The sequence below is a fragment of the Nonomuraea sp. NPDC048892 genome, assembly GCF_040649735.1.
In the GTDB taxonomy this organism is placed as follows: Bacteria; Actinomycetota; Actinomycetes; order Streptosporangiales; family Streptosporangiaceae; genus Nonomuraea; species Nonomuraea maheshkhaliensis.
In genome coordinates this window covers 53,303-110,586 of record NZ_JBEZFZ010000029.1, presented here as the reverse complement: position 1 = coordinate 110,586, position 57,284 = coordinate 53,303, and the positions used below count along the sequence as shown (strand labels likewise).

Annotated in this window: 50 protein-coding genes and 1 tRNA gene (2 of these 51 running past the window's edge); 22 read left to right on the top strand and 29 right to left on the bottom strand. The window is 70.4% G+C overall.

All coding sequences use genetic code 11. From position 1 onward, the window contains the following. Together cysC and AB0C28_RS47840 are read left to right on the top strand one after the other, a co-directional pair. Window positions 1-952, top strand: partial view of an adenylyl-sulfate kinase gene (gene cysC / locus AB0C28_RS47845; protein ID WP_358082886.1) — the 3' portion only. 263 nt of this gene lie to the left of the window's left edge; the window shows 952 of its 1,215 coding nt (coding positions 264-1,215); its start codon lies beyond the left edge, outside the window; it ends in the stop codon at window positions 950-952. Then, window positions 949-1,836 (top strand): sulfite exporter TauE/SafE family protein, encoded by an 888-nt coding sequence (locus AB0C28_RS47840; RefSeq protein WP_357855168.1) that lies wholly within the window; start codon window positions 949-951, stop codon window positions 1,834-1,836. The genes cysC and AB0C28_RS47840 overlap by 4 nt, the downstream gene beginning before the upstream one ends. Here AB0C28_RS47840 and AB0C28_RS47835 read toward each other — a convergent pair. Further along, on the bottom strand, window positions 1,781-2,860 hold the full coding sequence (locus AB0C28_RS47835) for a hypothetical protein (protein WP_357855171.1): 1,080 nt from the start codon (window positions 2,858-2,860) through the stop codon (window positions 1,781-1,783). The genes AB0C28_RS47840 and AB0C28_RS47835 overlap by 56 nt on opposite strands. A gap of 227 nt (window positions 2,861-3,087) precedes the next feature. Here AB0C28_RS47835 and AB0C28_RS47830 point away from each other — a divergent pair, with 227 nt between their 5' ends. From AB0C28_RS47830 to AB0C28_RS47805, 6 genes are read left to right on the top strand one after another with little or no spacing between them, the layout of a single operon-like run. Beyond that, entirely contained in the window at window positions 3,088-4,380 is a 1,293-nt protein-coding gene (locus AB0C28_RS47830) for a Wzz/FepE/Etk N-terminal domain-containing protein (RefSeq protein WP_357855174.1), read from the top strand. Then, window positions 4,377-5,642 (top strand): hypothetical protein, encoded by a 1,266-nt coding sequence (locus tag AB0C28_RS47825; protein WP_357855177.1) that lies wholly within the window; start codon window positions 4,377-4,379, stop codon window positions 5,640-5,642. Before AB0C28_RS47830 ends, AB0C28_RS47825 begins: the two co-directional genes overlap by 4 nt. Next, a complete protein-coding gene (locus tag AB0C28_RS47820; protein WP_357855180.1) occupies window positions 5,639-6,535 on the top strand; it encodes a hypothetical protein in 897 nt (298 codons plus the stop codon). Before AB0C28_RS47825 ends, AB0C28_RS47820 begins: the two co-directional genes overlap by 4 nt. A 5-nt stretch (window positions 6,536-6,540) precedes the next feature. After that, the gene (locus AB0C28_RS47815; RefSeq protein WP_358082903.1) at window positions 6,541-7,386 is read left to right on the top strand and encodes a sulfotransferase; all 846 of its coding nucleotides are present in this window, start codon (window positions 6,541-6,543) and stop codon (window positions 7,384-7,386) included. Then, on the top strand, window positions 7,383-8,627 hold the full coding sequence (locus AB0C28_RS47810) for a lipopolysaccharide biosynthesis protein (protein WP_358082883.1): 1,245 nt from the start codon (window positions 7,383-7,385) through the stop codon (window positions 8,625-8,627). The genes AB0C28_RS47815 and AB0C28_RS47810 overlap by 4 nt, the downstream gene beginning before the upstream one ends. Further along, window positions 8,624-9,517 carry a sulfotransferase gene (locus AB0C28_RS47805; RefSeq protein WP_358082880.1) on the top strand — a complete coding sequence of 298 codons (894 nt, stop codon included), beginning with the start codon at window positions 8,624-8,626 and terminating at the stop codon, window positions 9,515-9,517. Before AB0C28_RS47810 ends, AB0C28_RS47805 begins: the two co-directional genes overlap by 4 nt. 5 nt (window positions 9,518-9,522) lie before the next feature. Here the strand turns inward: AB0C28_RS47805 and AB0C28_RS47800 are convergent, their stop codons facing one another. The 12 genes from AB0C28_RS47800 to AB0C28_RS47745 all read right to left on the bottom strand — a co-directional run bounded on the left by AB0C28_RS47800 (window position 9,523) and on the right by AB0C28_RS47745 (window position 20,902). Further along, entirely contained in the window at window positions 9,523-10,326 is an 804-nt protein-coding gene (locus AB0C28_RS47800; protein ID WP_357855188.1) for a WecB/TagA/CpsF family glycosyltransferase, read from the bottom strand. An 89-nt stretch (window positions 10,327-10,415) separates the two neighbouring features. Next, window positions 10,416-11,348: a glycosyltransferase gene (locus AB0C28_RS47795; protein WP_357855191.1), complete on the bottom strand. Its 933-nt coding sequence runs from the start codon at window positions 11,346-11,348 to the stop codon at window positions 10,416-10,418. Further along, window positions 11,345-12,238, bottom strand: a complete 894-nt coding sequence (locus AB0C28_RS47790) for a sulfotransferase (protein ID WP_357855194.1) — start codon at window positions 12,236-12,238, stop codon at window positions 11,345-11,347. The genes AB0C28_RS47795 and AB0C28_RS47790 overlap by 4 nt, the downstream gene beginning before the upstream one ends. A gap of 90 nt (window positions 12,239-12,328) precedes the next feature. Then, window positions 12,329-13,696, bottom strand: coding sequence for a sulfate adenylyltransferase subunit CysN (gene cysN, locus AB0C28_RS47785; RefSeq protein ID WP_357855197.1), 1,368 nt, complete (start codon window positions 13,694-13,696; stop codon window positions 12,329-12,331). Continuing rightward, the gene (gene cysD / locus AB0C28_RS47780) at window positions 13,647-14,561 is read right to left on the bottom strand and encodes a sulfate adenylyltransferase subunit CysD (protein ID WP_346108859.1); all 915 of its coding nucleotides are present in this window, start codon (window positions 14,559-14,561) and stop codon (window positions 13,647-13,649) included. Before cysD ends, cysN begins: the two co-directional genes overlap by 50 nt. Before the next feature lie 20 nt (window positions 14,562-14,581). Continuing rightward, window positions 14,582-15,367, bottom strand: coding sequence for a 3'(2'),5'-bisphosphate nucleotidase CysQ (locus AB0C28_RS47775; protein WP_358082877.1), 786 nt, complete (start codon window positions 15,365-15,367; stop codon window positions 14,582-14,584). Further along, window positions 15,367-16,725: a sugar transferase gene (locus tag AB0C28_RS47770; RefSeq protein ID WP_357855548.1), complete on the bottom strand. Its 1,359-nt coding sequence runs from the start codon at window positions 16,723-16,725 to the stop codon at window positions 15,367-15,369. Before AB0C28_RS47770 ends, AB0C28_RS47775 begins: the two co-directional genes overlap by 1 nt. 193 nt (window positions 16,726-16,918) lie before the next feature. Then, window positions 16,919-17,503 (bottom strand): aminoacyl-tRNA hydrolase, encoded by a 585-nt coding sequence (pth, locus tag AB0C28_RS47765; RefSeq protein WP_358082874.1) that lies wholly within the window; start codon window positions 17,501-17,503, stop codon window positions 16,919-16,921. Window positions 17,504-17,570: 67 nt separating this feature from the next. Beyond that, window positions 17,571-18,185 carry a 50S ribosomal protein L25/general stress protein Ctc gene (locus AB0C28_RS47760; protein WP_357855206.1) on the bottom strand — a complete coding sequence of 205 codons (615 nt, stop codon included), beginning with the start codon at window positions 18,183-18,185 and terminating at the stop codon, window positions 17,571-17,573. Between the two features lie 97 nt (window positions 18,186-18,282). Next, window positions 18,283-19,260, bottom strand: a complete 978-nt coding sequence (locus AB0C28_RS47755) for a ribose-phosphate diphosphokinase (protein WP_357855209.1) — start codon at window positions 19,258-19,260, stop codon at window positions 18,283-18,285. Next, a complete protein-coding gene (gene glmU / locus AB0C28_RS47750) occupies window positions 19,257-20,705 on the bottom strand; it encodes a bifunctional UDP-N-acetylglucosamine diphosphorylase/glucosamine-1-phosphate N-acetyltransferase GlmU (RefSeq protein WP_357855212.1) in 1,449 nt (482 codons plus the stop codon). Before glmU ends, AB0C28_RS47755 begins: the two co-directional genes overlap by 4 nt. Window positions 20,706-20,830: 125 nt before the next feature. Further along, window positions 20,831-20,902, bottom strand: a tRNA-Gln gene (locus tag AB0C28_RS47745). Between the two features lie 299 nt (window positions 20,903-21,201). Here AB0C28_RS47745 and AB0C28_RS47740 point away from each other — a divergent pair. From AB0C28_RS47740 to AB0C28_RS47720, 5 genes are all read left to right on the top strand, one after another. Beyond that, window positions 21,202-22,140 (top strand): acyl-CoA desaturase, encoded by a 939-nt coding sequence (locus AB0C28_RS47740; protein ID WP_358082870.1) that lies wholly within the window; start codon window positions 21,202-21,204, stop codon window positions 22,138-22,140. A gap of 55 nt (window positions 22,141-22,195) precedes the next feature. Beyond that, window positions 22,196-23,128, top strand: coding sequence for a TetR family transcriptional regulator (locus AB0C28_RS47735; RefSeq protein WP_358082867.1), 933 nt, complete (start codon window positions 22,196-22,198; stop codon window positions 23,126-23,128). 118 nt (window positions 23,129-23,246) lie between these two features. After that, window positions 23,247-25,307 carry an RNA degradosome polyphosphate kinase gene (locus AB0C28_RS47730; protein WP_358082864.1) on the top strand — a complete coding sequence of 687 codons (2,061 nt, stop codon included), beginning with the start codon at window positions 23,247-23,249 and terminating at the stop codon, window positions 25,305-25,307. A gap of 27 nt (window positions 25,308-25,334) precedes the next feature. Next, a complete protein-coding gene (locus AB0C28_RS47725) occupies window positions 25,335-26,216 on the top strand; it encodes an NUDIX hydrolase (protein ID WP_358082861.1) in 882 nt (293 codons plus the stop codon). Window positions 26,217-26,507: 291 nt separating this feature from the next. After that, window positions 26,508-26,900 (top strand): ATP-binding protein, encoded by a 393-nt coding sequence (locus AB0C28_RS47720; RefSeq protein WP_358082857.1) that lies wholly within the window; start codon window positions 26,508-26,510, stop codon window positions 26,898-26,900. A gap of 319 nt (window positions 26,901-27,219) precedes the next feature. Here the strand turns inward: AB0C28_RS47720 and AB0C28_RS47715 are convergent, their stop codons facing one another. The 3 genes from AB0C28_RS47715 to AB0C28_RS47705 are packed head-to-tail and all read right to left on the bottom strand — an operon-like array spanning window position 27,220 to window position 29,895. After that, window positions 27,220-28,698, bottom strand: coding sequence for a CYTH and CHAD domain-containing protein (locus AB0C28_RS47715; RefSeq protein WP_358082855.1), 1,479 nt, complete (start codon window positions 28,696-28,698; stop codon window positions 27,220-27,222). A 53-nt stretch (window positions 28,699-28,751) separates the two neighbouring features. Beyond that, window positions 28,752-29,099, bottom strand: coding sequence for a glyoxalase (locus AB0C28_RS47710; protein ID WP_357855233.1), 348 nt, complete (start codon window positions 29,097-29,099; stop codon window positions 28,752-28,754). 25 nt (window positions 29,100-29,124) lie between these two features. Then, entirely contained in the window at window positions 29,125-29,895 is a 771-nt protein-coding gene (locus AB0C28_RS47705; protein WP_357855236.1) for a trans-aconitate 2-methyltransferase, read from the bottom strand. A 57-nt stretch (window positions 29,896-29,952) separates the two neighbouring features. Between AB0C28_RS47705 and AB0C28_RS47700 the strand changes: the two genes are divergently transcribed. Beyond that, complete coding sequence (locus AB0C28_RS47700; RefSeq protein ID WP_357855239.1) at window positions 29,953-30,474, top strand: MarR family transcriptional regulator; 522 nt, start codon at window positions 29,953-29,955, stop codon at window positions 30,472-30,474. A gap of 14 nt (window positions 30,475-30,488) precedes the next feature. Here AB0C28_RS47700 and AB0C28_RS47695 read toward each other — a convergent pair whose 3' ends face one another. From AB0C28_RS47695 to rsmA, 4 genes are all read right to left on the bottom strand, one after another. Beyond that, complete coding sequence (locus tag AB0C28_RS47695; RefSeq protein WP_357855242.1) at window positions 30,489-32,351, bottom strand: ATP-binding cassette domain-containing protein; 1,863 nt, start codon at window positions 32,349-32,351, stop codon at window positions 30,489-30,491. Between the two features lie 629 nt (window positions 32,352-32,980). Then, window positions 32,981-33,883: a 4-(cytidine 5'-diphospho)-2-C-methyl-D-erythritol kinase gene (locus AB0C28_RS47690; protein WP_357855245.1), complete on the bottom strand. Its 903-nt coding sequence runs from the start codon at window positions 33,881-33,883 to the stop codon at window positions 32,981-32,983. Between the two features lie 688 nt (window positions 33,884-34,571). Beyond that, entirely contained in the window at window positions 34,572-35,144 is a 573-nt protein-coding gene (locus AB0C28_RS47685) for an NlpC/P60 family protein (RefSeq protein WP_358082852.1), read from the bottom strand. A gap of 285 nt (window positions 35,145-35,429) precedes the next feature. Further along, on the bottom strand, window positions 35,430-36,290 hold the full coding sequence (rsmA, locus tag AB0C28_RS47680) for a 16S rRNA (adenine(1518)-N(6)/adenine(1519)-N(6))-dimethyltransferase RsmA (protein WP_358082849.1): 861 nt from the start codon (window positions 36,288-36,290) through the stop codon (window positions 35,430-35,432). Window positions 36,291-36,360: 70 nt separating this feature from the next. Here rsmA and AB0C28_RS47675 point away from each other — a divergent pair, with 70 nt between their 5' ends. Together AB0C28_RS47675 and AB0C28_RS47670 are read left to right on the top strand one after the other, a co-directional pair. Then, window positions 36,361-38,808 carry a protein kinase gene (locus AB0C28_RS47675; RefSeq protein WP_358082846.1) on the top strand — a complete coding sequence of 816 codons (2,448 nt, stop codon included), beginning with the start codon at window positions 36,361-36,363 and terminating at the stop codon, window positions 38,806-38,808. Further along, window positions 38,808-40,112 (top strand): hypothetical protein, encoded by a 1,305-nt coding sequence (locus AB0C28_RS47670; protein WP_358082900.1) that lies wholly within the window; start codon window positions 38,808-38,810, stop codon window positions 40,110-40,112. Before AB0C28_RS47675 ends, AB0C28_RS47670 begins: the two co-directional genes overlap by 1 nt. A 146-nt stretch (window positions 40,113-40,258) precedes the next feature. Here AB0C28_RS47670 and AB0C28_RS47665 read toward each other — a convergent pair whose 3' ends face one another. Continuing rightward, window positions 40,259-41,194 (bottom strand): ubiquitin-like domain-containing protein, encoded by a 936-nt coding sequence (locus tag AB0C28_RS47665; RefSeq protein ID WP_357855255.1) that lies wholly within the window; start codon window positions 41,192-41,194, stop codon window positions 40,259-40,261. A gap of 83 nt (window positions 41,195-41,277) precedes the next feature. Then, entirely contained in the window at window positions 41,278-42,165 is an 888-nt protein-coding gene (locus AB0C28_RS47660) for a TatD family hydrolase (RefSeq protein ID WP_358082843.1), read from the bottom strand. A 185-nt stretch (window positions 42,166-42,350) separates the two neighbouring features. Here AB0C28_RS47660 and AB0C28_RS47655 point away from each other — a divergent pair, with 185 nt between their 5' ends. Further along, window positions 42,351-42,704 (top strand): hypothetical protein, encoded by a 354-nt coding sequence (locus AB0C28_RS47655; protein ID WP_358082840.1) that lies wholly within the window; start codon window positions 42,351-42,353, stop codon window positions 42,702-42,704. Here the strand turns inward: AB0C28_RS47655 and metG are convergent. Both metG and AB0C28_RS47645 read right to left on the bottom strand, forming a co-directional pair. Continuing rightward, window positions 42,649-44,430 carry a methionine--tRNA ligase gene (gene metG / locus AB0C28_RS47650; protein WP_357855260.1) on the bottom strand — a complete coding sequence of 594 codons (1,782 nt, stop codon included), beginning with the start codon at window positions 44,428-44,430 and terminating at the stop codon, window positions 42,649-42,651. The genes AB0C28_RS47655 and metG overlap by 56 nt on opposite strands. A gap of 174 nt (window positions 44,431-44,604) precedes the next feature. Beyond that, window positions 44,605-45,831, bottom strand: a complete 1,227-nt coding sequence (locus tag AB0C28_RS47645) for a glycosyltransferase family 2 protein (protein ID WP_357855263.1) — start codon at window positions 45,829-45,831, stop codon at window positions 44,605-44,607. 126 nt (window positions 45,832-45,957) lie between these two features. Between AB0C28_RS47645 and AB0C28_RS47640 the strand changes: the two genes are divergently transcribed. After that, window positions 45,958-47,478, top strand: coding sequence for a hypothetical protein (locus AB0C28_RS47640; protein WP_358082836.1), 1,521 nt, complete (start codon window positions 45,958-45,960; stop codon window positions 47,476-47,478). Here AB0C28_RS47640 and AB0C28_RS47635 read toward each other — a convergent pair. Further along, window positions 47,414-49,000, bottom strand: coding sequence for a phospholipid carrier-dependent glycosyltransferase (locus tag AB0C28_RS47635; protein WP_358082833.1), 1,587 nt, complete (start codon window positions 48,998-49,000; stop codon window positions 47,414-47,416). The genes AB0C28_RS47640 and AB0C28_RS47635 overlap by 65 nt on opposite strands. Before the next feature lie 10 nt (window positions 49,001-49,010). Then, the gene (rsmI, locus tag AB0C28_RS47630; protein WP_357855272.1) at window positions 49,011-49,859 is read right to left on the bottom strand and encodes a 16S rRNA (cytidine(1402)-2'-O)-methyltransferase; all 849 of its coding nucleotides are present in this window, start codon (window positions 49,857-49,859) and stop codon (window positions 49,011-49,013) included. 78 nt (window positions 49,860-49,937) lie between these two features. Here rsmI and AB0C28_RS47625 point away from each other — a divergent pair, with 78 nt between their 5' ends. Both AB0C28_RS47625 and AB0C28_RS47620 read left to right on the top strand, forming a co-directional pair. Further along, window positions 49,938-51,599: a phospholipid carrier-dependent glycosyltransferase gene (locus tag AB0C28_RS47625; RefSeq protein ID WP_358082830.1), complete on the top strand. Its 1,662-nt coding sequence runs from the start codon at window positions 49,938-49,940 to the stop codon at window positions 51,597-51,599. Between the two features lie 112 nt (window positions 51,600-51,711). Further along, window positions 51,712-52,911 (top strand): hypothetical protein, encoded by a 1,200-nt coding sequence (locus tag AB0C28_RS47620; protein WP_357855278.1) that lies wholly within the window; start codon window positions 51,712-51,714, stop codon window positions 52,909-52,911. A 58-nt stretch (window positions 52,912-52,969) separates the two neighbouring features. Here the strand turns inward: AB0C28_RS47620 and AB0C28_RS47615 are convergent, their stop codons facing one another. Beyond that, window positions 52,970-53,368, bottom strand: a complete 399-nt coding sequence (locus AB0C28_RS47615; RefSeq protein WP_358082827.1) for a MerR family transcriptional regulator — start codon at window positions 53,366-53,368, stop codon at window positions 52,970-52,972. Between the two features lie 54 nt (window positions 53,369-53,422). Between AB0C28_RS47615 and AB0C28_RS47610 the strand changes: the two genes are divergently transcribed. Both AB0C28_RS47610 and AB0C28_RS47605 read left to right on the top strand, forming a co-directional pair. Next, a complete protein-coding gene (locus AB0C28_RS47610) occupies window positions 53,423-54,211 on the top strand; it encodes an MBL fold metallo-hydrolase (protein ID WP_357855284.1) in 789 nt (262 codons plus the stop codon). Window positions 54,212-54,258: 47 nt separating this feature from the next. Continuing rightward, complete coding sequence (locus AB0C28_RS47605; RefSeq protein WP_357855287.1) at window positions 54,259-55,191, top strand: DUF5996 family protein; 933 nt, start codon at window positions 54,259-54,261, stop codon at window positions 55,189-55,191. Window positions 55,192-55,396: 205 nt separating this feature from the next. Here the strand turns inward: AB0C28_RS47605 and AB0C28_RS47600 are convergent, their stop codons facing one another. After that, window positions 55,397-56,038: a helix-turn-helix domain-containing protein gene (locus AB0C28_RS47600; RefSeq protein WP_358082824.1), complete on the bottom strand. Its 642-nt coding sequence runs from the start codon at window positions 56,036-56,038 to the stop codon at window positions 55,397-55,399. 25 nt (window positions 56,039-56,063) lie between these two features. Then, a protein-coding gene (locus AB0C28_RS47595) for a DUF6596 domain-containing protein (RefSeq protein ID WP_358082821.1) crosses the window boundary here: on the bottom strand, window positions 56,064-57,284 show its 3' portion. Its footprint extends 9 nt past the window's final position; only the last 1,221 of its 1,230 coding nucleotides appear in the window; its start codon lies beyond the right edge, outside the window — the gene reads right to left on this strand; it ends in the stop codon at window positions 56,064-56,066.

Genomic DNA, 57,284 nt, shown 5'->3' with positions numbered 1-57,284 from the left:
GCTCACCTCCGGGCCGATCAAGGGGCTCGGCACTCCTGAGCACGGCCCGTTCGCCCGCCTGCGGCGTACCCCTGCCCAGGTCAGGGAGGAGCTCGGCGGGCGGCCCGCGCTCGCCGTCACCATGCGCGGCCCGCTCGACGACCTCTCCGAGATCGCCGACACCGCGAAAGAGCTCGACGCGGTGATCCTCCTGCTCCCCCTCGCGTACGGCGAGCCGGGCCCCGCCCTCGTCCGCGCCGCGCTACGCGCCCAGGAACGCCTGCCCGCCGGCACCCTCGTGGTCCCCGTCCCCCTCGCGCCACGCGACGAGCCCGAGATCGACCTGGAGCTGCGCGAACACGTCGCCACCGCCTACGGCGCCACCGAACACCTGGCAGGACCCGACCCCGTGCACATCCCCGGCCCGCCCCACCGCCGCGGCCTGGTGGTCTTCTTCACCGGCCTGTCCGGCTCGGGCAAGTCCACGATCGCCCGCGGCCTGCGCGACGCGCTGCTCGAACTGGGCACCCGCACGGTGACCTACCTCGACGGCGACGTGGTGCGCCACCTGCTGTCCAAGGGCCTGACTTTCTCCAAGGCCGACCGCGACCTCAACATCCGCCGCATCGGCTTCGTCGCCGCCGAGACCGCCCGCCACGGCGGCCTGGCCATCTGCGCCCCGATCGCCCCCTACGCGGCCACCCGCGAGGAGGTGCGCGAGATGGTCGAGTCGGTCGGGGCCGACTTCCTGCTCGTGCACGTCGCCACGCCGCTGGAGGAGTGCGAGCGGCGCGACCGCAAGGGCCTGTACGCCAAGGCCCGCGCCGGCCTCATCCCCGAGTTCACCGGCGTCTCCGACCCCTACGAGGAGCCCGACGACGCCGACCTGGTGATCGACACCACCCACATCTCGATCGATGCGGCCGTGTCCCGGGTGCTCGACATCCTGAAGGGCGGAGGGTGGGTCCGTTGATCGACTGGGCCCTGATCGCGGGCTCGTTCCTGGTCGCGATCGTGGTCGGGCTGACCGGGATGGGCGGCGGGGCCCTGATGACCCCGATGATGATGCTGTTCTTCAACGTCCCGCCGCTGGCCGCGGTCTCCAGCGACCTGGTGGCCTCGGCCGTGATGAAGCCGGTCGGCGGCGTCGTGCACCTGCGCCGGGGCACGGTCAACCTGCGGCTGGTCGGCTGGTTGTGCGCGGGCTCGGTGCCGGCGGCCTTCTGCGGGGTCTTCCTGGCCAGGGCGTTCGCGGTGACCGACGGGGTCAAGTACGCCCTCGGCGTCGCCCTGCTGCTGGCCGTGGCGGGGATGGCGGTCAAGTCCTGGCTCGCGTCCCGCCAGGAGGGCGGCGCGGCGAGCCCACGGGAGATCGTCGTGCGCCCAATTCCGACCCTACTGGTCGGTATGGTGGGCGGCGTGGTCGTGGGCGTCTCCTCCGTGGGCTCGGGATCCCTGATCATCGTGGCCCTGCTCGTCCTCTACCCGGCACTCAAGGCCAACCAGCTCGTCGGCACCGATCTGGTGCAGGCCGTGCCGCTGGTCGTCTCCGCCGCGCTCGGCCACCTGCTGTTCGGCGACTTCCGGATGGACCTCACGGTGTCGCTGCTCATCGGCTCGATCCCGGGCGTCTACCTGGGCGCCAGGATCTCCTCGCGGGCGCCGGGCGGCCTGATCAGAGCCCTGCTGGCGATCGTCCTGCTCGCCTCCGCGCTCAAGCTCCTCGGCGCGGGCGACGCGCTCACCGTCGGTGCGCTGGCGGCGGCGACGCTCGTGACCGTCACCGGCTGGAGGTTGCGGGTCAGGGCCGCGGCACGGGCGTCGAGCGGAAGTACGGATCTCGAGCCAGCTCGCTAAACGCCTTGTCGGCCCCCGAGTCGGAGTCGAAGCTGGTGTCGCCGCGCGGGGCCTGCGGGGAGTCGAAGTAGAGCAGCGCCTTGATCTGCGGATACCGCTGGATCTGGGTGCGTACGGACTCGAAGAATCTTCGCTTGAACGCCCGGTCGCGCGGCCGCTCGAACACCCCCCACTCCGCCACCATGACCGGTTTGCCGGGGAAGCGCGCCTGCATCCACCGGTAGAAGCCGGGCCACTGCGGATATTCCTTGCGCGTCTTGTTCACGAGCCCGTCGAAGTCCTGGACGCGGTCGTCGGCGTAGGGGTCCATCGCCACCCAGTCGACCACGTCGTCACCGGGGTAGAGGTCCTCGAACCAGGTCTCGGCCGCCCAGTTGGGCGCCCCCATGTACGTCATGACGACGACGGCGTTCCGCACGCCCCCGGCCCGCAGCCGCAGCACGACGTGGCGGAACATGGCGGCGTAGTCGGTGGCCTGCATGCCCGACCCCGACGACGGATCGACGTCGTTCTCGGGCTCGTGGTGCAGGGTGAGGAAGAACCGCTCGGGGAAGGTGCGCCGCAGGTGGGCGGCCAGCCGGTCGATCCTGGCGTCGAGCGCGCCGCCGGCGATCTCGGCCCAGGTCCGGTCGAGCGACGGCTTCCAGTTGATCATGAGCAGCCGCGGCCTGGCGGGATCGCGGGCCAGCCGCACCTCGGCCCCGGTGGGGAACAACTCGCCGCCCCGGTGATAGACGTGCACCACGTCGGCCGCCACGCCCATGCGCGACTCGGCCCCGTGCAGCGCCTGCTCCACCGGCGCACCGGTGAACACCTCGGGCGCCATCCCCCACCATGCGCCGCACGACGGGATGAGCCTGGAGGTGGCGGTGCAGGCGGGCGAGCCCGCCTCCTTCACCGCGGGCGCCCCGGCCGGCGGCACCGCGCGTGAGCCCTCGGCACTGGAGCAGGCGGTCAGTGCCGCGACCGCGGCCAGGATGACGCCGCGGAATGTTGCGTTTCGCGAAATTCCCCGTAGCTGCAAAGCCTTCCAACCCCTTCGTCGAACGACCCCCGCCTGTCACACCTGAACCTTGCCATGTCATTCCTGGAACTTCAGCCAGTGTGGAAGTCTCTCCAGTTCATAGCCGCGAGGTGACGTTCCAAATTTCCCGAAATTTCCATTTATCGGGAGGCTTCTATATGGCCTTTCCGGAGAAAATCTTGAGTATTCAGCCGGGCCAATTACCGGCCCGCCTATAGTGGGCGCTCATGAGCTCCGGCACCGACCTGGACGAGCATCTGTCGCTGCTGCGCAGGCGGTGGCTGCTCCTGGTGGGCTGCGTGGTCGTCGGCGGCACCGCAGGCCTCGCGCTCATGCGCTTCGTCCCGCCCGCCTACACCGCCACCACGCAGGTGCTGGTCATGCCCGTCGGCCCGCAGGAGCAGGCCAACCAGGTGACCAGCCGCCAGCGCGAGGCGCTCAACCTCGACACCGAGGCCCAGGTCGCGCAGTCGGCCGTGGTCGCGGCCAGGGCGGCCAGAGAGCTGGGCGCCGACGTGCTCGAACCGGCCGAGGTCTCCGTGCCGCCCAACTCGGCGGTGTTGTGGATCTCGGTGACCGCCGCCGACCCCACCGCCGCGGCCGCGCGGTCCAGGGCCTACGCGCGGGCCTACCTCGCCAACCGGCGCGAGAGCGCGCTCACCTCCATGGCCGAGCAGCAGGAAGCGGTGCTGAGCAAGCTCAAGCAGGTCAACGCCGGCATCGACACGGTGATCAAGCAGCTCGGCACGCTGCCCAAGGGCGGCGCGGAGCACGCCATCGCCGCGCAGCGCCAGGGCGTGCTCAACCGGCAGGCGGCCAACCTGGCGCTCAAGTACGACGCGCTCAGGACCGTCGCCGTGACCCCCGGCTCCGTCATCAGCCAGGCCGTCCCGCCCGCCGAGCCCAGCTCCCCCAGCCTGCCGCTGCACCTCGGCACCGGGCTGATGGCCGGGCTGCTGATCGGCTCGGCCGCCGCCTACGCCCGCGACCGCCTCGACACGCGGCTGCGGACCGCCGCCGACGTCGAACGCCTCACCGGCCTGCCCGTGCTCAGCGACCTGTCGGGCCCGCGCGAGCACGGCACGCTGCACGAGCTGGCCGGCGCCGTGGTCTCCGCCTGCCCGGGCAAGCGGCTGCTGGTCAAGGCACTGCCCGCCGACCTGTACGCCTCCGCCCTGGCCGAGCCGCTGTCGATCAGCGCACCGCTGGTCGTGCTCGACGGCACCGACGTACGCGACCTGTCCAGGGCCGACGCCGCCGTGCTGCTGGTGGGGCTCGGCCTGGTGCGGGCCGGGGAGGTCACCGCCACCGTGACCCGGCTCGCCCGGCACGACGTTCCCGTCATCGGCGTGGTGACGGCCACCGACGCGGTGCCGTCGTTCGTACCCCTGCTGGAGCCGCTCCCGCACACCCCGCTCGGCAAGCTCGTCGCGACCGGCGAGCTGGAGCCGGGCACCGCGGCCGAGACCACCCCCATGCAGGCCCTCCACCACCCGCGGCGGCCGGGTCATCCGACGTGACGACGGCCGCGTGGCCCATCGCGGCGCTGCTGGTGGGCTACCCGATCTGGTGGGCCCTCGGGTTCGGCGGGCTGTCGGTGATCGTGCTGGCCGGGCCCATGGCGGTGCTGCTGTGGCGGCGCCGCCCGATCAGGGTGCCCCGGGGGTTCGGGCTGTGGGCGCTGCTGCTGGCCGGCTACCTGATCAGCGCGCTGATGCTGGCCGAGACGCCGCCGGGCACGTACGGCGAGCTCGGCGCCGGCCGGATCATCGGCTACGGCATGCGCCTGGGGCTCTACTGCTCGGCCCTGATCATGGTGCTCTACCTGGGCAACCTCACCGAGCGGGAGCTGCCGCAGCTGCGCCTGGTGCGCATGCTGGGCGTGCTGTTCGTCACCACGGTCGCGGGCGGGCTGCTCGGCGTGTTCCTCCCCGCCTTCTCCTTCACCTCGCCGCTGGAGCTGGTGCTGCCCGAGTGGATCAGCGGCAACTCGTTCGTGCGCAACCTCATCCATCCCACCGCCGCCCAGACGCAGAAGGTGCTCGGCTTCGCCATGCCCAGGCCGGAGGCGCCGTACGAGTGGGCCAACGCCTGGGGCAGCAACGCCTCGGTGCTGCTGGTCTGGTTCGTGGTCGGCTGGTGGGTGCACGGCAGGACGCGGCACCGGGTGTTCGTCGCGGTCGTGCTGGCCCTGGCCGCCATCCCGATCGTGTACTCGCTCAACCGCGGCCTGTGGATCGGGCTCGGCCTGGCCGTGCTGTACGTGATCGTCCGGGTCGGAGGGCGGACCAGGGTCGCGCTCTGCGGCGCGGTGGTGGCGGCGGCGCTGGCGTTCACGCTCAGCCCGCTGGCGGGCCTGGTCACGCAGCGGCTGGACCGGCCCCACTCCAACGACATCCGCGCCTTCACGATCTCCGCGACCCTCGCCGCCGCCGGTCACTCGCCCGTCATCGGCTACGGCAACACCCGCAACGCCCTGGGCAGCCACCGCTCGATCACCACGGGCAAGACCGGCTGGTGCGACACCTGCGGGCATCCGCCGCTGGGCAGCGACGGGCAACTCTGGCTGCTGATCATCACGCAGGGGTTCACGGGGGCGGCCCTCTACGTGGCGTTCTTCCTGGGGGCGATCCGCCGCCACTGGCGCGACCGCAGCCCCGTCGGGCTGGCCGGGGTGCTCGTGATGGGGCTGGTGCTGCTCTACATGTTCGTCTACGACGGCCTGGTCACGCCGCTCAGCCTGTATCTCGTCTCGTTCGCCCTCCTGTGGAGGAACTCATGAACGACTCCGCCGTCCGTCTCGGCTACCTGGAGGAGACCGTGCGGCTGCTGTATCCGGGGGGCGGTCCCGCGCGGGCGTACACGCTGCTGCCGCACGCCCGCGTGCCGCGCAGGCTGGCGCCGCGCCGCTGGTGGCACATGGGGGCGCGGATCGCGGTGCCGGTCGAGGACTCCATCACCACGTACCTGAGCGAGGTGTTCGAGCGGCCGGTGGAGACCGTTCTTCACGTACGTCCCGCGCTGCGGGCCAACCGCAAGCCCGTCCTGGAGGCCCGCTCCGGCGGGCGGCGGCTGGCGTTCGTGAAGATCGGCGACACCGCGCGGGCCCGCGCGCTGGTCACGGCCGAGGCGGCGGCGCTGCGCCGGCTGGCCGGGCTGGCCCTCGACACCGTCACCGTCCCCACGGTGCTGCACCACGGCGACTGGCGCGGCCTGTCGGTGCTGGCCCTGTCACCGCTGCCGGTGCGGCGCGGCCGGGTCCCCGAGCGGCTGCTGCTGGACGCGATCAAGGAGATCGCCGGCACCGGCGGCCCGCGCCCGGCCTGGCACGGCGACTTCTCCCCGTGGAACCTCGGCAACGCCCCCGACGGCCGGCTGCTGGTGTGGGACTGGGAGCGGTACGAGATCGGCGTCCCCTACGGGTTCGACGCCGTGCACCACCTCTTCCAGCGGGCGCTGCGCAGGATGGCGCCGCCGGTCGCGGCCCGCGCGTGCGTGGCCCGCTCCGTACGAACGCTCGCGCCCCTCGGACTGGCCGCCGCGGCGGCCAAGCAGACCGCCATGCGCTACCTCATCGCCCTGGCCGACCGGCACGCCGCCGACGGCCACACCCCGCTCGGGCCGCCGGAGTCCTGGCTCAACCCGGCCGTCGACCACGAGGAGCTGCTCACGTGAAGACCATGAAGCGATCGGTGCTGTCGTTGTCGCTGGCAACCGGCCGGTTCACCTCGGGGGCCCGCCTGCTGCCGTCGTTCCTGATCACGGGCGCGCAGCGGTGCGGCACCACGTCGCTCTACCGCGCCCTGGCCCAGCATCCGCTGCTGCTCAAGCCGGTGCTGCGCAAGGGGGTGCACTACTTCGACGTCGGCTACGAGCACGGCCTGAACTGGTACCAGTCGCACTTCCCGCTGCGGATGAGCGCGGCCCTGCTCGGCCACCGGTACGGCAGCCGCGCCCACGCCTACGAGTCCTCTCCCTACTACCTGTTCCACCCGCTGGCCGGCGAGCGCATCGCCGCCGACCTGCCCGGCGTCAAGCTGATCGTGCTGGTCCGCGACCCGGTCGAACGGGCCTGCTCCGCCCACGCCCACGAGCTGGCCAGGGGCTTCGAGACGGAGTCGCACTTCGAGCGGGCTCTGGAGCTCGAGCCGGAGCGCCTGGCCGGGGCCGACAACCTGCTCAGGGAGTCCCCGTACGCGCTGCACCACTCCCACCGCCACCACGCCTACCTGGCCAGGGGCCGCTACGCCGACCAGCTCGACCGGCTGGAGCCGCTGATCGGCCACCAGCGCATCCTCGTGCTCGACAGCCACCGCTTCTTCACCGATCCCGAGGCGGCCTACGATCGGGTGCTGGAGTTCCTGCGGGTGCCGCACGTGGGCTATCCCGTGTTCGAGCGGCACAACGGGCGCTCGCTGCCGCGCCGGGTGCCGAAGGAGCTCGCCCGGTCTCTGCGGGAGCACTTCGCGCCGTACGACGCGCGGCTGACGCGCTGGCTGGGCGGTGAGCCCTCGTGGCGGCGGTGACCTTCCGCAGAGGGCTGGCCGGGGTCAGCGGGGCCGCTTTCAGCGCGCTCGCCCAGTTCGTCCTCGTGGTGGTGGTGACCAGGGCGTATCCGGCGGCCGAGGCCGGCGGGTTCTTCACCGCGACCGCGCTCGCGCTCATGGTGGCGGGCGTCGCCAAGCTGGACGCGGGCAACGGGCTCATCTACTTCATCGCGCGGGCCAGGACGTACGGCTATCGCGGCATCTCCGGCTACCTGCGGGCGGCGCTCGTGCCCTGCGTGCTGGTGGCGGCGGGGGCGGCGGTCGTGCTGTACCCGCGCATCGGGCCGCTGGCGGCGCTGCTGCCCGTCATGGTGGTGGTGGACGTGCTGCTGGCCGCCACCCGGGGGTTCGGGTCGCTGCGGCCCACCGTGCTGCTGGACGGGATGCTGGTGCCGGCCTGCCAGCTCGTGCTGGTGGCCGCTCTGGCAGTGGCCGGGACGCCGGCCTCGTGGCTGCCGGTGGCGTGGGGGGCTCCGTACCTGCCCGCGCTGGTGCTGGCCGCGGCCGGGCTGCGGGGGCGGGCGCCGCGCACGGCGTACCTGCCGGGGACCGGGAGGGACCTGTGGCGCTACACCGCGCCGCGCTCGGCCGCCGGCGCCATCCAGGCGGTGTTTCAGCGGATGGACATCGTCATCGTGGCCGTGCTCGCCGGGCCCGCGCCGGCCGCCGTCTACACGGCCGCGACCCGGTTCAAGGTGGTCGGGCAACTGGCCAACCAGGGGCTGGCACAGGCGGTGCAGACCGGGCTGGTCAGAGCGCTGGCCGCGGGCGAGCAGGAGCGGGCCGGGGAGCTGTACCAGGCGGCCACCGTCTGGCTGGTGCTGCTCACCTGGCCGGTGTGGCTGGCCTACGCGGGGCTCGCGCCGTGGGTGCTGCGGCTGTTCGGGCCCTCGTACGGCTCCGCCGTGCCCGTGGCACTGGTGCTGGCCGGGACGATGATGGTGGCCACCGCGTGCGGGATGGTGGACGTCGTCCTGACCGCCGCCGGACATACCGGCACGAGCCTGCTCAACCTGCTGGCCGCCGTCGGCTGCACCGTGCTGCTCGACCTGGCGCTGGTCCCGGCCCACGGCGCGCTCGGAGCGGTGGCCGGCTGGTCGGGGGGCGTGCTGGTGAAGAACCTGCTCCCCCTGTGGCAACTGCACCGCCGCTACGGGCTGCACCCCTTCGGCCGCCACACCCTCGCGGCCCTGCGCGTACGCGGCTGGGCGGCGGCATGACGGTGCTGGTGACGGGCCTGCCGCGGAGCGGGACGAGCTGGACGGGCAAGATGCTCGCCGCCGGCGGCGACCTGGTCTACGTCAACGAGCCGCTCAACCCCCAGCACCCTCCCGGCCGCTGCCCCGGGGTGCTGTCCGCCCAGGTCACGCACCGGTTCCAGTACATCTGCGACGACAACTCCGACCTCTGGCTGCCCGCCTTCCGCGACACGGCGGCCCTGCGGTACCGGTGGCTGGCCGAGTTGCGTGCGAACCGGTCCCCGTACGATCTGGCGCGCCTGCTCCGCTACGGCACCGCCTTCACCCTCGGCCGCCTGGCCGGGCGGAGGGCGCTGCTCGACGACCCGTTCGCGGTGCTGAGCGCGGGCTGGTTCGCGCGCCGGCTCGGCTGCCGGGTCATCGCCCTCGTACGGGATCCGGTGTCGTTCGTGGCCAGCTGGGAGCGACTGGGCTGGACGGTGTACTTCCACGAGCTGCTCGAACAGCCGCTGCTCGTCCGCGACCATCCCGAGCTGCTGGAGCTGCGCTCGCTCGTCGGCTCCCAGGACCGGCTGGCCAAGGCGGCGGCGCTGTGGCGGGTGACCAGGGCGATCCTGGAGCGCACGCCGGGCATCCTGGTCACGTCGTACGAGTCGCTGGCCGCCGACCCGGTGCCCGCCTTCCGGCGCCTGTACGCGTACGCCGGGCTGCCCTGGACCCCCGCCGCCGAACGCCGCATCACCAGGGCCTGCTGCCACGAGGCGGGCGAGGGCGCGGGCTCCGGCTTCGCCTGGTCCGGTTTGTCGCGTACGGCCTACCGCCCGATGGATTCCCGCCGTGCCCTGTCGGAGGGCCCCCGCGGCCTCACCCCGGACCAGGCCACCCGCATCCGCGCCCTGACGGGGGCCTGAGCCTGCTACGGCGAGCTGAGTCGCTCCGGGCGGCGGCGGCTCGGCGTGAGGAGATGGCGAGGGTGTCTCAGTGCGCGGAGGCCGCTTCTGAGGCGGACTGTCAGGCAGCCGGTGAGCAGGCCCGCCGCGAACGGCAGGTCGTCGATCAGGTAGCGGCGCGCCAGCCGCCCCGGCTCGGTGAGAAGCCGGAACGCCCACTCCAGCCCGGCCCGCCGCAGCCACTCAGGAGCCCTGGCCACCGTGCCCGCGGCGAAGGCGATGGCCGCCCCGCAGCCCACGAACCACGCCTGCGGCAGCTCTTCCCGCAGGGAGGCGATGAGCCGGTCCTGGCGAGGGAAGCCGAGGCCGACGAAGACGATCCTGGGCCGGGCGGCGACCACCTTGCGGCGGGCGCGGTCGATCCCTTCGGGGGTGGCGTCGAAGCGGTAGGGCGGCGCGTCGACCCCGCACACCCGTAACCCGGAGTGACGCCGCCTGAGCGCGCCGGCCGCCTTCCTGGCCACACCGGGCGGGCCGCCGAGCAGGTAGACGGGCCAGCCACGGCGGGCGGCGAGCCCGCTCAGCGACCAGATGAGATCGGCCCCCGTGACCCGTTCCGGCACGGGCGTGCCGAGCAGCCTGGCGGCCCACACCAACGGCATCCCGTCGGGAACGACGAGCTCGGCCGAGCACACCAGCCGCTGGAGCTTGGGGTCTGCGGCGACAGCACGGCAGATGTCCACATTCGGGGTGACAATCCGCCCGCCCCGGCCGACCTCCAGATCCGCGGCCACCCGCTCAACGACCTCCGCCTCCGTCAACGCATCCACCCCCACCCCACCCACGACCACCCGCCCGTCGCCAGACCGCCGCCGCGACGCCTCACCGCTCCCCTGCGGCTCGTCGCCCTGGGGCGGGATCAAATGCCGTGTCCGCGGGTGTGCAGGGCCGACAGCACCGTGGGCGCGGAGACGAGCCCGGCCGCCACCGCGAGCGCGATCGGGGCGCGTGGCTCGCGGGGCCGGGTGGCGAAGGCGCGGGCGGCCCAGCGGACGGCCGCGCGCCGTCGCCCGAGGGCGGCGTGGCCGAACGCCAGCTGACCGTAGACCCGCGCCGCGCCGCACGGGTCCACGGCCAGTTCCGGATGCCGGGCGAGCATCCACTCCAGCCCGGCGATGCGGTCCGCCCACCGGGCGGCGTAGTGGGACCCGGCCCAGCGCACGAGCACAAGCGGCCGGTCGATGTGGACGAGCGGCCGCCGCTTGGCGGCGCGTAGCGCCAGGTCCCAGTCTTCGTTCTGTCCGGCGGGGGCGCTCTCGTCGGGCCGGAGCTCGCCGCGCCGGAACAGAAAGGTCGATGAGTGCACCATCACCATCCGCGACCGGATCAGGTCGGCCGCGGTCACCACGGAGGCGCCGGCGAGACGGGCCACGCGACGGCCGCGGTGCTCCACCTCGATGCCGCAGCTGGCGAACTCGCCGCCGCCGTCACGCAGGGCGCGGATCTGGGCGGTGAGCTTGCCGGGCAGCCACACGTCATCGTCGTCGCAGAAGGCGATCAGCTCGGTGTCACAGGCGTCGATGCCGGTGTTACGCGCACCGGGAAGTCCAGGGGTGCGCGTGTTGCCCAGAACGCGCACCGTCCGCTCCGCCCCGCCCGATCGCCCAGCCAACCGCTCGTCCGGCAGCCCGGCCAGTTGCCCCGTCACCTCATGGGCGCTGACGCCGTCCGCCACCACGACCACGTCGAGCCGCCCGGCATGCTCCTGGCCGAGCACGGCGGCCACGGCCTCGCGCAGCGGCCCCCGGCGGTCGCCCCGGGTCGGGACGATCACCCCCACCGAGGGCGTCACGCCGCCCCCCGATACCCGTAACGCGCCCGCAGCGGCCACGTCAGGGCGCTGACCACGCGCCGGTCCGCCTCGGGCAGCCGCGCCCGCCACATGTCATCGCGGCACAGCACGATCTGCCCCACGTGAAAGCGCATCGGATTGCCCGAGACCGTGTGGGAGTGGCCGAGCCAGGCGGTGCGTCCGTGCAGGAAGGGCAGCTCGGGCTCGGGCAGCCCGAGCTGGAACGCCAGCGCCCGCAGGGTGTCGCCGGGCGCGGCGACCAGGTCCTCGTACCGGATCCTGGTCACGCGGGCCCTGCGCATGGGCAGGAGCGAGAGCGCGGCGTTCTGCGCCGTCCAGTGGACGGCGGTGCGGGCCGGGCTCCAGCGGGTCATCGGCCGCCCGTCCTCGGGCCGCCGCACGGTCCTGCTCCAGGAGTGGGCCACCGCGCGGGGATCGCGCACCACGTGCACGATCTTCAGGTCGACGCCGCCGGCGATCAGGCAGCGGGCCAGCGAGGCGTGCTTGCTGGAGTCGACGACGACCGGCGCGCCGGTCGCGTCGTAGAGCTGCCGGTACGCCCGCACGTACTCGGCCAGATCGGGATGGCCGATCCGGGGGATTCTGCGGGTGCGGTCGATCCTAGTTCTCAGTCTCAGGATCCGTTCTGCCGACCCTCGCGTCCAGCCACCAAAGGCGCGCTCCCCCACGAAGCGCCAAAATGGACACGAAGGGAAGGACGCACCGCACCCGCAGAGCTCTTCCGCGAGAACCCCGCGCTCCCACAGGTGCACCACCTCGCCGAGCGCCACCACGCCGGGAAGCTCACCGAGGAGCCGCTCCAGCAGCGTGGTGCCGCTGCGTCCGAGGCCGCCCAGGTAGATCACCTGGGCGTGCGTGCTGTCTGTCACGGGGCAGGGCCTTCGCGTCGTCGACTACCGAACGCGACGACCTTAGCGCGCAGGGTAATCGGCGGGTATGGAAAACCCCAAAAGATCTACCTAGCTGGCGTCCATGATCATGCCGGCGCCGACGGTGCCGTTCGTGGCCTCGTCCACGAGGATGAAACCGCCGGTCAGCCGGTTACGGGCATAGTCGTCCACGAACATCGGCTGGGTGACCCGCAGCGACACGCGCCCGATCTCGTTGAGGCCGAGCGAGGTCGCCTCCTCGTCCCTGTGCAGGGTGTTGACGTCGAGCCGGTAGTGCAGGTCACGCACCATGGCGCGGGCTGTACGGGTCGTGTGCTTGATCGTCAGCTTCGAGCGCGGCGTCAGCTTGACCGCGTCGGCCATCCAGCAGACCATCGCCTGCAGCTCCTGCGCGACCTGCGGCTGGTTGTTGGGCCTGGCGATCATGTCGCCGCGCGAGATGTCGAGGTCGTCCTCGAAGCGCAGCGTCACCGACATGGGCGGGAACGCCTCCTCCACCGGCCCGTCGAAGGTGTCGATGGAGGCGATCCGCGTGGTCAGGCCCGAGGGCAGGTGGACGACCTCGTCGCCGGGCTTGAGCACGCCGCCGGCCACCTGGCCCGCGTAGCCGCGGTAGTCGTGGAAGGCGTGGTCGGTGGCCCGCTGCGGGCGGATCACGTACTGGACGGGGAAGCGCACGTCGACCAGGTTGCGGTCGGAGGCGATGTGCACGTTCTCCAGGTGGTGCAGCAGCGAGGTGCCGAGGTACCAGGGCATGTTCTCCGAACGGGAGACCACGTTGTCGCCGTTGAGCGCGGAGATCGGGATGAAGGTCAGGTCGGTGACGTTCAGCTTGGACGCGAACGCCGTGAACTCCTCCCTGATCTCCTCGAAGCGCTCACGCGAGTAGCCGACCAGGTCCATCTTGTTGACGGCCAGCACCAGGTGCGGGACGCGCAGCAGCGAGGTCAGGAACGCGTGCCTGCGCGACTGCTCCAGCACGCCCTTGCGCGCGTCGATGAGGATGATCGCCAGGTCGGCCGTGGAGGCGCCGGTGACCATGTTCCTCGTGTACTGGATGTGGCCGGGCGTGTCGGCGATGATGAACTTGCGGCGCGGCGTCGCGAAATAGCGGTACGCCACGTCGATCGTGATGCCCTGCTCCCGCTCGGCCCGCAGGCCGTCGGTCAGCAGCGACAGGTCGGTGTATTCGGTGCCCCGGTCGCGCGAGGTGCGTTCGACGGCTTCGAGCTGGTCCTCGAAGATCGCCTTGGAGTCGAAGAGCAACCGTCCGATGAGGGTGGACTTGCCGTCGTCGACGCTTCCCGCCGTGGCAAAGCGAAGGATGTCCATTAGCTGTGACCTTCGAAAGTAGACGCCGTCTGAATGACTGGTACGGACGGTTCCATCAGAAGTAGCCCTCGCGTTTCCGGTCCTCCATGGCGGCCTCGGAGGCACGGTCGTCGGCCCTGGTGGCGCCGCGCTCGGTGATCCGGGTGGCCGCGATCTCCTCGATGATCTCCTCCACCGTGGCGGCCGAGGACTGCACGGCGCCCGTGCAGGTCATGTCGCCCACCGTGCGGTAGCGCACCACCGACTCGAACAGCGGCTCGTCGTCGCCGCGCTGTACGACGTCGGAGTCGGGCAGCAGCATGCCGTCGCGCTCGAAGACCTTGCGGGTGTGGGCGAAGTAGATGGAGGGGATCTCGATGCCCTCGCGCCTGATGTAGTCCCAGACGTCGAGCTCGGTCCAGTTGGACAGCGGGAAGACGCGGATGTGCTCGCCCTTGCGGATGCGCGAGTTGTAGAGGTTCCACAGCTCGGGGCGCTGGTTCTTCGGATCCCACTGCCCGAAGTCGTCGCGGAAGGAGAACACCCGCTCCTTGGCCCTGGCCTTCTCCTCGTCGCGCCGCGCGCCGCCGAACACCGCGTCGAACTCGTGCTCCTCGATCGCGTCGAGCAGCGTGGTGGTCTGCAGGCGGTTGCGCGAGGCGCGCCGCCCGGTGTCCTCCACGACCCGGCCCTGGTCGATGGAGTCCTGCACGCTGGCCACGATCAGCCGCGCGCCCAGCTCGGCCGAGCGGCGGTCGCGGAACTCGATGACCTCGTCGAAGTTGTGGCCGGTGTCGACGTGCATGAGCGGGAACGGGATCGGCGCGGGCCAGAAGGCCTTCTCCGCGATGCGGAGCATCACGATCGAGTCCTTGCCTCCGGAGAAGAGCAGACACGGACGCTCGAACTCGGCCGCCACTTCGCGCATGATGTGGATGGCCTCTGCTTCGAGCACGTCGAGCTGCGACGTCGTGTAGTCGCGCTGGAGCATGGGAGCTTTCCTCCGGCGGTTCAGCGGTGCAGGTCCCGGATGCCGGCGAGCAGGGATGTCGCCAGCTCCGGTAGGGAAACCAGGATATCCGGTAGTGATGGGTCGGCTTGGTTGTAGGTGAGCTCGGAGCCGTCGATCCGGCTCGCGTGAGCCCCGGCGACCTGGGCGACGGCGACCGGCGCGGCCGAATCCCACTCGTACTGGCCACCGGCGTGTACGTACGCCTCGACCTCTCCGGTGAGCACGGCCGAGATCTTCGCGCCGGCCGACCCGATGGGCACGAGGTCGGCCCCGACGAGGTAGGCCAGCTTGCGCACGAACTCGGGCGGCCTGGTGCGGCTCACCGCGATGCGGAAGCGGCCCTTCTCGAAGGCGGGCGGCTTCGGCGGCTCGGCGGTGGTCAGGGTGCGGCCCTGGGCGGGCAGCGCCACGGCGCCGGCGGCCAGCCTGCCCCGCTCCCACAGCGCCACGTGGACCGCCCAGTCGGCCCGGCCCACCTCTTCGTCCTCGGTCAGCCGCTCGGAGAACTCGCGCGTGCCGTCCAGGGGATCGACGATCCAGACCCGCTCGGCGCTCAGCCGGCGCGGATCGAGCCGCTCCTCGCGCGTGGCCTCCTCCGACAGCACGCTGTCGCTGGGCCGCAGCCGGCCGAGGGACTCCATGAGGTAGACGTGGGAGGCCCGGTCACCCTCCGCCCGCAGCGCGGCCGCGTCACCGTAGCCCATGCGCTCGCGGATCCGCAGCAGCCGCTCGCCCGCCTCGTTCGCCAGATCGGCGGCGAGGGCGTGGTCGTCGCGAATCGTCATCAATATGCTCCTTGCCCGCGGGCGACGGCCGACCAAGTCTTCCACAGGATCTGTAGGTCCAAGGTGAGGGACCAGTTCTCGACGTAACGCAGGTCCAGACGTACGGATTCCTCCCACGATAGGTCAGATCTGCCACTGACCTGCCACAGCCCGGTCAGCCCAGGGCGTACGAGGAGTCGTCTGCGCACGTCGTCACCGTAGCGCGCCACCTCTTCCGGCAGTGGCGGCCGGGGGCCCACGAGCGACATGTGGCCGCGTACGACGTTGAGGAGCTGAGGCAGCTCGTCGAGCGAGTGGCGGCGCATCAGCGAGCCGAGCGGCGTGACCCGGGGGTCGTTGCGCAGCTTGAACAGCAGCCCGTCGCGGTCGCTGACCAGGGTCACCTTCTGCTGCTCAGAACCGCGGCGCATCGTGCGGAACTTCACGATCGTGAACAGCCGGCCGTCCCTGCCCACCCGAGTCTGGCGGAACAGCGCGGGCCCCGGGCTGGTCAGGCGCACGGCCGCGGCCAGCCCGGCCAGCGCCGGGGCCAGCAGCACCAGCAGGGCGGCGGCCACCAGCCGGTCGAAGACGTTTTTCACCAGTTGCCTGACCCCGGCCAGCTCGGGGTGATCGACGTGCAGCAGCGGCATGCCGGCGATGGGCCTGATCATGGTGCGCGGCCCGGCCACGTCCATCAGCGCCGGGGCGACGACCAGCTCGGTGCGGGTGCGCTCCAGCCGCCAGGCCAGCCGGCGCAGCGCCTGGCCGTCCATCTCGGGGCAGGCCAGCACGGCCACGGTGTCGGCGTCGTACTGCTCCACCACGATCGGCACGTCGGTGAGGTCGCCCGCGACCGGGACGTCCGCCACCCGCCGGCCCACGTGCCCGCCGGGCAGGCAGGCGGCGACCACGTCCATGCCGTGGTGGCGTTCGCGGCGGAAGAGCCGGATCAGCTCCTCGATCGAGGACTCGTGACCGGCCGCGACCACCTTGCGCATGCAGGCGCCCGCGGCGCGGCGGCGGTGCAGCGAGCGGCGCAGGGCGTACCTGAAGACGAGGGTGAACAGCGTGACCAGGGGCAGGGCCAGCACGACGTAGCCGCGGGCGACGTCGGTCTTGGTCACGTAGGAGCCGATGGCCGTGCCGGCCACCAGCGCCACGCCGGTCTGCACGATCCGGCGGAACTCCTCGGAGCCGACGCCGAGCATGCGCGGCTCGTACGCCCGGTTGAGCGCCACCGCGCAGCACCACACCCCCGGCAGCACCATGCTGACCAGCAGGTACGGCAGCACGTAAGGCGTGATCCCGCCGAATCTGACGGTGAAGGCGGCCCCGGCCCCGATCGCCGCCCCGCACAGGTCTCCCGCCACGGCCATCAGCCGGTAGGAGCGGACCCAGGAGAGCGTGCGCGGCCGGTCTCCCCAGCCGAGCTCATGACCCGTCCTGACGACGGCCATGACCCCATCACCGCGCACGCCTGCCTCCAGGTGACCAACCTCTCCTGAACGGACAGTCACCGATCGTAGCCGTGCGTAAGGCCGCGATCCGGCGAACGACTCTATGCGGGGATCAGCGAGGAGGGCCGGATATGTGCAGATCAGCCCGGTGGAAGTCGTTCTGTGTGGCCTCCAGGCCGCGGGTCATCAGCGACTCCACCACGTCGGCGGCCCGGTCGACCAGGAAGGGCAGGTCCTTGCGCTCCATGGTGGCGAAGTCTCTGAGCACGAACGAGGCCGGGTCCATGCGGCCGGGCGGGCGCCCGATGCCGAAGCGGACACGCAGGTAGTCGCGGGTGCCGAGCACCTTGGTGATCGACTTGAGGCCGTTGTGGCCGTTGTCGCCGCCGCCCGGCTTGGCCCGCAGCGCGCCGTAGGGCACGTCGAGCTCGTCGTGGACGACGATCAGCCGCTCGGGGCCGATCTTGTAGAAGTCGCAGAGCGCCTTGACGGGCCCGCCGGACAGGTTCATGTACGTCAGGGGCTTGGCCAGAACGGCGGTGCTCGTCTCGCACACCTCGGCCCTGCTCTTGTGGGCCTTCATCCGCCCGCCGGCCCTGGCGGCCAGCTCGTCCAGCACCATGAAGCCGGCGTTGTGCCGGTTGCCCGCGTATTCGGGCCCTGGGTTACCCAGTCCGGCGATCAACCAGCGATCCATGCGCTCCCCTCACAGCGGAACGGGACGGCTCGAATCCGGCCGCCCCGTCCACGATCGAACCCGACGCTTACTCGCTGTCGGCGGCCTGCGCGGTCTCGCCCTCGGCGGCCACTTCGCCGCCTTCCTCGCCCTCGGCGGGAGCCTCCATCGGCTTGTTGATGACCTGGAGAATCACGGCCTCGGGGTCGGCGGTCAGCGTGCTGCCCTGCGGCAGCTTGAGCTGGGCGGCGGTGACCACGGTGCCGACCGTGAGGCCCTCGACGTCGACCTCGATGCCGGTCGGGATGTGGGTGGCCTCGGCCTCCACGCCGATGGAGACGAGCTGCTGGTCGAGCAGGCCCTCGGAGTTGACGTCGCCGGTCGTGGTGACCGGGATCTCGACCGTGACCTTCTCGCCGCTCCGGACCAGGAGCAGGTCGACGTGCTCGACGAAGCCCTTGATCGGGTCGCGCTGGACGCCCTTGGGCAGCGCGAGCTCGTCGACGCCCTCACCCTTGAGGCGGATCAGCACGTTGGGCGTGCGCAGCGCGAGCAGCACCTCGTGGCCCGGCAGGGTCAGGTGCTTGGGGTCGATGCCGTGCCCGTAGAGAACGGCGGGCACCTTGTCGGCACGGCGGATCTTGCGGGCGGCGCCCTTGCCGAACGTGGTGCGCGGCTCGGCGGCGATGCGAACTTCAGACACGACATCTCCTAGGGATGCGGTAGGCGGCTGGTGCGGCGCTCTCCCTGACCCGCCCTAGCGGGAGGCGTTACGAGCGCAACCTGTTCAGTCTACTGGCTCACGTGTCGCCCTCGAACAAGCTCGTGACCGAACCGTCCTGGAACACCTCGGTGATCGCGCGGGCGATGAGCGGCGCGATGGACAGCACGGTGAGCTTGTCGAACTTGGCGCTCTCGGCCAGCGGCAGCGTGTTGGTGACGATGACCTCGGAGATCCGGGAGTTCTTCAGCCGGTCGACGGCGGGGTCGGAGAAGACCGCGTGGGTGGCGGCCACGATCACGTTGGTGGCGCCCTGGTCGTAGAGGGCATCGGCGGCCTTGCAGATGGTGCCGGCGGTGTCGATCATGTCGTCGATGAGGACGCAGGTGCGGCCGCGCACCTTGCCGACGACCTCGCTGACCTTGACCGAGTTGGCCACGTCGAGGTCGCGCCGCTTGTGGATGAACGCCAGCGGCGTGCCCAGCGTGTCGGCCCAGCGCTCCGACAGGCGCACCCGGCCGGTGTCGGGCGAGACGACGGTGGTGTTCTCCAGGTCGAGCTTGTTCTTGAGGTAGCTCTCCAGCACCGGCATGGCGAACAGGTGGTCGACCGGGCCGTCGAAGAAGCCCTGGATCTGGGAGGTGTGCAGGTCGATCGACATGAGCCGGTCGGCGCCCGCGGTCTTGAACAGGTCGGCCATCAGCCGGGCCGTGATGGGCTCGCGGCCGCGGCCCTTCTTGTCCTGGCGGGCGTAGCCGAAGAACGGCATGACCACGGTGATGCGCTTGGCGGAGGCCCGCTTGAGCGCGTCGACCATGATGAGTTGTTCCATGATCCACTTGTTGATCGGCCCGGTGTGGCTCTGGATGACGAAGGCGTCGCAGCCGCGTACGGACTCCAGATAGCGGGCGTAGATCTCGCCGTTGGCGAAGTCGATGAGTTTGGTGGGGGTGAGGGAGACGCCGACGTGCTCGGCGACCTCGTCGGCCAGCTCCGGATGTGCCCGGCCCGAGAAGAGCATGAGGTTCTTCTCACCGGGCTGTTTGATGCTGGTCACTGCTCTTTCTCCTGATCTTGCCCGGCCAGCGCCCGCTCGGCGGCCGCGGCCGATTTCGTGCCCGCGCGCCTGCGCACGACCCATTTCTCGATGTTGCGCTGCCGTGCGCGGGCCACGCCGATGGCGCCCGGGGGGACGTCGTCGGTGATGGTCGAGCCCGCCGCCGTGTAGGCGCCGTCGCCGACGGTCACCGGGGCGACGAGCATGGTGTCGCAGCCGACGAACGCGCCGTCGCGCACGGTGGTGTGGTGCTTGTCGACCCCGTCGTAGTTGACGAAGACGGTGGAGGCGCCGATGTTGACGTCGTCGCCGATGGTGGCGTCTCCCGCATAGGACAGGTGCGGCACCTTGGAGCGCTGGCCGACCTTGGTGTTCTTCATCTCGACGAAGGTCCCGGCCTTGGACCTGTGACCCAGCACGGTGCCGGGGCGCAGGTAGGCGTAGGGGCCGACGTTGGCCTCCGGGCCGATCTCGGCGTGGTCGCAGACCGCGTTGCGGACCACGGCGCCCTGCCCGACGAACGTGTCGGTCAGCGTGGTCGCGGGGCCGACCTCGGCGCCGGACTCGATGACCGTGGCGCCGTGGAGCTGGGTGGCGGGGTGGACGACCGCGTCGGGGCCGATCTTGACCCCGACGTCGATCCAGGTGGAGTCGGGGTCGACGATCGTGACCCCGGCCCGCATGTGGGCCTCAAGCAGGCGCCGGTTGAGCACCTTGCGGACGGCGGCCAGCTGCACGCGGTCGTTGACGCCCTCGACCTCGACGAAGTCGGCGGCCACGCAGGCGCCTACCCGGTGGCCGTCGCGGCGCAGGATGGCGAGGACGTCGGTCAGGTATTCCTCGCCCTGGGCGTTGTCGGTGGACACGCGCTTGACGGCGTCGGCGAGCAGCAGGCCGTCGAAGGCGTAGATGCCGGAGTTCATCTCCCTGATGGCACGCTGCTCCGGATCGGCGTCCTTCTCCTCGACGATCTCCAGGACCGCGCCGGCGTCGTCGCGGATGATCCGCCCGTAGCCGGTCGGGTCGGGCACCTCGGCCGTCAGCACGGTGACCGCGTTGCCCTCGGCGGCGTGCCGTTCGAGCAGCCCGGCCAGGGTCTCGGTGCGCAGGAGCGGCACGTCGCCGTAGGTGACCAGGACGGTGCCGGAGATCGTGCCGACCTCTTCGAGCACGGTGCGGACGGCGTGGCCGGTGCCGCGCTGCTCGCGCTGGACGACCGCGCGGGCGTCGGGGCTGCTCGCGGCGAGATGGCCGCCGACCTGCTCAAGGGCGTGGCCGATGACCACGATGAGCCGCTCGGGGTCGAGGTCGCGGGCGGCGGAGAGCATGTGGTCGACCAGTGCTCGGCCGCACACCTCGTGGAGGACTTTCGGGGTCTGGCTCTTCATCCGGGTGCCCTCGCCCGCGGCGAGGACGATCACGGCTGCCGGGCGCGGCACACTCACGGACTGAGGCTCCTGTGGCTGGAAGGATCAGGGCTCTGCGGTACGTCTACCGCACCGCTACCCTCCCGACACCGTGAGGATACCTGGCCCCACCCCGGAGATTTCGCGGGGGGAACACCTCAGAGCTCCCGGAAGAGGACTCGAACCCCTACAAAGTGGACCAAAACCACTTGTCCTGCCGATTAGACGATCCGGGACGGGCCGAACACGTGATGTCCGACACCCCCTACGATACCGACCCCGCGGCCTGGCGCGCGCCCGTAATAGCCTCCCGCCCGCGCAACGTAGCGCATCCGCCCTGCTGACAGGGGTTTCGGAGCGGGCGTCCTTATAACAGACCGTCCGAAACGGCGCAAGCCACGAACCCCACGCACCTTGCCGGAAGCGCCGTCATCTTCCCGATATTCCCAACTTAGGTCTTCCTAACTTACGCTGGCGTAGGTTACGGTGGCGTAGCCTGGACATACATCCACATACACGTCGTTGGAGGTCGCCAGTGACCGTTATCGCCGAGCGTTCAGCCTCTTCCCCGAAACCGGAGTTCGAAGCGGAGCCGAAGTCCAAGTCCGAGCTCATCACCTTCGGACTGGTCGTCGGGCTGCCCATCGTCGCGCTCGCCGCGGCCGTGCCGTTCGCGTGGGGATGGGGGCTCGGCTGGACGGACATCGCCATCGCGTTCGTCTTCTACGTGGTCTCCGGACTCGGTGTCACGGTGGGGCTGCACCGCTACTTCACGCACGGCTCGTTCAAGGCCAAGCGGCCGCTGAAGATCGCGCTGGGCATCGCCGGCACCCTGTCGCTGGAGATGTCCGTGCTCGACTGGGTGGCCACGCACCGCAAGCACCACAAGTTCTCCGACAAGGAGGGTGACCCGCACTCGCCGTGGCGCTTCGGCCCTGGCTTCAAGAACATGGCCAAGGGCCTGCTCTACGCCCACATGGGCTGGCTGTTCGAGAGCGAGCGCACCAACAGGGAGAAGTACGCCCCCGACCTGTGCCGGGACGACGACGTGCTGAAGATGCACAAGTGGTTCGGCGCCATGGCGCTCGCCTCGATCCTGCTGCCCGGCGTGCTCGGCCTGCTGCTCACCTGGTCCTGGCAGGGCGGCCTGACCGCGCTGTTCTGGGGCTCGCTCATCCGCATCGGCCTGCTGCACCACGTGACCTGGTCGATCAACTCGATCTGCCACGTCTTCGGCGAGGAGAACTTCCAGGTCCGCGACAAGTCGCGCAACGTGTGGTGGCTGGCCATCCCCTCCTTCGGCGAGTCGTGGCACAACCTGCACCACTCCGACCCGACCTGCGCCAGGCACGGCGTGCTCAAGGGTCAGATCGACCTGAGCGCGGGCCTGATCAGGATCTTCGAGAAGCTGGGCTGGGTATATGACGTGCGCTGGCCGACGCCTGAGCGCCTGGCGGCGAAGCGCGTTGCCTGACCCTGCCCAAGATCCGATGAGCGGCCACGGAAGCGTGGCCGTCATTATGGGTACCGTGACCGAACCCCGATCCCGCAGGCGCATGTCCGGTGCAGAGCGAAGAGAGCAGCTGATCAGCATCAGCCGCACGCTCTTCGCGGAGAAGGGGTTCGACGGGACCTCTATCGAGGAGATCGCCGCTACCGCGCAGGTGTCGAAACCCGTGGTATACGAACATTTCGGTGGTAAGGAAGGCGTCTACGCCGTCGTCGTCGACCGCGAGATGCAGAAGCTGCTCGGCATGATCACCGAAGCCCTCTCCGCCTCCCACGCGCTGATCAAGCTGGAACGGGCCGCGCTGGCCCTGCTCCACTACATCGAGGAGAGCAGCGAGGGCTTCCGCATCCTGGTCCGCGACTCCCACGCGGCCTCGGGCACGGGCACGTTCGCGAGCCTGATCAGCGAGATCGCCAGCCAGGTGGAGGACGTGCTGGCCGACGAGTTCGCGGGCCGCGGCTACGACCCCAAGCTGGCCCCGATGTACGCCCAGATGCTGGTCGGCATGGTGGCGCTGACCGGCCAGTGGTGGCTCGACGTGCGCAAGCCGGGCCGCGAGGAGGTCGCCGCCCATCTGGTCAACCTGGCCTGGAACGGCCTGACCGGGCTCAACCCCACTCCGTCGATCACCGTCACGGGCAGCCGTGGCCAGGGCCAGCCGCCCAAGCCGCGGACGAGCGGGGAGAAGGAGCTGCGCGAGTTCGAGAAGGCCAGGGAGAAGGAGTTCAAGGAGGCCGAGAAGCAGCGTCAGCGCGAGCTCAAGGAGGCAGAGAAGGCCAGGGTGCGCGAGCTGAAGGAGCGCGAGCGGCTGCTGAAGGAGGCGGAGAAGGAACGCGAGCGCCTGCTCAAGGAGGCCGAGAAGGCCCGCGAGCGGGAGGAGAAGATCCGCCAGCGGGAGGCCAGGCTGGCCGAACGGGCCGCCCGTCTCGAACAGGTAGATCATCCTGAGTGAGTCTTGAACACTCGGGGCGTACCGGGTGACGATGGGGTTGAGCTGGGCCGACCTTCCAGGTTGAGCCGTTGCGGCTACGTTAACGTTCTGTTCAACCAATTGGGGCAATATACGCCATATGTCCGCAGAACCGGTCGGAACTGCCAACGACCTGCCCCTGCCACAGGAGCGGTTTCTCAACCGTGAGGAGAGCTGGCTCCAGTTCAACGAACGCGTCCTCGACCTGGCCGAAGATCCCTCCCTTCCCCTCCTCGAACGGGTGCGCTTCCTCGCCATCTTCGCCAGCAACCTGGACGAGTTCTTCCGGGTCAGGGTGGCCGGACTGAAACGGCGCATGGCGACCGGCCTGCTGCTGCGGACCAGGAGCGGGCTCAAGCCCCGCGAAGAGCTGATCAGGATCGCGACCGTCGCCGACCGGCTGGCCAGGCGGCACGCGGCGGCCTTCCACCAGCAGATCTGCCCCGAGCTGGCCACCGAGGGCATCGAGGTCGTCCGGTGGGACAACCTCGGCCGCGAGGAGCGCACCGAGCTGCGCAAACTGTTCAGGGAACGGATCAGGCCCGTGCTGACGCCGCTGGCCGTCGATCCCGCCCACCCGTTTCCCTACATCTCCGGGCTCAGCCTGAATCTGGCCGTCCTCGTGCGCAACCCGGCGACCGGCCACACGGTGTTCGCCCGGGTCAAGGTTCCCTCGCAGCTCCCCCGGTTCGTCCCGGCGTCCAAAGACCGCTTCGTCCCGCTCGAAGACGTCATCGCCGCTCATCTCGGACAGCTCTTCAAGGGCATGGAGATCCTCCAGCACCACGTCTTCCGCGTCACCAGGAACGAGGACCTCGACGTCGACGAGGACGTCACCGAGAACCTCATGCAGGCCCTGGAGAAGGAGCTGCTGAAGCGGCGCTTCGGCCCGCCCGTGCGCCTGGAGGTCGAGGACACGATCACCCCCGAGGTGCTCGCGCCGCTGGTCGAGGAGCTGGAGCTGGCCACGCACGAGATCTACCGGCTGCCTGGGCCGCTCGACCTGTCGGGCCTGCACGCCATCGCCGACCTCGACCGGGGCGAGCTGAGCTACCGGCCGTTCGTGCCGGCCGAGGTGATCAACGCCGAGGACGACGTCTTCTCGATCCTGCGCGAGCGCGACGTGCTGCTGCACCACCCGTACGACTCGTTCGCCACCAGCGTCCAGCACTTCATCGAGGCCGCCGCGGCCGACCCGCGGGTCCTGGCGATCAAGCACACCCTCTACCGCACCAGCGGCGACTCCCCCATCGTGGACGCCCTGGTCGACGCGGCCGAGGCCGGCAAGCAGGTCGTGGTCGTCGTCGAGATCAAGGCCCGCTTCGACGAGCGGGCCAACATCACCTGGGCGCGCAAGCTGGAGCGGGCCGGCTGTCACGTCGTCTACGGCGTGGTCGGGCTCAAGACCCACTGCAAGCTCGCCCTCGTCGTACGCCAGGAGCCCTCGGGCGAGCTGCGCCGCTACTGCCACATCGGCACCGGCAACTACAACCCCAAGACCGCCCGCCAGTACGAGGACTTCGGCCTGCTCACCGCCGATCCGCTGGTCGGCGAGGACGTCACCGACCTGTTCATCCACCTGACCGGCTACTCCCACCACTCCGCCTACCGCCGCCTGCTGGTCGCGCCCCACTCCATGCGCGGCGGGCTGCTGGCCAGGATCGAGCGGGAGATCACCCACCAGCAGGCCGGGCGTCCCGCGCGGATCAGGATCAAGACGAACTCGCTGGTGGACGAGCCGATCATCGACGCCCTCTACCGGGCCTCCAGGGCGGGCGTTCCGGTGGATCTGTGGGTACGCGGCATCTGCACCCTGCGTCCGGGCATTCCCGATTTGTCGGAGACGATCCGCGTACGGTCGATCCTGGGGCGCTTCCTGGAGCACTCCCGCGTCTACGAGTTCGGCCTCGGGCGCCGGCCCGAGGTGTGGATCGGCAGCGCCGACCTGATGCGCCGCAACCTCGACCGCCGCGTCGAAGCCCTGGTCAAGGTCACGGCGCCGCAGCACAAGGCGTACCTCATGGAGCTGATGGACCTGGCCATGGCCGAGAACACCAACGCGTGGTGGCTCAACTCCGACGGCACCTGGAACCGTCATCCTGGCGAGGACCTGCAGAGTCACCTCATCGGCACCCGCCGCTGGAGGACCGTTGACGACTGACCTGCCTCGCGTCACCGGGAGAGAGTGATGATGACCGACCCGCTCCGGGCCGCCGGAGCCGTGGTCTGGCGGGGCGAGCAGAGCCGCCCCGAGGTGGCCGTCATCCACCGGCCCGCCTACGACGACTGGACCCTCCCCAAGGGCAAGCTGAAGCCGGGCGAGCACGAGATCGCCGCCGCTCTGCGCGAGGTCCGCGAGGAGACCGGCCTGACCGTCCTGCTCGGCCGCGCGCTGCCGCCGGTCCACTACATGACCATGGGACGGCTCAAGCGGGTCGACTACTGGGTGGCGCGGGCCGCCACTGACGACGGGGCTGACGCCGGGTTCGACGGCGGCTTCCATGCCGGCTTCGAGCCGGGCGAGGAGGTGGACGAGCTGCGCTGGCTGCCGGTCGAGGAGGCCAGGCAGCTGCTGACGTACGAGTGGGACGCCGGGCTGCTGCGCGCGCTGCGGGCCGCGCCGCTGGAGACCGTGCCCCTCGTCCTGGTCCGGCACGGCTCGGCCGGTTCCAGGAGCGAGTGGCAGGGCGACGACGCCGCGCGTCCACTCGACGCCGACGGCGGTTCCCAGGCGGCGACCCTGGCCACGGCCCTGCCCGCCTACCGCCCCGAGACGCTGCTGAGCTCGCCCAGCCTGCGCAGCGTGCAGACGCTGGAGCCGTACGCGGCCGCGATCGGCGCCTCGCTCAGGACCGACCCGCTGCTCAGCGAGGAGAGCCAGGATCCGAACAAGACGCCGGAACTGGTCGGGCGTCTCTCGGGGCCCGCGGCCGTGTGCAGCCACGGCAAGGTGCTGCCCGCCCTCATCGAGGCGCTGAGCGGCAAGGACGTGCACCTGCGCAAGGGAGCGTTCGCCGTCCTGCACCGGGCCGGCGGCCAGGTCGTCAGCGTGGAACGCTACGAGACCTGAGCGATGGTGCGGCGCTACGAGATCTGATGCATTTTGCAGCGGATTCGCCCTCTATTGCGGTCTTCGCCGTTTCAGACGCGACATGAATGGAGACGAGCCGTAATGACGACGGCAGGAACCCTCCCGGCCTGGAGAAGCCGTGCACAAATCCCCGCCGGACCAAGCGCCTGCGATTGACAGGAAACGTTCATTTCCGGTTTTGTGAAAGCCTGTCAGAAGTGGGTAGCCGTACCTGGCTCCGGCGAACACATGCCGGGTGCGTTCACAGGCGATGGATGGTCGGGTGGGTACGTGAGTAAGCACTTGCTCCACGCGCCGATCAACAGTGACCTGGAAACGTTGCGCGCCCGCCTGCGGGCCGTCGGCCGGCAGGCCGGACTGGGGGCACGTCGCGTGGACGACCTGGTGATCGCGGTCCACGAGGCGGTGCTTCATGTGCTCGACAAAGGCGCCGTGCGGGGCAGTGTGCACGCCTGGCAGGATCACCATTCCCTCACCGTGCAGGTCATCGACGAGCACGGACTGCCGCGTGAAGAGTCCATACCCGAGCAGCCTTCCTGGTCGGACGCGCACAATGCCCGGCTGTGGGTGATGCGGCAGGCGTGTGACGAGCTGAGTATCGACCTGCGGCCCGGCCTCACTCTGGTGCAATTGCGTCTGTCACTTACCGACAACCATGAGTAACGTATCGTGGCGGTACTGTAACCATTCCGACTGCTGACAAATGGCAACGGAAAGTCTCACCATTCAAGGCAGCCGAGCGCTCAGGCCGAGACTTTCCGGCCACCGGCCAGCGTGTCGGCCCGCCGAATGGTGGAGGTCTGCATGGTGGGGCTCATTCTGGAAGCCCGGCCCCTGTCGGGCGGCGTACTCATCATCGTCCGCGGGGAGGTGGACGCGACCAACGCCCACCAGCGATCACCTGCCGTCGGACCACGACGGCCCTGAGCCGGACCTGCAGTCCGGCGTGAGCTGAGCCGCGTCCCGCCCGGCGCGGGATCCCTCACAGCAGCTTGCCGACCGCCTTCACGGTCTCGGCCCACACCTCGGGGAACTCGGCATCGGCACGTTCCGCCTTGCCGCGTTCGATGCCGATCAGCAGGCCGTACGTGAACGTGTCCTCGCCCGCCTGCCGTGCGCGCTCCGCCTCCTGGAGCAGGGTCTCCTGCGCGACCACGCCGTCCTGGTGCAGGCCCAGGATCTCCTGGACGCCCTCGGCCAGCTTGGCGAGCCTGCCCATGCCGCCGCCGATGCTCGGCTTGAGCGCTTCTGCGGTGTAGCGAGCGCGTTTGGCCGCCTTGCGTACGTCGTGCATGGCCAGGGCGCGGCGCTCGGGGTCGTCGATGGCCTGGGCTTGGTCGTACCGCTTGGTCACCCGCTCCCAGCCGGCCACGGCGATGGCGCGCAGCTCGTCCTGCGCGGGCCTGGCCGCGGCCTTGCCCAGGGACGGGGCCGACACGAGCTGATCGAGCGCGTCGAGCAGCAGGTAGTAGCGCTCGCCGCTGAGCGCCTCCCCGATGCGGCCGTACGCCTCCTGCTCGCGTTCGTGCAGATCGGTACCGAGCCGGGTCCTGATCGGGCCCGTGACCAGCTCGGGCGCCAGCCCGTCGAGCAGTCCGGCGAACCTGGCCCTGATCACCTCCAGGTCACGCGCCTCGCCGAGCACTGTGCCGAGCCATCGCAGCTCGTCCTGGACGTGATCGGTGTCGGTCACGACCTTCTTGAACGCCTTGAGCGCGCTGCGCAGCCTGCGGGCCGCCACGCGCATCTGGTGCACCGCGTCGTCCTCGGCCCTGCGCACCCGCGGGTCCTGCGAGAGCAGGGCGTTCACCTGCGACGCCAGGTAGGCGACGACGACCTCGCCCGCCGTGCCCGGTTCGGTGGGGGCGGTGGGCAGCGGAGCGGGTTCGAGGAGTTTGGCGAGCTTGCTGGTGGCCTGTGACGGTACGGCGCCGGCCTTCCTGAGGCGCTTGCCCACCTTGGCCAGCAGTTTCGCGGTGCCGCCTTCGAGCAGCTCCGCCTCGACCTCCCGCCAGCGGACGATCGTGGTCTCCGCGCCGTACACGGTGCCCTTGACCCGGTCGTCGGCGACCTCCACCAGCCTGGTGTCGCCGTCGAGCAGGACGGTCACGTTCCTGCGGGTGTCGAGCTCGGCGACCGGTTTGAGCTCAGCGCCGCGGGTGTAGGCGCGGACGAGCTCGGCCAGCTCGGTGGGCACGATCTTGGCGCTGCGGGTGAGGGGGTGGTGGATCTCCTGGCGCACGCCCTTGGCCTTGGGCAGCTTCAGGTGCCAGCCCGCGTCGTCACCGCCCCGCCTGCGCCTGAGCGTGATGCCCCGGGCGGCCAGCCGCAGGTCGGCGGTGTCGAAGTAGAGAGCCACGAGCTGGTGACTCTTCGTGCCTGCGACGTCGCCCAGACCGCTCAGGTCCGGCAGCGTGAACTCCGGGGAGACGTCGAACTTGTCCTCGATCTCGATGCCCACCGCACCTCGCAAAAAGTCCGATTTCGGACAATGATGCCACCGGGCGGTGGACATCACACCAGTTGCAGGAGTTCGATTCTGTTGCCCACCGGATCGGAGACGTAGATCCTGCGCCAGCCAGGGGCCAGCTCGTCGGGGACAGACCCCGGAAATTTCGCGATATATACGTCGAGATCGTCCACCACGAAGGCCGGATGAGCCTTGCGAGCCGGCCTGAAGTCGTCCTCGACGCCGAGATGCACCTCCACCCCGTCACCCCGGAACCAGGCGCCACCGCGTCCGGCCAGCTCGGGCGGCTTGGGCACTTCGCGCAGGCCGAGCACGCCCGCGTAGAACTCCCTCAGCAGCGGCTCACTGCCGCGCGGGGCAGCGAGCTGAACGTGATGCAGCCCCCGAATCAAGATCCGCTCCTTCTTCTACCACCACTCACTTCTGCACCACCACGAAGATCCTCCGGAACGGGAACGGCGTGCCGTAACTGCTGGCCGGATACGCCTCGGCGAGCGGCTTGGCCAGATCGCGCTTGAAACGGCGCTGTTCGTCCGGGTCGAGGCGGTCCAGGATTGGACGCAGGGCCGTGCCGGAGACCCAGCCGAGCACCGGGTCCTCGCCCTGCAGCACGTGCACGTACGTGGTCTCCCACGCGTCCACCTGCGAACCGCCCTGGTTGAGCAGGTCGAGGTATTCGATGGGCTCGTCCACGGGCTTGCCCCTGGTGTAGTCGCCGAGCTTGTCGGACCAGGCACGCGAGCCGCACAGCTCGCGGATCGCGACGTGACTGGGGGCGTCGAAGTTGCCCGGCACCTGGAACGCCAGCCAGCCGCCCGAAGCCAGCTCCTCCATCCAGTGCTCCAGCACGGAGCGGTGCTCGGGCACCCACTGCAGCACGGCGTTGGACACGATCACGTCCACGGGCCGGTCGGGCCGCCACGTGGTCACGTCCGCGACCGCGAACCTGACGTTCGACTCCAGCCTGCGGGCCTTCGTGATCATCGCCGGGGACGAGTCGAAGCCCTCGATCGTCGCGCGCGGCCAGCGTCCGGCCAGCTCAACGGTGAGTTCTCCGCTTCCGCAGCCCGCGTCCACGACATAATCGGGCTCGACGGCCCCCACTCTGGAGATCAGCTCGATGAACGGTCGCGACCGCTCGTCCGCGAAGACGGCGTACGTGACCGGGTCCCAGATATCTCTTGACATGAAGATAATTGATATCGAGAGAGATATCTCGATGTCAAGACAGTACACTCTTGTGTCATGACGGAGGATGCTAGAGACGAGGTCGATCGCCTTGTCGCGGCCTGGCGCGCCGAGCGCCCCGACCTCGATGTCGAGCCGCTCCAGGTGCTCTCCAGAGTGTCACGACTCGCCCGGCATCTCGACCGGGCGCGGCGGGCGGCGTTCGCCGAACACGATCTGGAGCCGTGGGAGTTCGACGTGCTGACGGCGTTGCGCCGAGCCGGCAAACCCTACGAGCTCAGCCCCGGCGCCCTGCTGCGTGCCACCCTGGTGACCTCCGGCACGATGACGAACCGCATCGACCGCCTCGCCGCGGCCGGCCTCGTACGGCGGCGGCCCGATCCCGAGGATCGGCGTGGGGTGCTGGTGTCGCTGACGGATACGGGGCTGGGACGGGTGGACGCCGCGTTCGCCGATCTGCTGCGCAGGGAGCGGGAGTTGTTGTCGGGGTTGAAGGGCGAGGACCAGCGCACACTCGCCGCACTCCTCCGCACCCTCCTCACCCCCTTCGACTCCCCACCCGACCCACCCCGCCCCTGACCTGCCCTGGACAGTCAGTCGCCCAGGCGGTCGGCCACCTCAAGCCACTCGGCCTCCACCGCGTCCTTCTGGGCCGTGATCTCGCGCAGCTGCGCGTCCAGCGAGCCGAGCCTGGCGTAGTCGCTGGCCGCGTCCGCCATGGCGGCGTGCAGGCGGGACTCCTGGTCGCCCAGCTTGTCGAGCTGGCGTTCCAGGCGGTTGAGTTCCTTACGGAGCTCGCGTTCCTCCTTGGCGGAGAGCCCGTCCTTGGCCTGGCCGGACCCGGCACCGGAGACCGCCGGCCCGGAAGGTGCCGAGGCAGCCTCCGTGATGGCGCCGATGCGGCCGGACGGCGAGGCGCCGGTCGTGGCGGCGACACCCAGGCGCGCGGTGACGGCCGTGCCCGCCGCGCGTCGTTCGAGGTATTCGTCCACCCCACCGGGCAGCAGCGACAGCTTGCCGTCGCCGAGCAGCGCCACGCTGCGGTCGGTCACCCGCTCCAGGAAGTAGCGGTCGTGGCTCACCAGGATCAGCGTGCCGGGCCAGCCGTCCAGCAGGTCTTCGAGCTCGTTGAGCGTCTCGATGTCGAGGTCGTTGGTGGGCTCGTCGAGCAGCAGCACGTTGGGGTCGTCCATGAGCAGCCGCAGCAGTTGCAGCCGCCGCCGCTCACCACCGGAGAGGTCGCCGACCACCTTCCACTGCGCCTCACCCTTGAAGCCCAGCCGTTCGAGCAGCTGCGACGCGGTCCACTCGCGCTTGCCCAGCTGGAGGTACTTGCGAACCTCCTCGACCGACTCCAGCACGCGCCGCGTCAGGTCGAGGTCGGCCAGCTCCTGCGACAGGTGAGCCAGGCGTACGGTCTTGCCCCTGGTCACGCGGCCCGAGTCGGGCTTGATCGTGTCGGCGAGCAGCCGCAGCACGGACGACTTGCCGGAGCCGTTGACGCCGATCAGCCCGATCCGGTCCCCCGGGCCGAACTGCCACGTAAGGCGGTCGAGCACCAGCGGCCCGTTGCCGGGGCCGCCCGCGTGCAGGGTGACGTCTTCGAGGTCGTAGACGGTCTTGCCGAGCCTGGCCGCCGCGAACCGCATCAGCTCCACCGTCTCGCGGGCCGGCGGCTCGTTCGCGATCAGCGCCTGTGCGGCGTCGATGCGGAACTTCGGCTTGGACGTACGTGCGGGCGGGCCGCGCCGCAGCCAGGCGATCTCTTTGCGCATGAGGTTTTGGCGGCGCTCTTCCGCGGCCTGGGCGATCCGGGCCCGCTCGGCCTTGGCCAGCACGTAGGCGGCGTATCCGCCCTCGTACCGTTCGACCCGCCCGTCGACGACCTCCCACGTGCGCATGGAGACGGCGTCGAGGAACCAGCGGTCGTGCGTCACCACGACCAGCGCGCTCTTCCGACCCGCCAGGTGCCCGGCCAGCCACGCGATGGCCTCGATGTCGAGGTGGTTGGTGGGCTCGTCGAGCATGATCAAGTCGTGGTCGCCGATGAGCAGGCGGGCCAGCGCCGTACGCCTGCGCTCACCGCCCGACAGGTCCGCGGCCCTGGCGTCAAGGTCGAGGTCGCCGATCAGGTTGGCCAGGATTTCGCGTACGCGCTGATCTCCCGCCCACTCGTGCTCGGCCAGCTCGCCCAGGACGAGCTCGCGCACCGGAACGCCGGGGTCGAGGTCGTCCTGCTGCGACAGGAACCCGACCCGTAGGCCCCGGTTGTGGGTGACGCGACCGCTGTCGGGACGCAGGGCTCCCGCGATGACCGACAGCAGGGTCGTCTTACCGCCGCCGTTGCGCCCGACCACGCCGATGCGCTCTCCGGCTTCGACGCCCAGGGAGACGTCGTGCAGGAGAGGCTTGGGCCCGTAAGCGTGGGAGACCGACTCAAGGTTGACCAGATTCATGGCCTTCCCAGGGTATCGGCGGCCCGGAGGCCCTGGGTACGGGCGATCTGTTCACGATCGAGTGAGGCGGACGTGGAGAACCACCGTTCACAGGAAGGGGGCGGATCAGGCGGCGCGTGTGGACTCAGCTACTAACCCTCGCAGGAGTCGTCCTCGGCGCAACGGCGTCGTTCATTTTCACATCCCGCACTGAACGGGCGCGCAACCAAAGAGAGACGATCATCCGGTGGGATGTTCGCAGATATGAAGGGTTTGCGGACTATCTCGGTGCGGTCACACAGATGGCTCGCGTGGCCGGCCAGCTTACTAGTGGGCGCGGCTGGGAGAAGGTTGCTTTCGCCATCGACCGGGATACCGGGTTAGCTGCGCTGGACCGGTTCGAGAGCAGCACCGAACCTCACCTGCTGCCGCCGAGGTGGTGACGACGTCAGTGTCCCAGGCCGCGTTACGTGATCACAGGTGCAGGCGAAGAAGCTCTTCACTATGTGACATTCGGTAATCCTGCTCGACGCTACGTACCGCGCCGTGACCGCGGGCTTGGATCAACGATGCCGTGAATGAGTTTTGGCTCGACAGAGTCACATGGCCCCTCAAAGGGTGCTCCTTGGGGTTGTGTGCTGGTCGCGAGGTCAGAGCAAGGTGGCGCCCTGGACCGGGCCGTGGGCGGCTACGGCGGTGTGGGCGGCGCCGGTGGTGGTCAGGCTGTGGGCCAGGTCGCGGGCGTGGGTGGCGTCGATGGCCAGGAAGGCGCAGGTGGGGCCCGAGCCGGAGACGATCGCGCCCAGGGCTCCGTGCTGGCGGCCCGAGTCGAGGGTGGGGGCGAGCTCGGGGCGGAGGTTGAGGGTGGCGGTCTGGAGGTCGTTGCTCAGGTGGTTGCCCAGGGCGTAGGCGTCGCCGGTGCCGAGGGCCTCCATGAGGGAGTCGTTCAGCTGGGGCCAGGGGACTTCGGCCGCCGAGGCCTTCCTGAGACGGTCGCATTCGGCGTAGACGCTGGCCGTGGAGAGGCCGCCGTTCGCCAGCGCGAACACCCAGTGGAACACGCCACCGGTGGGCAGCTCGGTCAGCTGCTCGCCGCGGCCCGTGCCGACCGCTGTGCCGCCGAGCAGGGAGAACGGGACGTCGCTGCCGAGGTCTCCGGCGATCTCCATCAGGTCCTCGAAGGGCAGCCCCAACCCCCAGAGCTCGTTGCACGCCACCAGCGCGCCGGCGGCGTCGGCGCTGCCGCCCGCCATTCCACCCGCGACCGGGATGCCCTTCTGGATGATCAGGTCGGCGCCGTAGGTGCGGCCCGCGTGTTTGGCGAGCGCGCGAGCAGCCCGGATGGCCAGGTTGCTGTCGTCGGTCGGCACCTGGTCGGACCACTTGCCGTTCACCTGGACGGTGATCGACTCGGACTCCTTCGCGACGACCTCATCGAAGATCGATACGGCATGGAAGACGTTGACCAGGTCGTGGTAGCCATCTTCCCTGAGCGGGCCGACAGAAAGCTGCACGTTGACCTTCGCAGGCACACGCACGGTCACCGAACTCATCGATCTTCTGCCACTCTCATCACTTGCCGGGGTCAAGGACACTCGATGTTATCGGGGCGCGCTGCCCTGACATGCGGTTCTGGGAATATGACTCCCCGAGTGGCCGACTTCTCAACACAGAGAGTCAAGTTGGTGGGCATTTGCCGGGTTCCCTTGAGTCCCCCCTCATCCATGGGTGAACCGGGGGTTGGTCGGGGGTTAGGGAGTCAGGTTCGTTGAGCGGTCGTCGGGGGCGAAGGCTGCGGGGTCTCCGGGATCTCCGTGTGCGGCCTTGCTTCTCCGGGGTGGTGGCAGCCGAGTATCGAACATTTCGCACCTCGGGCGGGGGAAGGGGCCATCAACGGGGTTGGTTCGAGGTTTCGTTGGCTGACTGGTCGTTGGGTGGGGGGCTGCAGCTCTCGGGGTCTCTGGGGTCTCTGGTTGAGGCCGTGGGCAGCGGACGTGGTGCGGGGCTCAGGGCTATGACAGGCGAGATGGTGGTGGCGGTGGGGTGCGGGGCCTCAGGTTGCGGCTATGGATGGTGGTGAGGGGCGAGGTCTCAAGTTGAGGTCACGAACGGCGGTGAGGGGCGGGGCTCAGGGCGAGTTCGTGGCAGGAAACTCGGGTTGAGGTCGTGAGGGCGTGGGGTGGGTGGCTGGGACTTCGCCGGCGTGGGGGCGGTTGTCCAGGTGGGGCGGAGGGAGGTGGGTCAGCCTGGGCGTACGGTGCCGCGGTAGGTGGTGCGGAAGTAGGGCGTGTTGAAGTTGGCCTTTCTGACCACGTCGCCTGTCTTGGGGGCGTGGATCATGAGGGTTCCGGTCAGGAACAGGGCCACGTGGGTGGGGGCGCCGGGGGTGCCGCCGAAGAAGAGCAGGTCGCCTGTGCGGCGGGCCCTGAGAGGGATCTTGCGGCCCTGGCGGAACTGGGCTGCTGTGTGGTGGCTCAGTCTTATGCCTGCTCTGGACCAGGCGTAGAGGGTGAGGCCGCTGCAGTCGAAGCCTCTGGTGGTGGCGCCTCTGCCTATCCCCAGGGTTGGGCCCTTCGTCGAGCCTCCGCCCCAGGAGAAGGAGACGCCCAGTTGGGTCAGGGCCGCTGCTGCGGCTATCTGGCCCTTTGTGAGAGTGCCCTTGAGTTTGGGGAGCTTGTCGGTGAGTGAAGGGGTGGGGGTCGCTCGAACGGGGGTGGCTCGGGCGGGGGTGGCGTTGATGGTCAGCGTGGTGAGGGGTGCCGAGAGGAGTGCTCCGCCGATGGCGAGCCGCAGGAAGGTGATGCGGGTGGTCATGGTGGCCTCCGGTTTATCGGGGGTGGGAGGCCAGGATCTGGGGATGCGGGGTTACGAGGAGCGGCCGAACGCGGTTCTGTGGAAAAGAGGAGGGAGGGGGTTAAGGGTTGTGGATAACGGAGTGGGTGTCGGTGGTGTGGGACGTCCTAGGTGGCGGGCCTCGTTGGTGACGGGCGTCGTTGGTGACGGGCGTCGTTGGTGACGGGCTACCTCGTGGTCGGGGGGAACGGCGGGTGTTGGTGATGGGGGGGTGGGTGAGGGCTGCCCCCGGGTGAGGGCAGCGGGTCAAGGTCTGTGTTCGGCTATGCGGGTGAAGGCGTGGATGTCTAGTTGTTCGCCCCGCGCCGAGGGGTCCACGTCGGCTGCGCGCAGGGCGCGTTCCGCGTCTGCGGGGGTGCCGGCCCAGCCGGACAGGGCTGCGCGGAGGGTTTTGCGGCGTTGGGCGAAGGCCGCGTCCACCACCTCGAACACCTCCTCGCGCGTCGCCGTCGTGGGCGGTGGGTCGCGGCGCCGGAGGGAGACGAGGCCCGAGTCGACGTTGGGGACGGGCCAGAAGACCGTGCGGCCCACGGGTCCCGCCCGGCGCACGTCCGCGTACCAGGCCGCCTTGACCGACGGCACCCCGTACACCTTCGAGCCGGGACCCGCGGCGAGGCGGTCGGCCACTTCCGACTGGACCATCACCAGGCCCTTGCGCAGGGACGGGAGCACCTGCAGGAGGTGCAGCAGCACCGGGACGGCCACGTTGTACGGCAGGTTGGCCACCAGTGCGGTCGGCACGTGGCCGGACAGGTCGTCCAGGGTGATCTTCATGGCGTCCGCGTTGACGACCGTGAGGCGGTCGGCGGCGTCGCGTTCGGCCACCGTGACGGGGAGTTGACCGGCCAGCACCGGATCGATCTCGACGGCGACCACGTGAGCGGCCGCGGGCAGGAGCCCCAAGGTGAGCGAGCCGAGCCCCGGGCCCACCTCTATGACCACGTCATCAGGGGTGAGATCGGCCACACGGACGATGCGCCGGACGGTCCCCGCGTCGATCACGAAGTTCTGGCCTAGTTTTTTTGTGGGACGAAGATCTAGCTTGTTCGCCAAAATACGTATTTCTGCAGGGCCCAACAGCCTCATCATCCAATCAGTCTCTCGCATCGAAGAACGTGTGATGGCGGATGGGGAGACCAAAGGAGAGGATGGCGTGGAACAGGAAGGAACGTCCCTCATGGAGCCAACGGGCGCCGCGCCGCTACGGCCGACCGACTTAAGGGAGATCGGGCCGTACCGGCTGCTTGGCCGGTTAGGCGAGGGCGGGATGGGGACGGTGTTCCTCGCACGGGCACCGACGGGGCGTTTCGTCGCGCTCAAGGTGGTGAAGGCGGAGTTCGCCAACCAGGAGGGGTTCGCGGCGCGGTTCCACGCAGAGGTCGACAACGCGCGGCGGGTGGCCTCCTTCTGTACGGCCCAGGTGCTGGACAACGGCAACACCGGGGACGGCCGGCCGTACATGGTGACCGAGTACATCGCGGGCACGCCGCTGTCCGACCAGATCACGACCTACGGAGCTCTGGACCCGGGGCCGCTGCACGGCGTCGCGCTGGGGGTCGCGGCGGCGCTGGCGGCGATCCACGTGGCCGGGCTGGTGCACAGGGACCTCAAGCCCGCGAACGTGATCCTCTCGCTGTCGGGGCCGCGGGTGATCGACTTCGGCATCGCCAGGGCCCTCGACCGGGAGACCGGGTTCACGATGTCCGGCGAGTTGCTGGGCAGCCCGGGGTGGTGGGCTCCTGAGCAGGTACGCGGTGAGGTCGTCAACCCCGCGGCCGACATCTTCGCCTGGGGCTGCCTGGTGGCCTACGCCGGAAACGGACGGCATCCGTTCGGCCGCGGCGACCCCATCACGCTGGCCACGCGCGTGCTGAACACGCCGCCCGACCTGGGTGCGCTGCCCGCGCCGCTCGACGAGCTCGTCCGGCGGGCCACCTCCATGGACGTCGCGCTGCGTCCGACCGCGCAGGATCTGCTGATCGCGCTGGTCGGTGGCAGTGCGCCGGCGCCGGTCGCTGCCGCGGCCGATCCGCCGACTCTGGTCGCGACGGAGATGCTGAGTGAGTGGGAGCCGCCGCAGAACGTGGTGGATGAGCCGGACATCACGGCCACCTTCACGACGCCTCCTCCCAGCGATGCCACGGGCCGGGGGCCGGTTCCTGGGACTGCGCCTGGGCAGGGGGATGTCGCTGGGCGGGCAGGGCAGAGTGACGCTGCTGGGCGGGTGCCCAGTGTGCCGCCTTCCGGGGAGCGAGCCGCGAGTCCCATGGCCGGAGGTCCTGCGGCCGCTGAGTCGTCGGTGGCCGCTGGAACCGGGGCTGGCGGTCCGGGGTCCGCGGATCCGGCGACCGGGCCGAGTTCGCCGTCCGGTGTCCCTGGCGCGCCGGGGTCCCCTGGCGTTTCCGGGTCCTTCCCGTCGGCCGGCGGGCCGTCTCAAGGGTCGTCTCCGGGGTCGTCGTACGGGCCTGCGCAGGGGTCGTCGTACGGCTCGTCGCCCAGTGGCTTGTCGGCGGAGGAGCTGGCCCGTCGCGAGGAGGACGCGGCCAAGGAGGAGCTGGCTCGCTGGAAGGTGCCCGACCAGGGGCCTCCGGAGCGGCAGGGGCGGCTGCGCGCCCTGTTCGGCTTCGGTACGTCGCCGCGGACGGACAAAACTGGGACGGACGAATCTCCGACTGACGGATCCCAGGCGGGCGGATCCCAGGCTGGCGGATCCCAGGCTGGCGGATCTCGGACGGACTCGTCGTCGCCCGTGCGGCAACAGCCCGAGCAGGCTGCGGCGCAGCAGGCCCCGACCGAGCAGGTACGGCTCCAGCAGCCCGATCAGTCCACCCCGGGGTCCCAGCCGAACCGTCTCCAGCAGCCAGGGCCGCAGCAGGGCGGTCCTGAGCAGGTGCGACCGCAGCAGGACCGCCCCGATCAGGTGCGGCCCCTGCAACCAGGGCCGCAGCAGGACCGTCCCGGCTGGCCCGGGGCGCCTTCGGGGCCGGGGTGGCGGCCGGAGCAGGGTGTCGCCGTACCGCAGGGCGCCGCGCTGGGCACCGAGACCCAGCCCGGCGTCAGAACCGCCGTGCCTGGTGACGATTCCGACACCATCGGCGGTACGCGTACGCCCGGCACCCGCTGGCTCATCGCCGCAGCGGCGGCGGTGCTGGCCATCGTGGTGACGGCGGGGGTGCTGATCGTGACCTCCGCGCGCAACACCGCCGTCACCGGAACCCCGGGCACCCCCACCCAGGTGGTCGGCAGCGCCAAGCCGAACGACGTGGGCCGCAGGTTCGCTCTGGGCGCCAACTTCGACGACCCGGTCGCGATCGTGTCGGCGGCGCCGGAGTGCGGGCTGAGGGAGTACGAGGGCATCACCGCGACCAAGGGACAACTCTGCGTGATCCGCTGGACGATGCTCAATCCGGGCGGCGAGCGCAGGGTGCTGGTCCAGCCCGTGGTCACCATGGTCGACGACCGGGGTGGCGAGCACGACTCGATCCCCGTCACGCTGCCACCGGCGATCCTGCCCGGGGCCCGGGTGGACAGCGCGTTCGTGTTCGACCTGGCGACGTACCGCAAGCCGGTGAGCATGACGGCGAACATGCTGGAGAACGGTCAGCAGATCGAGGTGGCGCTGTGATGATCGGATCCGCGCTCACCGCACTCATGCTCGTGGCGAGCGGCGTCCCAGCCGCCGCCACAACAGCCGCCGCCACAACGGCGGCCACCACGACCGCGACTGTCACGACGAAAACCGCCACGATAGCCGCCACGATGGCCGCCACGATGGCCGCCACGGCAAGAGCCTCTACGACGAAGGCCGTGGCCTGTACCGGGGCCGCCGACTTCGACGGTGACGGTGTGGACGACGTGGCGGTGGGCGACCCGTTCGGCGACGACCGGAAGGGGGCCGTGCACGTGCTGTCCGCCGGCAAGGTGACGCCGGTGAGCGTGCCCGGGCTGAGCGAGGGCGACGGGTTCGGCTGGTCCGTCCGGCTGGCGCAGGTCAACGGCGACACCTGCGCCGACCTGGTGATCGGCGCCCCGTACGCGGACGTGGACGGTGTCGAGGACGCCGGGGCCGCGTACGTCGTCTACGGCGGCGGCACCACTCCCCCGCAGCGGCTGGCCGCGCCTCAGCCGCAGCGGTTCGCGCACTTCGGCTGGTCACTGGCCGCGCGCGGCGACCTGGTCACGATCGGGGCGCCGTACGAGGACGAGGGCGACATGCTGGACGTCGGCGCCGTCTACGTGCGCAAGGGTGCGGGTGACCTGCGCAGGATCAGCCAGGAGTCCGTGGACGTGCGCGGCAACAGCGAGGTGGGCGACCAGTTCGGCTATTCGCTGGCGATCGGGCCGAAGAACGGGCTGGTCGTCGGTGTGCCGTACGAGAACGACGACGGCCTGGGCCGGCAGATCGAGAAGGGCAAGATCGACTCGGGTTGCGTCGTCTTCATCGACGACGTGCTGGCCCCGAGGCTGACGTCACTGAAGCTGGACTCGCCGACCGCCGAGTCGGGCGATCGGTACGGGTACGCCGTCGCCTACGCGGAGGGCTCCGGGTACGCGGTCAGCTCGCCCGGCCCCGGGTACGTGCAGCTGCTGGACACCGCCAGGAAGCCCACCAGGAGGGTGACGCAGGAGGGCAAGCAGGCGTTCGGGTTCTCGATGGCCACCTCCTCGGACGGCCGGCTGGCGATCGGCGCTCCTTACGGGGGCGGCGTCCGGGTGGTGTCCTGGAAGGACACGGCCGAGGACCGGAAGCTGACGACCGGGGACGGGCTGTTCGGATGGTCGGTGACCTTCAGCGGGAACAGGCTGTACGTGGGGCAGCCGGACGGTGGACCGTTCGGCAAGGTCGCGGTCGCCGGGCGCAACGCCGAGACCATGCAACCGCTCCAGCCCGCCAAGGGCGCCGACTTCGGGGTCTCCGTGTCGGGTTGACGGTCCGGAGCGCCGGGCCGATGGTCTTGGCTCCGGCGCACAGGACGCGTTTCGGATCCGCCGTCTCCATGCCGGTCGGATCCGCCGTCTTCATGCCAGCTCGCCGGATTCGGCGCCGCATCCGCGGCACCGGCTCATGAGATCCGTCAGCGGCGCAGGGCTGTGACCGTGGGCCGGCCGAAGAGGCGGGCGCCGCAGTGGGGCCACTGGCCGTGCCACCTGCCGCCCACCTTCTGATAAAGCACCTGCGCCCGATAGGTCTGCTCGTCCTCCGGCCAGGTCGACGGCAACCCCATGCCGCCCACGGCCTCCCACATCGGCAGGCTGAACTGGTACATGCCGTAATAGGGCCCGTCAGGGTTGTACGCCTCCGGATCCCCATGCGACTCGCACGCGGCCAGCGCAGGCCAGTCGAGCCGGGCGGTGGCGGGGTCGATCTGGATGGTACGCGGCGGAACGATCGTGATGACCGTCCCGTCCTCGGGAAAGCTGTCCAGCGGCGGGTCCACGTGATAGCCCCGGCGCAGCTCGACGCGCTGCTGCCTGAGCACCTGGCGCACCGTCCTGGCGGTCGTCCGCGAGGTCAGCCGGGTGGTGCCCGCGACCACGTACACCTTGCGCCTGGTGTAGACCGTGAGCTCCATCCCCTCCAGCGGCACCGCGTCGCCGGGCGGCGCCGACAGCCGGCCGGCGGCGGGGGTGAGGTCGAGCTCGGCCAGGGCCTCGCCCACGTTCGAGGCGGTGACCAGGTGCTTACTCGTGTGGCCGTCGAGGGTCAGGGTGAGGGGGCGGGCGCGGCGCACCTCGATCGTGGCGCCGTCGCGCACCTCCTCCTGGGCGGGTGGATGGACGACGTCGCCGTACGCCATCGTGACGCCCGCCGCGGCGAGCACTCCTTCGACGGTGCCGGCGAAGGCGTGGACGGGCCTGCGCTCGCCGTCCACGACCAGAACGACCTCTTTGACGAGGAACGACACCGCCACGAGCGCGCTCGCGGCCACCACGCCGGCCACGCACACGACGGGCGTCCATGGGGAGCGCCACGGGAGCGACGGACGGGGCGCACGCCTCTTACCTCGCACGAACCACCTCCGGTAGCGGGGCAGGATCGCCAGAACGCTAGCCGCGGGCGCGCGCCGGCCTCCGCTTCTTCACCGAAAGATGGTCACCACTCGCCGAAGACCGTGACTCCGTTGCCGCTGATCACCTCGCACAACCGGTCAGGATGGACGTTCTTGACCTCGGCGAGGCAGCGCAGGGTGAGCGGGATGAGGTAGGGGGCGTTGGGCTTGCCCCGGTGCGGGACGGGCGGCAGATAAGGGGCATCGGTCTCGACCAGCATGAGCTCGGCGGGCGCGACCTCGGCGGCTTCGCGCAGGTAGGAGGCGTTCTTGTACGTCACCGGCCCGGAGAAAGACATGAAATATCCGGCTTCGGAGCACTTTTTCGCCATCTCGGCGTCGCCGGAGAAGCTGTGGAACACCACCTTGTCCGGAGCACCGGCCGCGGCCAGCACCTTGAGCACGTCGTCGTGCGCGTCTCGGTCGTGGATCACCAGCGCCTTGCCGGTGCGCTTGGCGATCTCGATGTGCGCCAGGAAACTCGCGTGCTGGTCGTCCTTGCTCGCCCAGTCGCGGTAGTAGTCGAGCCCCGTCTCCCCCACCGCGCGCACCGCGTCCTGCCCAGCCAGGGCCTCGATCTCGGCCAGCACCTCGGGCGTGGACGCGTGGGCCTCGTTGGGGTGGATGGCCACGCCCGCGTACACGCCCTCCTGCCCGGCCGCCACCTCCGCGTTCCAGCGGGACGACGCCAGGTCGTAGCCGATCGTGACCAGCCGCGTCACGCCCACGGCCCGCGCGTCGTCGAGGATGCTCCGCACGCTCGCCGCCGCCTGCTGCGCGGCCTGCGCCACCGGGTCGCCGGACGACGCCTGCCGGTTGCCGACCATGATGTCGAGGTGGCAGTGGCTGTCGAACACGGGTGCGGAGAGCGGCTCTGGGGCGGCGGGAAGCTTGGTCACGGCATCTAAAGTAGCCCCCATGCGGTACGGCATCCTCGGCACCACCCGCGCGTGGCGGGCCGACGGGAGCGAGGTGCCACTGGGCGGTCCGGCGCGGCGGGCGTTGCCGGCGCTGCTGCTGCTCAGGCCCGGGGAGACGCGATCGGCTCGTCGAGGCGCTGTACGGGGAGCGGGCGCTGGAGGACGGCGTCCATGCCCTGCACGCGCGGGTGTCGGGCATGGGAACGGGGCTGGCCGTGGTGAGCGCGTACGTGCTGGCGGGCGAGCTGGCCGCAGCCCCCGACCACCGCACCGCCTTCGCCGCCTACGAGCGCGAGGTGCGCGGCTACGCCGAGGGGTGCGGCCGTTCGGCCGAGGGCGTCGCCGGGTTCATGGTGCCGCGGAGCAGGTTCATGGCCTGGTTCGTCAACCAGAACTACCGGCTGCTGCCCTACCTGCCGTGGAAGGGCCTGATGGCGAAGTCGGCCAGGAAGACCGCCTCCGCCATCGCGCTCAAGGACTACACGGGCTTCGAGGTCACTGGCCCAGGCGGGCCAGCTCCTCGTCGACGACCTTCGGGTCGAGCTTCTTGAACAGCGGCACGGGCGGCGCGAGCGGCGTGCCCGGCTTGATCGGCCGGTGCTCCCAGCGGGCGGCCCCGTCGTACTCGCCGGTGATCACCGGGTAGGGGGTGCCGCCGTCCTCGTCGACCTCGCGGATCTCCGGCATGCCCGACCAGACGCCCTCGCCGCCCAGCATCGCGAACACCTTGTTGGACGATCCGGGCAGGAACGGCGTGAGCATCGTCTTGGCGTCGTCGACCACCTGCAGCGCGACGTGCAGGATCGACTTCTGCCGCTCGGGGTCGTCCTTGAGCTTCCACGGCTCCTGATCGGCCAGGTATTTGTTGGCCTCGCGCACGACGTCGAACGCCTCGGTGATGGCGTTCTTGAAGCGCGAGCGGCCCAGCTCGGCCCCGACCGGGGCGAAGGCGTCGCGGGAGCGCTGCAGCAGCGCCCGGTCGGCGTCGGTGAGGTCGCCGGCCTCGGGCACCGCCCCGAAGTTCTTCGCGGCCATGGAGATCGACCGGTTGACCAGGTTGCCCCAGGCCGCGACCAGCTCGCCGTTGTTGCGGTTGACGAACTCCTGCCAGGTGAAGTCGGTGTCCTGGTTTTCCGGCCCGGCCACCGCGATGTAGTAGCGCAGCGCGTCGGCGTCGTAGCGGGCCAGGAAGTCGCGCACGTAGATGACGACCTGGCGGGAAGAGGAGAACTTCTTGCCCTCCATGGTCAGGAACTCGCTGGAGACCACCTCGGACGGCACGTCGAGCGCGCCGAGCGAGCCCGGCGAGCCGTCGCGCGCGCCGATGCCGCTGTAGCCGAACAGCATCGCCGGCCAGATCTCGGCGTGGAAGACGATGTTGTCCTTGCCCATGAAGTAGTAGCCGCGGGCGTCGGGATTCTGCCACCACTGACGCCAGGCGTCGGGGTCGCCGGAGCGCCTGGCCCACTCGATGGAGGCCGACAGGTAGCCGATGACCGCGTCGAACCACACGTAGAGCCGCTTGTTGGGCTGCTCGCTCCAGCCGTCGAGCGGGATCGGCACGCCCCAGTCGAGGTCGCGGCTGATCGCCCGCGGCTGCAGGTCGCCGAGCAGGTTGAGGGCGAACTTCAGCACGTTGGGCCGCCACTCGCCCTGCTTGGACTGCAGGTAGGAGCCGAGCACCTCGGCGAAGGCGGGCAGGTCGAGCATGAAGTGCTCGGTCTCGGCGAACACCGGGGTCTCGCCGTTGATGCGGCTCTTGGGGTTGATCAGCTGGATCGGGTCGAGCTGGTTGCCGCAGTTGTCGCACTGGTCGCCGCGTGCCCCGTCGTAGCCGCAGATGGGGCAGGTGCCCTCGATGTAGCGGTCGGGCAGGGTGCGGCCGGTGGACGGCGAGATCGCGCCCATCGTGGTCTTGGGGAAGATATAGCCGTTGTTGTAAAGGCCCTTGAAGATCTCCTGCGTGACGGCGTAGTGGTTCTTCGTCGTCGTGCGGGTGAACAGGTCGTAGGACAGGCCGAGCCCGGTCAGGTCTTCGGCGATGACGCGGTTGTAGCGGTCGGCCAGCTCTCTGGCGCTCACGCCCTCCTTGTCGGCCTGAACCTGGATCGGGGTGCCGTGCTCGTCGGTGCCGGAGACCATCAGCACCTTGTTGCCCGCCATCCGCTGGTAGCGGCTGAAGACGTCGGACGGCACTCCGAATCCGGAAACGTGCCCGATGTGACGGGGGCCGTTGGCATACGGCCACGCGACGGCGGTCAAGATGTGCTGGGACATGGTCCTAAGCCTACGGGGTCCGTGATGATCGTTTGTTACGCGCCGGCCACGGCGCCCGGCCCACGGGGCGCGCCGTTGCGGCGGCGCGCCGGTGAAGGGTCAGCGGGCGTTTCCCTGGAGGACCGCCCGCCGGAGTGCGGCGGGTGGCCTGCCACGGCAGCGCGTAAAGGATGGTCAGCTCTTCGCTTTGGCCTTTTCCAGCGCGAGGCCCTCGGCGGCCTCCTCGGCCGCGCGGGCCGCGTTGTCGATGAACGTCTCGCGCGTACGGCGGATGCCCAGAATGCTGATGAACAGCGACGCGAAGATCGTCTGGAAGCTCATGACGAGCGCCGTCGCCGACGGCACCACGATGCGCAGCGACTCGCGCGGGTCGAGCTCGCCGAAGCTGCGCACCTGCCAGTGCACCAGCGACATGACCAGGCCGATCAGACCGGCCAGCGCCAGCAGCCCGCCCACCACGAGGCCCTTCTCCAGGCTGACGATGTCGATCAGCCTGCGGATGCGCGGCGACTCCGGCAGGAAGCCCTCCTCGGCCGCGTAGACCTTGGTGAACACCGCGAACAACGCCGCCTGGAAGCCGATCACCACCAGGGCGGACGAGCCGACCAGGGTGTCGACGTCGAAGGCGAGCTCGCCGATCTCGACCGGGCCGAAGGTCAGCGCCGTGCCGGCGACCAGGCCGATGACCATCATCAGCACGCCGGGGTAGAAGAACAGCCACTTCGGGCTGTAGAGGAGCAGGAAGCGCAGGTGGCGCCAGCCGTCGCGCCACGAGCGCAGGTGCGGCGGGCGGGAGCGGCCGTCGGGGGCGAGCGTGGTCGGCACCTCGCGTACGTCGAGGCCGGCCAGCGTCGAGCGGACCACCATCTCCGAGGCGAACTCCATGCCACCGGTCTGCAGTTGCAGCCGCAGGATCGAGTCGCGCCTGAAGCCGCGCAGGCCGCAGTGGAAGTCCTTGATCGCCGATGGGAAGAACAGCCGCCCGATGAACGACAGCACCGGGTTGCCCAGGTAGCGGTGCAACGGCGGCATGGCGCCAGGGGCGATGCCGCCGCGGAAACGGTTGCCCATCACCAGGTCGGCGCCGTCACGCAACTGCTCCACGAACGGCAGCAGCGCGGTGAAGTCATAGGAGTCGTCGGCGTCGCCCATGATGACGTATTTGCCGCGGGCGGCCCTGATGCCGCCCATGAGGGCGTTGCCGTAGCCCTTCTCGTCCACGTGGACCACGCGGGCCCCGGCATCGCGGGCCAGCTGCTGCGAGCCGTCCGTGCTGCCGTTGTCGGCGATCAGGACCTCGCCCTCGATGCCATGCTCCTCCATGCACGCCAACGCCTTGCGTACACAGACTTCCACGGTCTCCGCCTCGTTGAGGCAGGGCATGACCACCGTCAGTTCCACGTGTCTACCCTTCAGTTAAGGCTCTTCCAGTGAACCATCATGCCCTGAAGACGACCATGCTCGGGCACGGACCTGAAAACGACTGGCATTCTTTACAACATGGTGAGCGTCGCGGAGATTACCCCTGTGGACCACTCCGCCCCTGGTCGGATAGCGCGCGCGCTGTCGATGTTGGGCAGGCATCGGGTGTTCGCCGCGGCCTTCGGCGTCGGCGCCGTGCTGCGGCTCATCACCATGCTCGGCTACGGCCCGGCGATGTGGTTCAACGACTCCTACGAGTACGTCTCGGTGGCGCTGCACCCGCGGCCCCACCCGATCAGGCCCGACGGCTACAGCACCTGGCTGATGCTGCTCAAGCCGTTCCACAGCTTCAGCCTGGTGATCTTCACCCAGCACCTGATGGGCCTGGCCACGGCCTGCCTGATCTACGCGCTGCTGCGGATCAAGTTCAGGCTGCCGAAGTGGGGGGCCACGCTGGCGGCGGCGCCGGTGCTGTTCGACGCCTACCAGATCCAGCTCGAACAGATGGTGATGTCCGACACGCTGTTCATGCTGCTCGTGGTCGGCGTGATCACGATGGTGCTGTGGAAGCGGCGGCTCACCTGGCAGGCGGGCGCGGTCGTCGGCCTGCTGCTGGCGATGACCTGGCTGACGCGCTCGATCGGGCTGCCGGTCCTGGCCCTCGTCGTGCTCTACCTGCTGGTCAAGCGGGCCGGCTGGCGTACCGTCACGGCGCTGATCACCGCCTGCGCGATCCCGGTGATGGCGTACATGGGCTGGTTCGCCTCCGCGTACGGCAAGTTCGCGATGACCAACAGCGACGGCCTCATCCTCTACATGCGCACGGCCATCTTCGCCGACTGCAACAAGATGGACATCGACAAGTACAAAGAGGTCCAGCTGCTGCTGCTGTGCATCAACGACCCGGTCAACCAGCGCAAGGACTACGCCCAGTGGTACCTGTGGGGCCAGGGCAACGGCGACGGCACCGGCACCGGCGAGGTGCTGCACCGGTGGGGCATCAACAAGAAGTGGAGCGAGATCACCAACGACGCCGCCAGCGCGTTCGCCACCAAGGCGATCCTGTCGCAGCCCGGCGACTACCTGCAGGTGGTGGCGCGCGACTTCTTCCGCTCCTTCCACTGGTCGCGGCCGCGTTTCCCGGACGAGTCGACGTACAACATGTACGAGTTCAAGCCGTACGTCCCGCTCGACGAGAACGGCCAGCCCAAGCGGCTGCCGAGATGGTCGTCGTACGCGGGCGGGCGCACCGACACCGACGCGTTCAGCTACGAGCAGGGCCCGCCGGAGACCAGGATCGTGCAGCCGTGGGCCGGCATCATGAGCGGCTACCAGAAGGTGTTCTACCTGCGCGGCATCATGCTCGGCGGCATCCTGCTGATCGGCTTGTACGGCGTCGTGGTGCGCTGGCGCAAGTTCGGCGGCCCGGTGGTGCTGCCCTGGCTGGGGGCGGTGGGGCTGCTGCTGGCCCCGGCGGCGACGGCGGAGTTCGACTACCGGTACGTCCTGCCCGCCGTCCCGTTGGCCTGCGTCGCGGCGGCGATCACGCTGCGCAGGGGCGTCACTTGGGCGCGGCGGTCACCCAAGAGCTCAGGAGCATCCGAGTCCACCACTGTGCCTGCGTGATCGTCTCGGCCGCCAGCACCGGATAGAGCCACCAGAAGTTGACCAGCACGACGAGCGCGTAGGCCCCCACGACCGCCGCCCCGATCGCCCGCCGGGCGGCCGGGGCGTCCTGCGGCCCGAGGATCAGCCCCGCCATGAGCACCAGCGCCAGCACCATGAACGGCACCACGGGGATCATGTAGAACAGGTACATCGTGCGGTTGTCGGCGATGGCGTAGTAGAACCACGGCAGCCAGCCCACCCCGTAGGTCAGCAGCACGGCCCCGGCCCGCCAGTCGCGGGTGGCGACGTACCAGGCGACGAGGCCGACGAGGGCGATGGCGGCGGCGTACCAGAGCGCGGGGGTGCCGACCCCGAGCACGGCCTGCGCGCACTTGTCGGCGCCGCAGGCGGAGGACGGCAGGTTCGTCGGGTAGTGGAAGGAGACCGGGCGTAAGAGCACCGGCCACTGCCACGGCTCCGACATGTACGGGTGATAGTCGTCCAGGCCGCTGTGGTAGCCGAGCACCTGCTGCTGGTAGCGCAGCCACGACCGCACCGAGTCGACGACGAAGAACAGCGGCCCCGAGGAGGTGGCCTGCTCCCAGTTGCGGCCGTAGCCGCCGGCGGTGACGAACCAGCCGGTCCACGACGCCAGGAACGTCACCGCGGGCGCGAGCGCCATCGCCCCCGCCGCCCCGGGCAGGTCGTACGTCAGCGCCCCCCGGTACGGCTCGCGCAGCCCCACCGCCCGCCTGGCGCCCATGTCCCACAAGACCGACATGACGGCGAAGCCGAGCAGGAAGAAGATCCCCGACCACTTGACCGCGCACGCCGCCCCCAGGCAGATCCCGGCGGCCAGCCGCCACGGCCGCCACCCGAGGCGCGGGCCGAGCGCGGTGACCGGCGAGCGTTCGTACCAGGCGACCAGCTTCTCGCGGGCCCGGTCGCGGTCGGCCACCAGGCAGGCGAGCCCCGCGAGCACCCAGAACATCAGGAAGATGTCCAGCAGGGCCGTGCGCGACAGCACCAGGTGCAGGCCGTCGAGCGCCAGCAGCAGCCCGCCCAGGCAGCCGAGGAGCGTCGAGCGGGTCATCCTGCGCGCCACCCTGGCCAGGACGAGGATGGACAGCGTGCCGACCAGGGCCGCGGCGAAACGCCAGCCGAAGGGGTTCATCCCGAACAGCCACTCGCCCGCCGCGATCATCCACTTGCCGAGCGGCGGGTGGGCCACGAAGGAGGCGCAGTCGACCGGCTGGGCGCACTGCTGGAAGACGTCCAGGTTGCCGGCGATCAGGCGCCGGTCGGCAACGGGGTTCTTCGCGTCGCCGAGCATGGTCCGCTCGACGCCGTGGATCATCAGCGAGTAGGCGTCCTTGACGTAGTAGGTCTCGTCGAAGACGACCGCCTTGGGCTCGCCGAGCCTGACGAAACGCAGGAGACCGCCGAAGATCGCAACCGCGATCGGGCCGAGCCAGCCCACCAGCGCCGAGCCCTGCATGGGCGGGACGAGCCGCCGTGCCGACACCCCCCAGTTGCTCACGTTGCGCACCCTATGGCGTGGCGGTTCGCCTGTGAACCAGGTCGTACAGCTCTCGTCTCGGCACCCCCGCCCCCTTGGCCACGGCGGCGACCGCCTGGCTGCGCTGCTCCCCCTCGGCGACCCGGCGGGCGACCTCCGCGATGAGCGCGTCCATGTCCTGCTCGGCCTCGCCGGGTACGTGTCCCGCGACCACGATCGTGATCTCGCCCTTGACGCCCTTGGCCGCCCACTCGGCCAGCTCGCCGAGACCGCCCCTGCGGACCTCCTCGTAGGTCTTGGTGAGCTCGCGGCACACCGCCGCCCGCCGGTCGGGCCCGAACGCCCGCGCCATCGCCTCCAGCGAGCTCGCCAGCCGGTGCGGCGCCTCGAAGAAGACCATCGTGCGCTCCTCTTCTGCCAGCGCCCCGAGCCGCCGGTCCCGCTCGCCGGTCTTGCGCGGCGGGAAGCCCTCGAAGCAGAACCGGTCGCTGGCCAGGCCGGACACGGCCAGCGCGGTGGTGACGGCGCTCGGCCCCGGCAGCGCGGTGACCTGGACGCCCGCCTCGACCGCCAGGCTCGTCAGGCGGTAGCCGGGGTCCGACACGCCCGGCATGCCCGCGTCGGTGATCACGACGACCGTGCGGCCCTCCTTGAGCGCCTCCACCAGCTCCTGGGCGCGCGCGGCCTCGTTCTGGTCGTAGTAGGACACCACCCGGCCGGTGATCTCGACGCCGAGGTCGGCGGCGAGCCTGCGCAGCCGCCTGGTGTCCTCGGCCGCCACCACGTCGGCGCCCGCCAGCGCCTCACGCAGCCGGGGCGAGACGTCACCCGCCTGGCCTATGGGGGCCCCTGCCAGCACCAACCTGCCGTTCCCAGTCACCTGACCATTGTGGCAGGGCATCCCAATTAGACGGTGTTTCTTGGGTAACCACCGCTCTGGGGCCCGTACGATGTCCGAATGGCGGTGACCGATTCCCCGTACCAGGCCTACGAGAGCCCGGAGGCCGGCGACAGCCAGCCCGAGACTCGGTCCGTACGCGATCGGGTCCTTCCCCCCATGCGCGGCAGCGTGCTGTGGGGGTGGATCGGGCCGATTCTCGTCATGGTCTTCGGCGGTGTCCTGCGTTTCCTCCAGCTCGGCCATCCCAAGTCCGTGGTGTTCGACGAGACGTACTACATGAAGGACGCCTTCTCGCTGATCACGCACGGCGTGGAGAAGGTCACCATCAAGGACGCCGACAAGGCGATCATGGCCGGCAACACCGACGTCTGGCAGGCGTGCTCGCCGGCGGAGCTGGACAAGTGCGCCTCCTACGTCGTGCACCCGCCGCTGGGCAAGTGGATGATCGGCGTGGGCGAGTGGCTGTTCGGGCTCAACCCGTTCGGCTGGCGCTTCGCCGCGGCCGTGATCGGCACGCTGTCGATCCTCGTCATCGCCAGGGTCGCGCGCAGGATGACCCGCTCGACCCTGCTCGGCTGCTTCGCGGGCCTGCTGCTCGCGCTCGACGGCCTGCACTACGTGCTCTCCCGCACCGCGCTGCTGGACATCTTCCTGATGTTCTGGGTCCTGGCCGCGTTCGCCTGCCTGGTGGTCGACCGCGACCAGGCACGCGAGAAACTCGTCTCCTGGTACGAGCGCTCGCCGGTCTCGCCGATCGGCACCTCGATGTCCACGCTGGGCCCGTCGCTCGGCATCAGGTGGTGGCGCATCGGGGCCGGGGTCTGCCTGGCCTTCGCGATGTCGGTCAAGTGGTCGGGGCTGGCGTTCGCGGTGGCGTTCGCGATCATGTCGGTGCTGTGGGACTTCGGCGCCCGCCGCGCGGTCGGGCTGCGCAAGCCCTACGTGGGAGCGCTCAACAAGGACGTGCCGCAGGGGGCCCTGGCCTTCGTCGTGGTGCCGTTCGTGACCTACATGGCGACCTGGGCGGGCTGGTTCGTCAACGCGACCGGCTACGGCCGCAACTGGGACCAGGCCACCTCCGCGGGCAACCCGCTGTTCTTCCTGTTCGACTCGACGCGGTCGTGGGTCCACTACCAGTGGCAGGTCTTCACCTTCCACAGCGGGCTTGAGACGTCTCATCCGTACATGTCCGAGCCGTGGCAGTGGCCGCTGCTGCTACGGCCCGTCGCCTTCTACTACGAGGGCAGGCAGAACGTCTGCGGCCCCGGCGTGAAAGACTGCTCCGAGGCGGTGCTCGGCGTGGGCACGCCGGTGATCTGGTTCGGCGCGGTGGCCGCGCTCGTGGCCCTGATCGCCTGGTACTTCTCCTCCCGCGACTGGCGGGCGGGGGCCGTGCTGCTGGCGTACGCGATGGGCTGGCTGCCGTGGTTCTACTTCGCCATCGCCGACAATCGCACGATGTTCCTGTTCTACGCCATCCCGATGGTGCCGTTCATGGTGCTGGCGATCACGTTGTGCGCCGGGCTGCTGATCGGGACGTCCAGGCCCACGGTCAAGGGCGTGGTGCCGCTGCGGCGCACCGCCGGGGCGGCGGCCGTCGGCGCGTTCGCCCTGCTCGCCCTGATCAACTTCTGGTGGCTGCATCCCGTCCTGTCCGCCGAACTGATCCCGTACCTGGACTGGAAGGCCCGCATGTTGTTTGAAAAAGGGTGGATATGATCACGTTACAGTCGGCTCAATAGGGGTTTCTTAGGTAGTCGCTGTGCAAGACCCAATACGCACCGGTTTCGGTCATCGTCAGGTCCGGGGTCGATACGGCAAACTTCGAGGCATGAGTGCACCGGATGTCACCGCCCTTCTCGCCGAGTTGGAGCGATCTCAGCCGGATCTGGCCGAGGAGGCCAGGACCGCCGTCGAATGGTTGACGGGTGGCGAGCCGCTCGAGTCGGTGACCCAGCTCGACGTCTGCGAGTTCCTCTGGTACACGTTGCCGCTCAAGGTCGGCCCGCAGATGACGGGCGCGGACCAGGAGCGCCTGGCCCATTCGCTGGGGCGGCTGCTCCAGCTCGGCGGCATGGAGCGGTACGCCGCTCTGTGCGTCTCCCCTACGACCCTGCAGATCCTGCGCACCTACGCCCGTGAGGGCGAGGACGCGGGCACCAGCGCCTACCAGCAGGCACTGGAGGCCACGGGCGTGCTCCCGCCCGACGTGCCCGAGCTGCAGTGGAGCATGATCATGGGCCCGGAGGAGCTGGGCGCCCACCTCGCCTGCTCCGCCGCCCTCGAACTGGCCATCGTGGCCGGCGAGACCACCGACCGCGCCGCCCTGACCCGGCGCTGGCTCACCGAGCCCCGCACCGACCTGGGCGGCGACAGCTGGCTCAACCGGGTGCACGGCGAGCGCCTCAACCGCTGGGTGCTCGGCCGTGGCCCGGCCAGGCGGGAGCTGGCGCAGCCGTTCGAGGTGCGTCTGCACGCGCCCGTGTCCCCGCAACCCCTGCCCGCGCTGCACGGGCTGCTGACGCTGGCGGCCTCGGGTGAGAGCCTGCCGCTGCGGCTGGCGCCGTCGCCCGAGGCGCTGCGGCTGCGCGACCTGGCCGAGCGGGAGCTCGGCGCGATCAGGCGCGACGGCGCCAGGCTCGCCATCACCGACTACGGTATGCGGCTGCTGAAGTCGAAGTCGGCCATGTGGAAGGCGGTCACCAGGCTGCTGCTGGCCAGGGGTGAGCACGAGTTCGAGGTGTCGGCCAGGGAGGCCGCGCTCATGCTGCTGGCCGACGGCACGCTGATGTCGCCAGGCCAGTTGCGCGAGCGGGTGGCCGAGGTCGTGGGCGGCGAGGGCTGGCATCCGGCGACGAGCCTGGAGGACGTGGCCCGGCCGGTGACCGACCTGGTGGCGCAGCTCACGGCGCTGGGGCTGGCCTTCAGTGACGAGCTGGCGGTGCGGATGGACCGGCCCGGTCAGCTCGCGGCCCTGGCGGCGCTCCGGGCCCACGCCCTGCGCCCCAGGAAGTACGTCAGCTCCGCCTGACAGCGTACGTACGGACCCCGGTGGCCCGGGCTCCCGACCAGGCTCGGGCCATGGGGCTTCACCCCTGCGGGACCCGTCCGAGGGCCCGCTTGAAGTCGGGGCAGTCGACCAGCGGGTCGTGCTCGCAGACGGCCGCGTGGCGCAGGCTGTCGCGCAGCCGGGTGAGCTGCGCGATCCGCCCGGTCACCGCCCGCTCCCTGGCCGCCAGCTGCTCGCGCAGCACCGCGTCGGACGGCCGCGCGCGCAGGAAGGCGGCGATCTCGGTGAGCGTGAATCCCGCGTCGCGGGCACAGGTGATCAGCGCCAGGCGCTCCAGCGTCTCCGGCCGGTACGCGCGGCGCAGCCCGTTGCGCCCCTCGGCCTGGATGAGCCCCTTGCGCTCGTAGAACCGCAGCGCGGAAGCGGCCAGCCCGCTCCGCTCCGCCACCTCGCCGATGTCGATCAGTCCGTCGTCCACGACCCTGGCACTCCCCTTGACTTGAACCGCGGTTCAAGTCGCAGTCTATTCGCCATGCGAATCCACCATCTGAACCTCGGTTCCATGCGCGAGATCGACTCCCCCGACGGCCGGCCCTCGGCGCCGGCGGTGTGCCACGCGTTGCTCGTCGAGACCCCGGCCGCCGGCCTCGTGCTGGTGGAGGCCGGGCTGGGCCTGCACGACGTGGCCGAGCCGGGCGAGAGCCTCGACCGTGAGTGGCGGGAGTTGGTCGAGCCGGCGCTGGTCCCGGAGGAGACGGCCGTACGCCAGGTGGCGGCGCTCGGATACGATCCCTCCGACGTACGCCACATCGTGCTCACCCACCTCGACGTGGACCACAGCGGCGGCCTGCCCGACTTTCCCCAGGCCAGGGTGCACGTCACCGAGGCCGAGCTGAAGGACGCGCTGGCCCAGGCGCCCAACCGCCGCTACCGGCCCTCCCACTGGGAGCACGGGCCCCGCTGGGAGACCTATCCGGACACGGGCACCCGGTGGCTGGGCGTGGACGGCGTGCGGCCGCTGGCGGGCCTGCCCGAGGAGGACTTCCTGCTGGTGCCGCTCGACGGGCACACCAGGGGTCACGCCGGTGTGGCGGTCAGGGACGGCGACCGCTGGCTGCTGCACGCGGGCGACGCCTACTTCTACAGCGGCGAGCTGGAGCGGGCGCCGCGCCCCCATCCGCTGATGGACATCGTGCAGCTGAGCGCCCAGGTGGACGAGGAGCGCAGGGTGTCGAGCCAGGCGGTGCTGCGCTCGCTCAAGCACGACCACGGGGTCGAGGTCTTCTCCGCTCACGACCCCTGGGAGTTGAGCGAATACTGAGGGTAGTTACGATTGCGGGGAAATGCTCTAGTCGGAGGGGGGCCGTCATGGAGCTGTTCCCGGCCATGCCGCTCGCGGAGTGGACAGAGGCCAAAGAGACCTTTCACCGATTCGCGCAGATCGTAGGGAAGATCCGGCTCGCGTCGAGCAACCGGCGCAACCACTGGTGGCAGGTCCCGTTCCACCCGACCGGGCGCGGGCTCACCACGCGCCCGATGGGCGGGCTGGGCGAGCAGCCGCTGTTCTGCATCGACTTCGACCTCGTCCGCCACCGGCTGGTGGTGGACGTCTTCGACGGGCGCAGCGCCGAGTTCAGCCTGATCGGCAGGTCGGTGGCCTCGTTCCACGACCGGCTCTTCGAGACCCTGGCGGGGCTGGGGATCCGGCCCGAGATCTGGGCGGTGCCGTTCGACCTGGGCGACGACACGCCGTTCCCCGAGGACACCCTGCACGCGCGCTACGACCCCGTCCTGCTCAACCGCTACTGGCGGATCCTGTCGCAGGTCGTGCAGCTCCTCGACCGCTTCGCGGCCGACTTCGCCGGCAAGACGAGCCCGGTGCACCACTTCTGGCACACCTTCGACATCGCGGTCACCCGGTTCACCGGGCGCGTGGTCAAGGTCTCGCCGCAGGCCGATCCGGTCACGCGGGAGGCGTACAGCTGGGAGGTGATCAGCTCGGGGTTCTGGTTCGGCGACAAGGAACGGCCGTGGCCGGCGTTCTACTCCTACACCGCGCCGGAACCCGAGGGCCTGGAACGGGAGCCGCTGCGTCCCGGGCAGGCCGAGTGGGTCGCGGCGCGGGGCAGCCATCTGGCCGTGCTGCGTTACGACGACGTACGGGCCATGGAGGACCCCGTGGGCGCGGTGCTGGAGTTCCTCGACAGCGCCTACCAGGCGGGGGCCAGGCTGACCGGGATCGATTCGGAGGCGCTGGCCTCCCCCGGCGGCATCACGGATCCGTACTGGGAGAAGACCTGACACACGTGAGCGCCCGCCCTCCGGGGAGGGCGGGCGCCCGACGAGTGCGTACCGGTGTGCGTGTCGCCTCTCGGCGAAAGGCACAACGCGGCTCCAGCCGAACGGTAGTCCGCGAAGGCAATAGGTGAGGCCCGGGGACACTGGGCACACCGGCCACGATTCATGTAACCACACCCGGGGCCCGGGCATTCCCCGTCCACGCCGATCAATTTTCCGCGGGGCCGCCGGCGTAGGCGCCGTGCAGGAACAACTCCACCAATTCGGCCGAGGTGAGCGGGGTGACGCCGCGCCCCGAGGCCATGGTCATGAACTGGAACGCCTCGGCGAGCCGTTCGGGGTCCAGCCTGAGCCGGTCGCGTTCGGGTTCGAACAGGCCCGCCAGGACCTCGCGGGTGGCCGCCATCGAGGCCTCCCGCCCGTTCAGCGCCCGTCTCCTGTTCTCCGCCGCGCCTTCTGAAGAACCCTCCGAGGGAGGCTCGCGGCGCAGGCCGCCCGAGGCCGCGAGGGCGCCGGCCACCGCACCCATCCGCGACAGGTAGCCGCGCAGCGCCTCCGACGCCTCGATCAGCCGCTCGGCCAGCGGCAGCTCCAGCGAGATCGCCCCCACGTGGGCGAGCGTGTCGTCCGGCCGGGCCGCCTCGGCCATGCACGCGGCCAGCAGCGCGTCCTTGTCGCCGAAGGCCCGGAAGATCGTGCCTTCGCCGATGCCCGCGGCGCGGGCGATCTGGGCGGTGGTCACGGACGTGCCGTATTCGACCGCCAGGGGCAGAGCGGCGCGGACGATCATCTCGCGGCGCAGCTCCGGGCTCATCGCCGGCGCTCGCCGCCGGCTCGTCGCATCCGTCATGCGCTTCACTGTACGGAGTGAGTACTCACTCCGTCAACAGCCGAGCCGCCCTGGCACGCAGATAGCGCTGCTGGGGCAGGCTCATGGCGCGTCCTGCCGCCTCGTCGTACGCCCGCCGCGCCCCCGCCAGGTCCCCCGACATCTCCAGCAGGTGCCCGCGCACGGCGCTCAGCCGGTGGTCGCCGGACACCCGGTCGTCGTCGCGGAGGCGTTCGAGCAGATCGAGACCGGCCTCGGGGCCCGTGGCCATGGCCACCGCCACGGCCTGGTTGAGCGCCACGATGGGGTTGTCGGAGATGCGCAGCAGCAGCTCGTACAGCGCCGCGATCTGCGGCCAGTCGGTCTCCTCCGCCGTGGGCGCCTCGTCGTGCAGAGCCGCGATGGCCGCCTGCAACTGGTACGGCCCCGGCCGCCCGCGCGGCAGTGCGGCGGTGATCAGGGCCACGCCCTCGGCGATGAAGTCCGCGTTCCACCGGCTGCGATCCTGCTCGGCCATCGGGATCAGCGCCCCGTCGGGAGCCGTCCGCGCCGGGCGGCGGGCGTCGGTGAGCAGCATCAGCGCGAGCAGGCCGGCCGCCTCCCCGTCGTCGGGCAGCAGCCGGTGCACCATGCGGGCCAGCCTGATCGCCTCAGCCGCCAGCTCGGCGCGCTGCAGGTCGGGCCCCGACGTGCTGGCGTACCCCTCGTTGAAGATCAGGTAGAGCACGTGCAGCACCGCGGCCAGCCGCTCGGCGCGCTCGTCCGGGCGCGGCAGGCGGAACGGCAGGCCGCTGTCCCTGACCGACTGCTTGGCCCGCGTGATGCGGCGCGTCATCGTGCTCTCGGGCACCAGGAACGCGCGGGCGATCTCCGCGGTGCTCAGCCCGCCGACCGCGCGCAGCGTCAGCGCGATCTGCGAGGTCGGCGACAGCGACGGATGGCAGCACATGAACAGCAGCACCAGCGTGTCGTCCGAGGCGGCGAGCGGCTGGTCGGCGGCGGGCGCGAGCCAGTCACCCGGCAGGGTCCGCGCGGCGGCGTCGTCCTCGCGGCGCCGGCGCGCCTGCTCGGCACGGAGCAGGTCGGTCAGGCGGCGCGCGGCCACCGTGATCAGCCAGGCGCGCGGATCGTCCGGCAGCCCTTCCTCCGGCCACTGTCCGGCGGCGGCGAGCAGCGCCTCCTGCACCGCGTCCTCGGCGATGGCGAAGTGCCCGTACCGGCGTACGAGCGCGCCGAGAACCTGCGGCGTCAGCTCACGCAGCAGGCC

Bases quoted from the DNA above. Each gene is read 5' to 3' on its own strand.
- AB0C28_RS47660 (WP_358082843.1), bottom strand. From the start codon at position 42,165: ATGCCGTACCGCATGGGGGCTACTTTAGATGCCGTGACCAAGCTTCCC.
- AB0C28_RS47675 (WP_358082846.1), top strand. From the start codon at position 36,361: ATGGAGCCAACGGGCGCCGCGCCGCTACGGCCGACCGACTTAAGGGAG.
- AB0C28_RS47770 (WP_357855548.1), bottom strand. From the start codon at position 16,725: ATGGCCGTGGCGGGAGACCTGTGCGGGGCGGCGATCGGGGCCGGGGCC.
- rsmA (WP_358082849.1), bottom strand. From the start codon at position 36,290: ATGCGAGAGACTGATTGGATGATGAGGCTGTTGGGCCCTGCAGAAATA.
- metG (WP_357855260.1), bottom strand. From the start codon at position 44,430: ATGTCCCAGCACATCTTGACCGCCGTCGCGTGGCCGTATGCCAACGGC.
- AB0C28_RS47620 (WP_357855278.1), top strand. From the start codon at position 51,712: ATGAGTGCACCGGATGTCACCGCCCTTCTCGCCGAGTTGGAGCGATCT.
- AB0C28_RS47775 (WP_358082877.1), bottom strand. From the start codon at position 15,367: ATGACGATTCGCGACGACCACGCCCTCGCCGCCGATCTGGCGAACGAG.
- AB0C28_RS47820 (WP_357855180.1), top strand. From the start codon at position 5,639: ATGAACGACTCCGCCGTCCGTCTCGGCTACCTGGAGGAGACCGTGCGG.
- AB0C28_RS47695 (WP_357855242.1), bottom strand. From the start codon at position 32,351: ATGAATCTGGTCAACCTTGAGTCGGTCTCCCACGCTTACGGGCCCAAG.
- AB0C28_RS47690 (WP_357855245.1), bottom strand. From the start codon at position 33,883: ATGAGTTCGGTGACCGTGCGTGTGCCTGCGAAGGTCAACGTGCAGCTT.
- AB0C28_RS47670 (WP_358082900.1), top strand. From the start codon at position 38,808: ATGATCGGATCCGCGCTCACCGCACTCATGCTCGTGGCGAGCGGCGTC.
- AB0C28_RS47830 (WP_357855174.1), top strand. From the start codon at position 3,088: ATGAGCTCCGGCACCGACCTGGACGAGCATCTGTCGCTGCTGCGCAGG.
- AB0C28_RS47700 (WP_357855239.1), top strand. From the start codon at position 29,953: ATGACGGAGGATGCTAGAGACGAGGTCGATCGCCTTGTCGCGGCCTGG.
- AB0C28_RS47725 (WP_358082861.1), top strand. From the start codon at position 25,335: ATGATGACCGACCCGCTCCGGGCCGCCGGAGCCGTGGTCTGGCGGGGC.
- AB0C28_RS47705 (WP_357855236.1), bottom strand. From the start codon at position 29,895: ATGTCAAGAGATATCTGGGACCCGGTCACGTACGCCGTCTTCGCGGAC.
- AB0C28_RS47730 (WP_358082864.1), top strand. From the start codon at position 23,247: ATGTCCGCAGAACCGGTCGGAACTGCCAACGACCTGCCCCTGCCACAG.
- AB0C28_RS47655 (WP_358082840.1), top strand. From the start codon at position 42,351: ATGGGAACGGGGCTGGCCGTGGTGAGCGCGTACGTGCTGGCGGGCGAG.
- AB0C28_RS47815 (WP_358082903.1), top strand. From the start codon at position 6,541: ATGAAGCGATCGGTGCTGTCGTTGTCGCTGGCAACCGGCCGGTTCACC.
- AB0C28_RS47600 (WP_358082824.1), bottom strand. From the start codon at position 56,038: ATGACGGATGCGACGAGCCGGCGGCGAGCGCCGGCGATGAGCCCGGAG.
- pth (WP_358082874.1), bottom strand. From the start codon at position 17,503: ATGGATCGCTGGTTGATCGCCGGACTGGGTAACCCAGGGCCCGAATAC.
- AB0C28_RS47625 (WP_358082830.1), top strand. From the start codon at position 49,938: ATGGCGGTGACCGATTCCCCGTACCAGGCCTACGAGAGCCCGGAGGCC.
- AB0C28_RS47605 (WP_357855287.1), top strand. From the start codon at position 54,259: ATGGAGCTGTTCCCGGCCATGCCGCTCGCGGAGTGGACAGAGGCCAAA.
- cysD (WP_346108859.1), bottom strand. From the start codon at position 14,561: ATGCTCCAGCGCGACTACACGACGTCGCAGCTCGACGTGCTCGAAGCA.
- AB0C28_RS47805 (WP_358082880.1), top strand. From the start codon at position 8,624: ATGACGGTGCTGGTGACGGGCCTGCCGCGGAGCGGGACGAGCTGGACG.
- AB0C28_RS47685 (WP_358082852.1), bottom strand. From the start codon at position 35,144: ATGACCACCCGCATCACCTTCCTGCGGCTCGCCATCGGCGGAGCACTC.
- AB0C28_RS47610 (WP_357855284.1), top strand. From the start codon at position 53,423: ATGCGAATCCACCATCTGAACCTCGGTTCCATGCGCGAGATCGACTCC.